At 41.2% G+C, this 57,671-nt stretch carries 42 protein-coding genes (1 of these 42 running past the window's edge); 22 read left to right on the forward strand and 20 right to left on the reverse strand.

Translation table 11 applies throughout. The features are described 5' to 3' along the window. The 4 genes from K0S23_RS15030 to K0S23_RS15045 all read right to left on the reverse strand — a co-directional run. Window positions 1-336, reverse strand: a 336-nt coding sequence (locus tag K0S23_RS15030) for a SprB repeat-containing protein (RefSeq protein ID WP_300359064.1), incomplete at its 3' end; no start/stop codon positions are given. Next, complete coding sequence (locus K0S23_RS15035) at window positions 329-1,996, reverse strand: choice-of-anchor L domain-containing protein (RefSeq protein ID WP_300359066.1); 1,668 nt, start codon at window positions 1,994-1,996, stop codon at window positions 329-331. The genes K0S23_RS15035 and K0S23_RS15030, both read right to left, overlap by 8 nt. Before the next feature lie 114 nt (window positions 1,997-2,110). Next, entirely contained in the window at window positions 2,111-3,523 is a 1,413-nt protein-coding gene (locus tag K0S23_RS15040) for a PorP/SprF family type IX secretion system membrane protein (protein ID WP_300359068.1), read from the reverse strand. After that, window positions 3,516-5,732 (reverse strand): gliding motility-associated C-terminal domain-containing protein, encoded by a 2,217-nt coding sequence (locus K0S23_RS15045; protein ID WP_300359071.1) that lies wholly within the window; start codon window positions 5,730-5,732, stop codon window positions 3,516-3,518. Before K0S23_RS15045 ends, K0S23_RS15040 begins: the two co-directional genes overlap by 8 nt. Window positions 5,733-5,923: 191 nt before the next feature. Between K0S23_RS15045 and K0S23_RS15050 the strand changes: the two genes are divergently transcribed. Then, window positions 5,924-6,619 carry a rhodanese-like domain-containing protein gene (locus K0S23_RS15050; RefSeq protein WP_300359073.1) on the forward strand — a complete coding sequence of 232 codons (696 nt, stop codon included), beginning with the start codon at window positions 5,924-5,926 and terminating at the stop codon, window positions 6,617-6,619. Window positions 6,620-6,694: 75 nt separating this feature from the next. Here K0S23_RS15050 and K0S23_RS15055 read toward each other — a convergent pair whose 3' ends face one another. Both K0S23_RS15055 and ffh read right to left on the reverse strand, forming a co-directional pair. Continuing rightward, window positions 6,695-7,258 carry a hypothetical protein gene (locus K0S23_RS15055; RefSeq protein WP_300359075.1) on the reverse strand — a complete coding sequence of 188 codons (564 nt, stop codon included), beginning with the start codon at window positions 7,256-7,258 and terminating at the stop codon, window positions 6,695-6,697. 90 nt (window positions 7,259-7,348) lie between these two features. Further along, on the reverse strand, window positions 7,349-8,698 hold the full coding sequence (gene ffh / locus K0S23_RS15060) for a signal recognition particle protein (RefSeq protein ID WP_300359077.1): 1,350 nt from the start codon (window positions 8,696-8,698) through the stop codon (window positions 7,349-7,351). A 164-nt stretch (window positions 8,699-8,862) separates the two neighbouring features. On the opposite strand from ffh, the gene K0S23_RS15065 reads away from it, so the two are divergent. Beyond that, entirely contained in the window at window positions 8,863-11,079 is a 2,217-nt protein-coding gene (locus K0S23_RS15065; protein WP_300359079.1) for a DUF4838 domain-containing protein, read from the forward strand. A gap of 9 nt (window positions 11,080-11,088) precedes the next feature. On the opposite strand, the gene K0S23_RS15070 is transcribed toward K0S23_RS15065, so the two are convergent. Further along, complete coding sequence (locus K0S23_RS15070; protein WP_300359081.1) at window positions 11,089-12,180, reverse strand: hypothetical protein; 1,092 nt, start codon at window positions 12,178-12,180, stop codon at window positions 11,089-11,091. Between the two features lie 287 nt (window positions 12,181-12,467). Beyond that, window positions 12,468-14,567 carry an amino acid permease gene (locus K0S23_RS15075; RefSeq protein WP_300359083.1) on the reverse strand — a complete coding sequence of 700 codons (2,100 nt, stop codon included), beginning with the start codon at window positions 14,565-14,567 and terminating at the stop codon, window positions 12,468-12,470. A 309-nt stretch (window positions 14,568-14,876) separates the two neighbouring features. Between K0S23_RS15075 and K0S23_RS15080 the strand changes: the two genes are divergently transcribed. The 5 genes from K0S23_RS15080 to K0S23_RS15100 all read left to right on the forward strand — a co-directional run bounded on the left by K0S23_RS15080 (window position 14,877) and on the right by K0S23_RS15100 (window position 27,325). Further along, a complete protein-coding gene (locus K0S23_RS15080) occupies window positions 14,877-17,078 on the forward strand; it encodes a M48 family metallopeptidase (RefSeq protein WP_300359085.1) in 2,202 nt (733 codons plus the stop codon). Between the two features lie 9 nt (window positions 17,079-17,087). After that, complete coding sequence (locus K0S23_RS15085; RefSeq protein ID WP_300359087.1) at window positions 17,088-17,960, forward strand: hypothetical protein; 873 nt, start codon at window positions 17,088-17,090, stop codon at window positions 17,958-17,960. A 125-nt stretch (window positions 17,961-18,085) separates the two neighbouring features. Then, window positions 18,086-19,102, forward strand: coding sequence for a T9SS type A sorting domain-containing protein (locus K0S23_RS15090; protein ID WP_300359089.1), 1,017 nt, complete (start codon window positions 18,086-18,088; stop codon window positions 19,100-19,102). A 213-nt stretch (window positions 19,103-19,315) separates the two neighbouring features. Next, a complete protein-coding gene (locus K0S23_RS15095) occupies window positions 19,316-26,272 on the forward strand; it encodes a PKD domain-containing protein (RefSeq protein WP_300359090.1) in 6,957 nt (2,318 codons plus the stop codon). Window positions 26,273-26,275: 3 nt separating this feature from the next. Next, complete coding sequence (locus K0S23_RS15100) at window positions 26,276-27,325, forward strand: PorP/SprF family type IX secretion system membrane protein (protein WP_300359093.1); 1,050 nt, start codon at window positions 26,276-26,278, stop codon at window positions 27,323-27,325. A 96-nt stretch (window positions 27,326-27,421) separates the two neighbouring features. On the opposite strand, the gene K0S23_RS15105 is transcribed toward K0S23_RS15100, so the two are convergent. The 8 genes from K0S23_RS15105 to K0S23_RS15140 all read right to left on the reverse strand — a co-directional run bounded on the left by K0S23_RS15105 (window position 27,422) and on the right by K0S23_RS15140 (window position 36,338). Continuing rightward, window positions 27,422-28,075 (reverse strand): response regulator transcription factor, encoded by a 654-nt coding sequence (locus K0S23_RS15105; protein WP_300359095.1) that lies wholly within the window; start codon window positions 28,073-28,075, stop codon window positions 27,422-27,424. Between the two features lie 36 nt (window positions 28,076-28,111). Beyond that, entirely contained in the window at window positions 28,112-30,007 is a 1,896-nt protein-coding gene (locus K0S23_RS15110) for a tetratricopeptide repeat-containing sensor histidine kinase (RefSeq protein ID WP_300359097.1), read from the reverse strand. Between the two features lie 17 nt (window positions 30,008-30,024). Then, window positions 30,025-32,166 (reverse strand): two-component regulator propeller domain-containing protein, encoded by a 2,142-nt coding sequence (locus K0S23_RS15115; RefSeq protein ID WP_300359100.1) that lies wholly within the window; start codon window positions 32,164-32,166, stop codon window positions 30,025-30,027. A 54-nt stretch (window positions 32,167-32,220) separates the two neighbouring features. Beyond that, entirely contained in the window at window positions 32,221-32,937 is a 717-nt protein-coding gene (locus tag K0S23_RS15120; protein WP_300359102.1) for an RluA family pseudouridine synthase, read from the reverse strand. 3 nt (window positions 32,938-32,940) lie between these two features. Continuing rightward, window positions 32,941-33,756 (reverse strand): 3-methyl-2-oxobutanoate hydroxymethyltransferase, encoded by an 816-nt coding sequence (panB, locus tag K0S23_RS15125; RefSeq protein ID WP_300359104.1) that lies wholly within the window; start codon window positions 33,754-33,756, stop codon window positions 32,941-32,943. Between the two features lie 374 nt (window positions 33,757-34,130). Continuing rightward, the gene (locus tag K0S23_RS15130; protein ID WP_300359107.1) at window positions 34,131-34,700 is read right to left on the reverse strand and encodes a hypothetical protein; all 570 of its coding nucleotides are present in this window, start codon (window positions 34,698-34,700) and stop codon (window positions 34,131-34,133) included. A 235-nt stretch (window positions 34,701-34,935) separates the two neighbouring features. Then, window positions 34,936-35,247 (reverse strand): DUF721 domain-containing protein, encoded by a 312-nt coding sequence (locus tag K0S23_RS15135; RefSeq protein WP_300359109.1) that lies wholly within the window; start codon window positions 35,245-35,247, stop codon window positions 34,936-34,938. Next, window positions 35,244-36,338, reverse strand: a complete 1,095-nt coding sequence (locus K0S23_RS15140; RefSeq protein WP_300359112.1) for a DNA replication/repair protein RecF — start codon at window positions 36,336-36,338, stop codon at window positions 35,244-35,246. Before K0S23_RS15140 ends, K0S23_RS15135 begins: the two co-directional genes overlap by 4 nt. Before the next feature lie 110 nt (window positions 36,339-36,448). Between K0S23_RS15140 and K0S23_RS15145 the strand changes: the two genes are divergently transcribed. The 15 genes from K0S23_RS15145 to K0S23_RS15215 all read left to right on the forward strand — a co-directional run bounded on the left by K0S23_RS15145 (window position 36,449) and on the right by K0S23_RS15215 (window position 53,010). After that, entirely contained in the window at window positions 36,449-36,937 is a 489-nt protein-coding gene (locus K0S23_RS15145) for a nuclear transport factor 2 family protein (protein WP_300359114.1), read from the forward strand. Window positions 36,938-36,943: 6 nt separating this feature from the next. After that, on the forward strand, window positions 36,944-37,408 hold the full coding sequence (locus tag K0S23_RS15150; protein WP_300359117.1) for an SRPBCC domain-containing protein: 465 nt from the start codon (window positions 36,944-36,946) through the stop codon (window positions 37,406-37,408). A gap of 78 nt (window positions 37,409-37,486) precedes the next feature. After that, window positions 37,487-38,296: a hypothetical protein gene (locus tag K0S23_RS15155; protein ID WP_300359120.1), complete on the forward strand. Its 810-nt coding sequence runs from the start codon at window positions 37,487-37,489 to the stop codon at window positions 38,294-38,296. Between the two features lie 20 nt (window positions 38,297-38,316). Continuing rightward, complete coding sequence (locus tag K0S23_RS15160) at window positions 38,317-38,994, forward strand: hypothetical protein (protein ID WP_300359123.1); 678 nt, start codon at window positions 38,317-38,319, stop codon at window positions 38,992-38,994. A 223-nt stretch (window positions 38,995-39,217) separates the two neighbouring features. Continuing rightward, entirely contained in the window at window positions 39,218-40,462 is a 1,245-nt protein-coding gene (locus tag K0S23_RS15165) for a leucine-rich repeat domain-containing protein (RefSeq protein WP_300359127.1), read from the forward strand. A gap of 75 nt (window positions 40,463-40,537) precedes the next feature. After that, window positions 40,538-40,993 (forward strand): hypothetical protein, encoded by a 456-nt coding sequence (locus tag K0S23_RS15170; RefSeq protein WP_300359129.1) that lies wholly within the window; start codon window positions 40,538-40,540, stop codon window positions 40,991-40,993. Between the two features lie 64 nt (window positions 40,994-41,057). Continuing rightward, on the forward strand, window positions 41,058-42,185 hold the full coding sequence (locus K0S23_RS15175; RefSeq protein WP_300359132.1) for a vWA domain-containing protein: 1,128 nt from the start codon (window positions 41,058-41,060) through the stop codon (window positions 42,183-42,185). Between the two features lie 166 nt (window positions 42,186-42,351). Beyond that, on the forward strand, window positions 42,352-42,861 hold the full coding sequence (locus K0S23_RS15180; protein ID WP_300359135.1) for a hypothetical protein: 510 nt from the start codon (window positions 42,352-42,354) through the stop codon (window positions 42,859-42,861). A gap of 45 nt (window positions 42,862-42,906) precedes the next feature. Further along, on the forward strand, window positions 42,907-44,046 hold the full coding sequence (locus K0S23_RS15185) for a cysteine desulfurase family protein (protein WP_300359138.1): 1,140 nt from the start codon (window positions 42,907-42,909) through the stop codon (window positions 44,044-44,046). Window positions 44,047-44,107: 61 nt separating this feature from the next. Beyond that, window positions 44,108-45,394, forward strand: coding sequence for a serine hydrolase (locus K0S23_RS15190; protein WP_300359140.1), 1,287 nt, complete (start codon window positions 44,108-44,110; stop codon window positions 45,392-45,394). Between the two features lie 54 nt (window positions 45,395-45,448). Next, window positions 45,449-46,558: a glycosyltransferase family 4 protein gene (locus K0S23_RS15195; protein WP_300359142.1), complete on the forward strand. Its 1,110-nt coding sequence runs from the start codon at window positions 45,449-45,451 to the stop codon at window positions 46,556-46,558. A 148-nt stretch (window positions 46,559-46,706) separates the two neighbouring features. After that, window positions 46,707-47,150: a hypothetical protein gene (locus tag K0S23_RS15200; RefSeq protein ID WP_300359144.1), complete on the forward strand. Its 444-nt coding sequence runs from the start codon at window positions 46,707-46,709 to the stop codon at window positions 47,148-47,150. A gap of 172 nt (window positions 47,151-47,322) precedes the next feature. Then, window positions 47,323-50,295, forward strand: a complete 2,973-nt coding sequence (locus tag K0S23_RS15205) for a TonB-dependent receptor (RefSeq protein WP_300359147.1) — start codon at window positions 47,323-47,325, stop codon at window positions 50,293-50,295. A gap of 236 nt (window positions 50,296-50,531) precedes the next feature. Beyond that, a complete protein-coding gene (locus K0S23_RS15210) occupies window positions 50,532-52,148 on the forward strand; it encodes a T9SS type A sorting domain-containing protein (protein WP_300359149.1) in 1,617 nt (538 codons plus the stop codon). A 328-nt stretch (window positions 52,149-52,476) separates the two neighbouring features. Continuing rightward, entirely contained in the window at window positions 52,477-53,010 is a 534-nt protein-coding gene (locus tag K0S23_RS15215; protein ID WP_300359151.1) for an NAD(P)H-dependent oxidoreductase, read from the forward strand. Here the strand turns inward: K0S23_RS15215 and bshB1 are convergent. From bshB1 to K0S23_RS15235, 4 genes are all read right to left on the reverse strand, one after another. Continuing rightward, a complete protein-coding gene (bshB1, locus tag K0S23_RS15220) occupies window positions 52,993-53,712 on the reverse strand; it encodes a bacillithiol biosynthesis deacetylase BshB1 (protein WP_300359153.1) in 720 nt (239 codons plus the stop codon). The two genes, K0S23_RS15215 and bshB1, sit on opposite strands and share 18 nt — an antisense overlap. Further along, window positions 53,709-54,173: a glutathione peroxidase gene (locus tag K0S23_RS15225; RefSeq protein WP_300359155.1), complete on the reverse strand. Its 465-nt coding sequence runs from the start codon at window positions 54,171-54,173 to the stop codon at window positions 53,709-53,711. Before K0S23_RS15225 ends, bshB1 begins: the two co-directional genes overlap by 4 nt. After that, the gene (gene ccsA, locus K0S23_RS15230; RefSeq protein ID WP_300359157.1) at window positions 54,170-57,388 is read right to left on the reverse strand and encodes a cytochrome c biogenesis protein CcsA; all 3,219 of its coding nucleotides are present in this window, start codon (window positions 57,386-57,388) and stop codon (window positions 54,170-54,172) included. The genes K0S23_RS15225 and ccsA overlap by 4 nt, the downstream gene beginning before the upstream one ends. A 278-nt stretch (window positions 57,389-57,666) precedes the next feature. Further along, window positions 57,667-57,671 carry the end of a C4-type zinc ribbon domain-containing protein gene (locus K0S23_RS15235; RefSeq protein ID WP_300359159.1) on the reverse strand. The gene runs 748 nt beyond the window's last position, so only the last 5 of its 753 coding nucleotides appear in the window; its start codon lies off the right edge, out of view — the gene reads right to left on this strand; its stop codon occupies window positions 57,667-57,669.

Consider the following 57,671-nt stretch of genomic DNA (forward strand, 5'->3'; position numbering starts at 1 on the left):
TGCACCACATGTTGCCGGTGTAATTGCACTTTGTGTCAAATTCAAGATTGCCGGTTGAGTAATGGTTTGATTCACTGTTACCGTACAGTTATTTGCATCGCGGATTGTAACAGCATACGTACCGTTACATAAACCTGTAAACGTATTCGAAACCTGGAATGTTCCTCCATTAGCACTATACTGATATGGAGGCACACCTCCAGCAGGAGTAACCGTAATCGTTCCATTACATACTCCATTACAACTGACATTTACAGCTGCTAAAGTCCCACTCAAAGCCGTTGGCTGAGTAATGGAGACATTCGCCGTTGCAACACAACCTGAATTGTCAGTCATTGTTATCGTATAAGCTCCTGCTCCTAAGTTCGAAGCGGTCTGAGTGGTTTGTCCACCGGTCCAGGAATAAGTATATGGTGCCAATCCAACCGGTGTTGCCGTAGCAGACCCGGTAACCAATGGTAAAGTTTCCAGTTGTTGTACAACCATTGGCCCCCGTTACTATGTAATTGTAGTTTCCATCCGGTAAATTGGTGAAATTGGCAGTGGAACCGGCTGTATTTGCTTCGACAACAGAACCATTAACAGGTCCTGCAATACTTACTGTATATGGTCCTAGTCCTACAGGGTTATTGATAACCACAGAACCGTTATTGTAATTCGCACAGGATTCAGCTGTTGGAGTAACCGTCGGTGCAGTTAAAGCGCCATAATTAACCACCACCTGATCTGTTACAGTAGTTCCACACAAGTCTACAGCAGTCACTGTATAAGTTGTTGTTGCTGCAGGTGAAACCGTCACCGGAGTACCAGTCCCTGCACCATTACTCCACGTGTAAGTTATCGTTCCGGTTCCTCCTACAGATGTAGCAGAAAGAGGCACACTTGATCCGGCAGTACAAATAGTAACATCCGCATTAGCCGTAACAGCAAGTGGAGTAGCATCAATGATATTTACCGATATACTCCCCGTTGTACATACCGTTGCAGGATAGTTACAAATCAAGGTTTCAGTTCCTTCGGCAGCTCCGTCAAGAAATACGTTTACAGGAATACTAACTGAAGTTTGGCCTGCCGGTACAGTAATTGTTGTCGGCAATGCACCATAATCAACCCCGGAGGTTGCGCTTCCCGCCCAGGTCACATTGAATGAATAAGGCACTGCAAGCGCATTCGGAATGTTAAATGTCATCGTGTTATTTGAACAGCCTTCCGGGTAAATACCTGGTCCCGCACCACTTGAGGTAACTGACGAAACAGGTGGATTACCAACTGCAAACAACCCGTTTTGCTGAATGAATACCCAAGAATCATAACTTGAATCTCCTCCATCGGCAATCATTAAACGGATATGATATGTTTGACAGGCAATAACTGCTCTTGACGCAGTCAACTGAGTGGTATACCCATCCATCACATTATTATTAGGCGTACCTAAAACAATATTATTAACATAAGATCCTGCATTTACACCAGCATTAACATTATCAATCGTAACCGGAACTGCTCCAATAACAGCAATATTCTGCGAACCGACAATACCTGGTCCGCTTATAAAAAAAGCAAATGCATCATTGAAACCACTACCAACCCATTCGTTGTATTCTTCCGAACCAAAAATGTAATTTACATTGATGTTACTGGTAATGGGAACGAAATCAAACTCCAAAATAATACCATCAAATGTACCTGCTCCTGCAATTGTATTCAATTCAGCAACAGCAGCACCTGCATTATCATCAGTCTTAAAGGTCCCGGGACCACCCTGAAGTGCGGCGGCAGTGTTCACAAATCCTGTACTCATGACAACACCGGTATTCATTGTCGCACCAATTCCTGCGGATGTACCACCTGTGAAATTAGCTATTGCAGCAGCGTCTCCTGTGAGGGTTACATTCGAAAAGGTAATTCCAGGACCACAAATTGCAGCTACATAGTTTGCAGCTGTAGTTTGACTTAGATTGATCTGGGCGGAAGAAACTTTTGAAAAACCTGTCATAAATAAAAGCAACAGTAGAGAGTTACAGATTGCTCTGAAAGAAGTAATCATAGTCATAGTGTATATCTAGTTCAATGTATTAACTTAATTTTTATCCAAGCCTTGCTTAACTTGTCAATTCTTCAGGTAATTTAAAATCCAAACTTTTTGTTTTTTCTTTGTTTTATAATCATTGAATGTTCTGGTGGCAAGTTCCTGATCCAATGAATACAGTATTACAACATAGAAATAATTATTCGATTCGTTAATGACAAGATAAGAAGTAGGATATTCACTTAAGTTCTTCGCCAGCATTAAGTCCGCATTTTGTCTGTTTGAGAAAACCCCGGTGATGACATAGAATCCGTCCGGTGATTCACTTTTATCCAAGTTAACAAAATGATATCCTTTGGCAACAGGAATTACTTCAGGTGTTGTATTCTTAGGTTTAGGTTTTACAGTATCAATTGGTTTCACTACCAGGTTGGCCAAAGAATCTTTTTCTCTTTGCAGTCTATCCTTTTCCGCCCGATCCTCCAGGAGGCGTTTTAAGCGATCTTCCAATTCATCTTTTAATTTCTGAATGGAATCTCGTTCACGGGCTGCCAAATCATCAACAACTTTAACTTCTTTTTCTACAATCTGAATTTCTTTTTCACGTTTTCCTTTGAAAGAAAAGCCTAAGAAAATCTCATGATTCATTCCCGTGTTGTATGTTTTGAGTGATCCGATCAATAATTCGTAGCTATACCCCACTCTTAGAAAATCGAATACCCGGACACCTGCATTGAACTGCATTGCGTAATCTGACTTATAAGTTGCCGAAGCCCAAAGCACATTGTTATACATTGCCATTAAAGTTGCATCGTACTGGAATGGAATATTCGGCATGTATCTCAAAACTGCATTCGGGCGGATAATTAATTTCTCACCTAAATGAAAATCATATTCAAGAGACATCATGTAATGTCTTTCAAGCTGATAATACCCTCTGCTTTTCTCACGGGCATACTTCACCTTTCCGCCAATAATCTGAGGTACTGAAATTCCAATTCGCAAATCTTTCCAGTTATACATTAAGCCCACATTCAGATCAAAAACCGGAGCTGTAGGTCTTAGACCTGTCAGATATGGATCGTCTATGTCCTCCGCATTGATTTGATTGTATTCTATCCGATTATCCAATACTCCGGCTGAAACACCAAAGCGGATATTATGATTTTCGTTGATTTTTAGCTTATAACTGTAATTCAGACTTGACATCAACTGTTGCTGAATTCCCTGGTTCTGGTGCGCTACGATAAGGCCAAGCCCCATATTTCCTTTAGCAATAGGCCCTTCAACTGTCAAATAATTATTTACAGCCGTAGAACCAAAAGAAGAGTAGCGCTGATTTCTGACAAAACTTGCGTTCACATAATCACTCCCTCCTGTTGAGGCAGGATTATAAACGAATGGGTTTATTAAATAATGATTGTAGAAAGGAACTTGTTGTCCAAATAAATTTCCCCAACACAAACAAACACAAAGTAGTAGTAATTTATTCATTTCCCAATAGTGTAATTGTTCCTTTATATTCCTCTTCGGTACCACCTTTCAAAACAACATAATAATAAGTTCCGTTCGGCAAGGCGGAACCTTTATAGCTGCCATCCCAGTCGTTCTTATAGTCATCGTTTTCATAAAGTAATTTTCCATATTGATTAAAGACCTTTACAGCTGTCATCGGGAAAAATTCAACACCAGTAATATTCCAGGTATCATTAACATCGTCATTATTCATTGTGATGACATTTCTAATATTGAATTGAATCGGATCCATCACAGTAATGACTACCGTATCACTTCCGACACAACCTGAAATATCAATTACATAATATACATACGGAGTTGTCACAACAGGTGTGGCAACCGGATTAGCTATCATTGAATCTGAAAGTGTTGTACCAGGCATCCATATTCCAGTAATACCACCAGAACCGTTCAATGTAACTGTTTCACCAACATAAATGGCGGTATCTATACCCGCATCAGCAACGGGAGAAGGTATCATCGTAATATTTACAACATTTGAAATAGCGGGAGGACAAACACCACTTAGTGCAGTTACCTGGAATTGAATATCTTGTGTAATCGGGGAAGTAGTATAATCTATCGTATCGGAATTCGGGATTACCTGCCAAGTCGCTCCATTGTCAGAAGAATATTCCCAAAATAAAGAATCCGCAACCGAACCAAGCAAATGCAGTTCTTCAGAAATTGACTCACATACACTTCCGCTCTGATTTAAAACACCTACTACCGGCGCAGAATCCAATTGAATGATTGCTGTGTCCGTATAATAATCCGGGCAAAGACGTCCGTCAAGGTGTACTCTATAAATTGTAGTTACGCTTTGTCCGCTGTAATCATACGAAGTGCCTGTGTTTGCAATTGTTGTCCAGGTGCTTCCACCATTCGTGGATGATTCCCAATTCAAAACAGGTGTTGTTGATCCGGTCATATTCAGTATACCAACTACTGCTGTTGCACAAACCGTATCGGAAAGACCAAGAGTAGGAGTTACCGGAAGTGCCTGAACATAAATAACTGCGGTATCAGAAACCACATCCGGGCATTGTCCGCCTTCCGAAATCATTCTGTAAAATGTAGTTTGCGTCAGATTGATATAAGCCTGACTTCCTGTCGTATTGGAAAGAGCCCCCCATGTAGATCCATTGTCCGTAGAGAATTCCCAATTCAAAACCGGACCAAATGAACCAGTAGCAATAACAAAACCTGTTGCATTCGTAATACATAAGGAATCACTTCCTGCTAAAACAGTGGGCGGATAAACAGGATCCACATAAATCATTGCGGTATCAGAATAAGCATCAGCGCAAATCAGGCCATCGACAAGTACACGATAGATTGTCGTTGTTGTGAGGTTTAAGTAATTATGTGTTGTGGTTGTATTGGCAATTGGAGTCCAGCTTCCTCCTCCATTCGTAGAAGATTCCCATTGTAAAACGCTTTGACTGTTTCCTGACAAAGTCAACATACCACTCGCCACGCTTTCGCATAAAGAATCGGAGCCGGAGATTGTTCCCGGAACCGGTGGTGACTGAGCTGTTATAGTGGCATATCCCGAAGTATCATCCGGACAATAACCACCATCAATCAAGACATGGTATTGCGTGTTTTGACTCACATTATTGTATGCGTAGGAAGGAGTTGAATTCACAATAGGTGACCAGGTGGAACCACCGTTAGTGGAAGACTCCCAAGCGATAATTGTTCCATAAGACCAACCGAACAATGATAAGGTTCCTGCATTCGCTCCCTGGCAAACTGTAATATCTGATGTCACTGTTCCCGGAACTATCGGACAATCATTCTGGACACTCCACTGCAGGGTATCATTTAATTGATTGACATCCCCCGGTCTGTTAAGCCAAACTTTCACAATGTGACTTCCGCAAGCAGATAAATTTGCTTTAACTGCAAAACTGAAATTCCAGGAAGCCCCGGCAGTCAGATTGGAAGATAAAGGTTGATTTACCGCAGCACCGCCATCCACAGAATAATACATCTGGATGGTATTTGAAGGCATAATGACTCCGGAATTATTATTTACCAAAACCGTCACTGTTTCCAGGGTAGACAAACTGCACCCGGAATTAGGAGAAAAGTGGTTTTGTAACCAAACATCCTGTGCTCTGGTTATAGAAGAAAATGTGGTAAGTAAGATCAATAAAAATGAGTATCGGCGAAGCATAGAGTGCAAGTGTTGATAAGCTATCGTATTTGAATTTTTGATCATTAACTAGTTCGAAATTAACAGTTTTTTACAATTATTCCAAATGGACATTACTTACATTTACGGCAGAACAAGCGATTTGGTTTCCTAAAAGCGAATATTATTCAAAAATCACTTGCTCTTAAGTTATATTAATACACTGATTATCAATGAGATATCTTAGTAAATTGACAAAGCAATTAACCTTGCTGTTTTTCTTAACATTTACCTCTTATTTTTTTGCACAAAAAATCGATTTAGCCCCAAAACTATTCTACGATTCGATTCATACAAAACAAGCACAACTTTTGGATGTACGAACTTCCAACGAGTATGCGCAGGGGCATATTTCCGGTGCTTTTCAGGCCGACTGGAACAATTTTGCTCAATTTAAAGAGCGTGTAGCTTCGCTTGACAAACACAGCCCGCTTTACATATATTGCCTTGCCGGCTCAAGAAGTGCTGCAGCCCAGGAATGGCTGATTAAAGAAGGTTTTGAAACGGTCATCAATCTGCGTGGAGGAATCAATTCGTGGAACCTGGAAGATCTTCCACTGGAAGGAAAGAAAGAAACAGAACAACTAAGTATGGAAGACTTTCTGGCTTCACTTCCACCAAATAAAACCGTGCTTGTGGATTTCGGTGCCGAATGGTGTCCGCCTTGTAAAAAAATGAATCCGATTATTGATGAGTTAAATATGGAGGGGGCAGAAATCATCCGGGTGGATGGTGGTTCTCAAACTCAATTGGTAAAAGAGTTACATGTGGAAAGCTTTCCCACTTTTATCAGTTTCAAAAACGGAAAAGAAATAACCCGAATTACAGGCGTTTGTTCTAAGGAGACTCTTCAAAAACTGTTAGATTAATATCTTAGAATCCTTATGATATTATGTTTTCGTTATATAACGAATGTGGGTACTGTGAAATTGAAATTTCTTCCTTTATTCACTCAATAAAGCAATTGCCTCTTCCCTATCCTTCCAGATTTCATCCAATGTTAGTTGAATAGCAGGGTTTCTGGTTAACCAGCGCTGCAAATAATCTTTGTGGATCATGATTTTCCAGTCACTGACCTGATTCGGGTCTATGCGTTGCTCGCGAACGAGTTTCGGGATGATTTTTTTCAATCTTCCGGATGTGTCCGTAAAATCAAACCGTTCTCCCCTAATTCTCAGATAACAATGGCATTCAGGGATATTTGTGTAGGTTTTCCCATCAAAGAAACCATCCAGTTTTGAATGTGTTTCTCCGTTCATTAAGAAAATACCTGCTATCAATTCAATTTCCGGGTGTCCGTTTTCCAAAGCCAGGGAAGCGAGTAAGGCATGTTTTGAAGAACAGGTTCCTTTTCCTTCAGAAAGCACTAATCTGAAATCTTCCCGGTTCGCATTTCTGCCATAAGGAAGTTGAGCAATGAAACTGCAGGCTTCGCTAAAAGAATCTATTCCGCGCTCCTGAAAAGCAGTTGAGTATGTTTCAGAGGATGTAAGATTGAAATCTATCATAAACTAATTATCAATGACAAAATTATCAATTATCAAGATGGTGAGTATCTCCTTGATAATTGCTCCATTGATCTTTTATAATTGAATAAATTACATTCCAGGCATTCCGCCCTTCATTCCTTTCATTTGTTTCATCATGCCCATCATGTTTTTCGGATTACTCATCATTTTCATCATTTTCTTCGTATCCTCAAACTGCTTAAGCAATTTATTTACTTCCTGGATGTTCGTTCCGGAACCGTTTGCAATTCTTGTTTTTCTCTGACCATTCATTAAAGAAGGATTTGCACGTTCTTTAGGAGTCATCGAATAGATAATCGCTTCGATATGTTTGAATGCATCATCCTGGATATCCACATCTTTAACAGCTTTCCCCATTCCCGGGATCATTCCCATTAAATCCTTGACATTTCCCATTTTCTTGATCTGCTGAATCTGACCAAGGAAGTCATTGAAATCAAACTGATCTTTCTGGATGCGTTTCTGAAGTTTTCTAGCTTCTTCTTCGTTGAATTGTTCCTGAGCGCGTTCTACTAATGAAACAACGTCACCCATTCCCAAAATCCGGTCGGCCATCCGTTTCGGATAGAATACATCCAGCGCATCCATCTTCTCACCAGTACCAACGAATTTGATCGGTTTATCTACAACTGTTTTGATTGATAAAGCTGCCCCACCACGCGTATCACCGTCTAACTTGGTTAAAACAACTCCATCAAAATTGATTTTCTCATTGAATGCTTTTGCGGTATTCACAGCATCCTGTCCGGTCATGGAATCCACAACAAACAAAGTTTCAGTCGGATTGATCGCCTGCTTCACACGTGCAATTTCATCCATCATCACTTCGTCAATGGCCAAACGACCGGCAGTATCGACAATCACCACATTAAAGCCCTTGCTTTTAGCATAATTAATTGCTTCAGTAGCGATCTTAACAGGATCTTTTTCTTCCTTATTTGAAAAAACCTCGATTCCAAGCTGTTCTCCAAGAACATGCAGCTGATCTATCGCCGCCGGACGGTAAACGTCACAAGCAACCAATAGGGGCTTTTTATTTTTCTTTGTTTTCAGGTAGTTGGCCAGTTTCCCTGAGAATGTAGTTTTCCCGGAACCCTGAAGTCCCGACATCAATACAATTCCCGGATTTCCCTGGATCTGGATCTCACTTTCATTTCCACCCATCAATTCCACCAATTCTTCGTGGCAGATTTTAATCATTAACTGGCTGGGAGAAATAGCAGTTAACACGTTTGCACCCATTGCCCTGTCTTTCACGCGAACGGTGAAATCTTTGGCAGTTTTAAAGTTCACATCGGCATCAAGAAGTGCTCTTCGAACCTCCTTTAATGTTTCTGCAACATTTATTTCTGTAATTTGTCCTTGTCCTTTTAAGACTTTAAAGGCGCGTTCAAACTTATCGGTAAGATTATCAAACATGCTATTGAGCGATTTTTTTCAGATACAAAGATAAGAGGAATTGAAAATGTAAAATGTAAAATTGAAAAGAAAGAGATAATTTATCAAAAGCATCACTCTGATTGGAAGTCTTTTCAATTGTCATTCTCAATTTTGGGTTTAAATTCGTGTAAAAAAAATCAGACATGCGGCCTTTTGTTCTTTTTCTACTTTTCGTTTTTTTTTCATGGAGCCATTCTTTTGCAAACAAACATGATTTTATCATTCACCCGAATAAAAGCATAGAAGTCTATCTTCAAGACACCCTGTCAAAAGATTTGAACAATGCTTTTGAGCTTCTGAGCCGTTACATAGGACAAATGAATAACGCGGAATTAAAAAGAACAATCAAAACCAGATCGACAACTCTCATTTACCTAAAACAAAACAAAAAACTCCATCCTGACGGATTCAAGATCACCATTCGTGAAAATAAGATGACAATTGAAGGTGGAATAAGAAAAGGAACCACTTATGCTGCAGTTCACCTGTTGGAAACATTGGGCGTTAAGCAATTTACGCCTGGTGGCTGCCAATATCCTCATGTGGAAGAGATCCGGATTTCATGCGGAATCCTAACAGACCAGCCCGCAAATGATGTCCGGATTATCAATCTTTATTATCCGGAAGATCCAGAATACAGGGACTGGATGCGGCTTAATACGATTGAAGAGATCTACCCAAGAGGATATTTCGTACACACTTTTCACCGCCTGCTTCCCTGGGAAACATACTTTTCAGGTCATCCCGAATACTTTGCACTAGTCAATGGAAAGAGGAGCATTGATCAGGTCTGCCCAAGTAATCCGGAGGTAAAAAAGATCATTTCACAAAAACTGCGGGAAGAAATGAGCAAACAAACTGATAAACAGAAATGGTCCGTGAGTCAAAACGACAATTTTACCTATTGTCAGTGTGACAAATGCAAAAGCATCATTGCAGAAGAAGGAAGCCCGGCAGGACCAATCATTCGTTTAGTCAACGATATTGCAAAACAATTCCCCGACAAAATCATTTCTACCCTTGCTTACCAATACAGCCGGAAAGCCCCTTTAAAAGTAAAACCACGAAAGAATGTGGAAGTCATGCTTTGCACGATCGAATTACACCGTCATGCTCCTATTGAAACAAACCCGGAATGTACAGATTTCAAAAAGGACATAGAAGACTGGGGAAAAATCAGTTCCAATATTTTCCTTTGGGATTACACCATAAATTTCAACCACAGCATTTCACCCTTTCCCAATCTGCATGTTCTGCAGCCGAATATTCAATTTTTCACCAAAAACCATGTGAATGCTTTGTTTGAACAATCCAACAGCACGATCGGGTATGAATTTTCAGAGCTAAAGACATACCTGCTTTCAAAATTGATGTGGGACCCAAACCTGGATTTTGAATATGAGAAACAAAAATTTCTTCATGCAACTTATGGAACAGCTTATCCATATATTTCGCAGTACATTGACGCATTGAAAAAAAACCTGAAGGAAACCAGCAGTAAACTCTGGATTTACGAGCATCCGGTGGTACACCAAAACGGATTATTCTCCGAAGAACACATGAAGGAATACAAGTGGTTTTTCGACATGGCGGAGCAAGCTGCTTCAAAATCAAAAGTCCCGGGGACGTTGGAACAAGTTCAACTGGCCCGTTTACCGCTCCAATATGCAGAAATGGAAATTGCTGCAAACAACATGTTCTCGGAGCGTGGATGGTATTTGATTTCAGATGGAAAAGCCGTTCCAAACTATAATCTACGAAAAACACTCGACCTATTTGAGCAAACCTGCCACCAAAATCAGGTGCCCACGATCAATGAATCTGAATTAAGTCCTAAAAACTATATTCGCTCCCTGCGAAAAATGATTGATGTGAATATTGAGGGAAACCTGGCTTTTGGAAAGAAAATAAGTTCCTCCTCCCCACCCGACAAAAAATACCAGGACGGAGATCTATCTTATCTAAGCAATGGGGTGAACGGAGCAAGCGATTATAGCATCCATTGGCTGGGGTGGTTTGGAAACGATACCGAACTAATCTTAGACCTGGATACCTTAACGAAGGCAAAGAATATTTCCATCCATTCGCTTTGGAATGGGAAAAGCTGGATCCTGCACCCATCGGAAGTTTCGTGCAGTATTTCTATTGACGGAAAAACCTATTTCCCTATCGGTACCATTCGAGTAGATGGAGAACAACAGAAGGAAGATCCAATCCGCAATTACCTGTTTCAAACAGACGGCAACACCTATCGTTATGTAAAAATCAATGTAAAAGGAACCGGAAAGTTATTCAACTGGCATCCCTCAGCGGGAGAACCTTCCTGGTTTTTCCTTGATGAAATAACAGTAAAAGATTAAACTTCGACTTTAGAATCTCACAAGAGCACTATATCCTGTCAACCCCAAAGATTGCGTCATTACTCCTCCGATGAAAACAGAATCATTGACAAAAGACAAAGAACCGGCCAGGCGGTAACTGTTTACACTTTGCGGATGATTTTTCAAATTCATGTATGTCAAGCGTTTTTTATTGCTTCCGTCAGCATCCATTATCCACCAATCTGCACCCTGAAGCTGTCCCGGGAAAATATCACATCCGGCCCCGGTCATATAAACAATTTTTTGTCCGTTTGGTGTATAAGTGGGTGCCTGTGAAAAGCTTTCCTCTGTTAGTTTAGTGGTATTTCCGCTTGCCAGGTCGATGCGGTAAATCGGAGTTGCAACCAGGTTATGAGATTCAAAGGTACTGTAGATCAAAATAGCTGTTTTTGCGGGATTAATACTTTCTACTTCGCCGCCTGCAAGCTCTCCTCCGGGCTGGTAAGTTCGAATATTTGAAAAAACAGGATTGGGATTCCAACTCACATCTGCAACCTTGAATACATAAGCTCCGGCAGCCAGATTTAAATCCAAAAATACAGGTGCCTGAATGCGTTCCGTCCATGCAAACATGGTTCCATCGGTTGAAATAGCTCCATGAATAATTCCATGATCGTAATCATTCGGGAAATTGGTCATTTGCCATGCCTGGCTTCCATCGCGTTTAATAATCCAAAGATCCGTATAAGCACCGTAGCCCGGAATTGCATCTTCCGGAGTGCGTGTATGCCCGCTTTCTGCAGCATAAGCTGTTTTTTCAATGTAGCAGTATAAATACTGTCCGGTCGGATCCCATTCTTCTGCCCATTGATGCCTGTCTGAAGCCCAGCCAGGGTAAGTCAGTTGTGTCTCTCCCGTTCCGTCGTAATTCGATATATAGATCTTGTATGTTCCGTCTCCATCGGGTTTATTGTATGCGATACTATTGGTAGCCTCATTGTAAATAACCCCCATTGCATCTTCCTTGAAAACTTCCATGGAAGCATACGTTGACCCATCGTTATCCGGATCAAGCGGCTTCTTTTTGCAGGAACTTAAAGTGAGACCTATCAGGAAGAAAGGGAAAAGAGCAAGCTTCATAATCAATTAGTTATTGAGCGAATATATCTAATAATTACGAATTGGGCAATACGGAGTTACCAGGAAATCCCGAATGGTCGGGACAAGTTGTTAAGAATTCATACAAGTATATTTCGTTCTGCGAACTTCGTAAATTGAAAACTACTTCGCTCTTTGAGTTTCGAAGTTTGAAATGTGGGGTATCTATGCTTTATAGTCGCTTTATCCATGCTTGATCCATACAATACCTATACCCAAGCTTCGAGCATCTTAGGTTGTTCTCAATCTTTATGCGAATCCTATCGAAATCAGGCGGTTTTTTGACCGAGCTTTGAGTTCTTTCTGCTGTAGATAAAATAAATGATCAAACCGACACACAACCAGATTACAAATGCGATCCAGTTTCTAAGTTCGATCTGACTCATCATATACAGGCAGGAAAGTAATCCGAGCAGAGGAATCAGGGATAAATTCTTCCGGATCGTTACCACTGTAATAAACAGGGTAAACAAGATAAAGATCCAGGTCGGGATTTTATGTGCAAAATGAGAGAAACCGCTGTTATACAATCTTTTTCCCGAAACACCGATTGGTTTCAAAGCATCATCAATAGCAATTTCGGGACCCTGAGCGTAATATTTTTCAAGATCCGAATCCATCAGTTTGAAGCCTTTTTCATCGTATCCTTCCAGGAAACGAATCAATCGATCTTTTGTTTTTTGGTCCAGCTGAGCAACCGTTTCCGCTTTTGACCGGCTTTTAATTCCTTTCAGGGAAGTTTCCAAATCAATTTTTGATGCCTGCTCGAAATAAGCCAGCAAATCAGATCCCACACGCTCCAGACCAACTTTATCGACCAACTCAATATTTTCTTTCAGCTGAGCGGATTCCTTTTCAGTTAAATCTACGATCAGATCTTTGGTTTCTTTTAATTCAGATTTGTTAGCGAGGAATCCCATCAATTCGTTTTTGTACTCTGTAAATCCAAGGATAAGACCTCCGATAACCAGGAAAGGAAGCACATATTTCCCATTGACATAAGGAGTCCTGAATTTACCTCTTGGGATATCCGTTCTATTCTGAAGAATCAAGACCCCACCGCACACCAAAACAAAAGCAAACAAGGTTCCGATACTGCAGAGATCCGTAACCATTGTTAAATTCATGAACAATGCCGGTACCGCCACAACAAAACCTACTACTATTGTTGCAAAAGAAGGTGTTTTGTATTTCGGATGCACCTTTGAGAATTTTTTCGGCAGCAATCCGTCTCTACTCATAGACATCCAGATACGCGGCTGTCCCATTTGAAAAACCAATAAGACCGAAGCCATAGCAATTACGGCAGAAACGGCGATAATTCCCGACATCCATTTCAGGTCTATTTCCCGGAAAACAAAGGCCAGCGGATCACCCACCGCCAATACTTTATAATTTACCAAACCGGTAAGGATCAAAGAAATAATCACATACAAAACAGTACAAATAATGATCGCCCACATCATTCCGCGCGGAAGATCCCTCTGCGGGTTCTCGCATTCCTCCGCGGTTGTCGATATGGCATCAAATCCGATATAAGCAAAGAAAACAGCCGAAACACCTTTTAAGATTCCCGAAACACCATTTGGTGCAAAGGGACTCCAGTTATCCGTATCGACATAGAAAATTCCGACGGCGATAACCAGGAGAATAATTGCCAGTTTAATGACTACCATGACGTTGCTGGCATTACGGCTTTCTTTCATTCCACGGTAAACCAGCCAGGTAATCAGTACAATAATGAACAAAGCCGGCAAATCGAAAATAATGTGAAAGTTGAAAATAGTTGGCGCTGTCTCCCACGCTGTATGAGCAGCCTGCAAGCCGGAATCCAGGTTTGCAAAATCCTTTCCACCCCGAATAAGTGCTTCGGCTTCAGTATACCCGTTATGGGCCGTCAGGTAATCCGTTTGGATCCATTGCGGGAGGTGAATATTCAGACCTTCCAGCATTCCGGTAAAGTAATCACTCCAACTGATCGCCACTGTAATATTCCCAATGGCATATTCCATGATAAGTGCCCAGCCGATAACCCATGCGATGATCTCACCGAAAGCCACGTAAGAATAGGTATAAGCAGAACCTGCTACCGGAACCATCGATGCAAATTCAGCATAAGCGAAAGCAGCAAATCCGCATGCAACAGCAGTGAAAATAAACAGAAAAATAACCGCCGGTCCGCCGTTGGAACTCGCTTCACCGATCGTGGAGAAAATACCCGCACCAATGATTGCAGCTATTCCAAAAGCCGCCAGGTCGCGCACTTTTAAATGTTTTCCCAGAGACTCATGCCCGTCGGACTGACCTTCTTGGGTTGATGCCAGAATATCCTGAACAGTTTTTTTTCGGAAGAGGGAATTTTGTTTCATAGTATTTCGCAAGGGAGGCAAAAATAAGAAAAAGCGTCAGCTTTTGATATTGGCAAACGTTAGTGCAGCCATTATTTGTTTAAAAAGTATATAAATCCTCAGATTTACCACCAAACTAAAGCTTTGCTTTTGGAGACGAGAAAATTTGCGGACCATAGATATTCGGACCGGGCTGAGTCGATTACCAATTCCTGGGAGGAACTATTTTCTTCCATAATACGGATGGGGTAAACACATAAATATCATTCTCATAAGCGGATATTTTAAGGGATTCATTACTTTTGCCCACACTTACCTAAAAAACTGGTTATGTTTAAAACAACATTCATTCTAACTTGCCTAATATCGATCACTCTTTCCAGTGGATTATCAGCACAAGTAAAAACGGATTTCGATCATTATAAAACACTTGCTTCCACCGGATCAATCCCTGAAGATTTCAGCATGTCTACTTATGAAAAAGTGGATCGAGATGTAAAAATAGACCGTCCCGAACTGGCTGTTTCATTAAGAAAACGATTCTATACCGGAATCCATTCTGCTATTGACGGAATTCTTCAGTCCGAAGTATGTGTATTCGGCGACCCGCTTTCTCTTTATGTAAAAGATATTGCTAAGAATCTTTTAAAAGATGACCGTGAGACCTACAAAGAACTGCGGTTTTACACCTTAAAATCAAACGAAACAAACGCCTTCTCTACAGACCAGGGAATCATATTTGTGACAACCGGGCTGATCTCCCAAGTGAGTTCAGAGGCTCAGCTTGCTTATGTACTTGCCCACGAGATTGCACATTACAAAAGAAAACACGTTTTGGAGCGCTTCAAGCAAAAGACCGTTTTAAAGAACGCGAACTATTACGAGCTAAGCACTTACAGCAAGGAGCGTGAGCTTGAAGCCGATTCAGATGCTATTGAATTGTACAAAAATGCAGGATATGAAGAAGCCTTGATCGAGCCAACGTTTGATGTTCTGATGTATTCATACCTTCCCTTTGATGAAGTACGGATTCCAGAAACCTTCTTCAATTCGAAGGCATTTTACGTACCGGCTTTTAAATTTCCGAAAGAAACATTTGCCATTACAGCCGAAGAAGATTATAACGACAGCAAGAGTTCACACCCCAACATTTCGAAAAGAAAAAAACAAGTTCTTGAAGTACTTGAAAAAGGAAGCGGCTGGAAAGGAACTGCTAATATCCTGGGAGCAGAACGCTTCAACGAAATGAGAACCATCGCACGTTTCGAGTCAGTAAGAAACAGCATTTTGGCATTGGATCTTACAAATGCCTTATACTCTATTTTCATTTTAGAGAAAGAATTTCCGAATTCACAGTATTTGACTTCCATGAAGGCTAAAACCTGGTTAGCCCTGGCACAAACGAAATCTGCTTCGGTATCAAAACCATTCGAATCCAAAATTCATAAAGAAGGAGAAATTGCTTCCCTGCACGCAATGCTTAAGAAAATGGATAAATTAGAACTTTCATCCATTGCTCTTCGCCAGATCTATGATATCCGTGAAGTTAATTCTTCAGACCCGGAAATCCAGGCTATTTATGACAGAATGGTTGAAACAGCTGCAAACACCAAACAATTTTCGCTGGAATCATTCTCCAAATACGACTATCATCAAGCCGTACAACGCAACAAAACTTACAATGATTCGATAGCTAAAATCCCTGCAGACAGTCTGACTAAAATCGAAACCAGCAAGACAGAATCCAAATACGACAAGATCAAGAAAAAACGATCCGCGGACGGTAATATTGATGCCCAGGTATTTGACTCCACAGCCTATTACTTATATGGAATGACAGACATCATGTCGGACAGCAGCTTTGTCAGATCATTCAAATCTGCACACAGTAAATCCCTGAATACAGAAGAAGCCAAGGAAAATAAATCCAAATTGATTCCTGCTATTCCCGACTTAAAAACGAAAAGTATTGCTCTTGTAGAACCAGATATTGAAATCGCGGAATCATCCAACAAAACGATCAAGGTATCAGAATCGATCAAGAAGAATTCGACAGAACTGATCCTCCAGGAAGCAGCAGCGAACGGATATAATATAAGCACCGACAATGCACCCAACAGTCTGAATATTGAAGGAATCAACGCGTTTATGTATCTAAAATCAGCCTTGAGACAAAATGAAGGTTACTCCAAAGTGAATTTCTTCCCGATTGACTATACAGAACTTCAAAACATGTCGAAAAAATACAGTTCCGATGTGATCATGATCCCACTTGTTTTTTACATCGACAACAAGAAAAGCAACCCGATGGAAATTGCGAGACCTGTTTTGGGTACGTGGTATGTTCCACCAATGGCTTTCATTCTACTTACCGGGAAATTACTGGACGCCCAAAAAACTTTCATCAATTTTATCGGTGTCGATTTAAAAAACGGCCATGCAGACTCTTCAGGCGAATACCTGATTAGCGGAAAACCATCTAAAATTCTATTGGGATCCAAGTACTACGAAATTTTTAAATCAACTAACTAAAAAATAATCATGTTAAGAATCATATTCATTTTACTTGCAGTGACTATAGGATCTGCAAATTCTTTCGGTCAAACGAAGGGAACATCCGGTACTAAAAAGAAGGACCAAACAACCGGATTTTACGGAAAGCGTTTTACACTTCAACTGGGAGCAGGTATAAACCACAATACCGTACTGAAACTGGCCAGTAACACGGAGCGACAATTAAGAAACCAGGCATATTACAAGAAGTACAGGGAACAGATCAGTTCGGATCAGTTCAATTACAGTTTCTATGGAAATTTAGGAATCGTTTTGAAAGAACGCATCGCACTATCTGTAGACTTCAATTATTACATGGGAAATATTTTTCTTCAAAACATCGGAAGAAAGGATGTTATTGATGAATGGGGGAATTATTATACCATCCAGGGATATGACAGCCGTGTAAAGTACAATACCATTCGGATCATGCCTCGAATAGAAATCGGATCAAGAGGTTCAAATATGCCAACAGGACTAGTGAGTGTTTTGGGTCTTGGAATTGAACTTTCCAAATTAAAATCAGGAACCTATAAATCCATCTATCCCTACAATACTTACAATTATGAAGATACTACCCTAATTAGTGATCAAAATTTCAAGTTCGATGATGAGTTTTCATTCAACCTGACACTCCTTTACGGTTTGGAATACCGTTTACCGATATCCAAAAACATTGCATGGAATTTCGGAGGGTATGTTCACCTGAATCTCCCTATCCAGGAAATCATTTCGGAAGGAATTTTTGATATGTCCTATATGGGGATGAATAATTACGAAGAAGAGCACAAGCTCCAGTTATCACGCTATCGTTTGCAAAACTTCTTCAGTCTGAGAACCGGTTTGGTTATTATGTTGTGATCAAGGAAAACTAATTTTCCAACCTTTTTGTTAAAAAAGTATTAAAATAAGCAACAAACGTTACCATTCAAATAAAAATGGAATCGATAACCTTGTAAAATTGTAATTTAGAAAAAAAATAAACTATGAAATTAAATTTACTCTTAGCTACTAGCTTAATTACGGGAGCTGCTTTCGGTCAGTTCACGCAAACAAATGAACCAACTGTTGGAATGTACTCAACGATGTATGTTCTTGATTCCAATGCTGTAAATTATTCATCCATGACAGGTGCGGGTCAAACCTGGGATTACAGTAATACGATTGGAATTTCTTCCTCTGCAACAAAAGATGTTTCTGTTATGAATCCTTCTTCGACTCCATATTCAGCAAGTTACCCAAGTTCCACGAAGGCGATAGATATACCTGGATTTATGACTAGTTATTTCACCTCTTCTACATCCTCCCGCTCTTCACAAGGATTTGTATTTGACGGAGGTGATCTAGCAGGAATGGTCGAAGTAATTTTCAGCGGTGACGAGGAATTATTGATGAATTATCCTTTTGCATTAAGCGGAACATTGACAGACGCTTTTGCAGGAACTGCAGAAACAACTTTGGGAAGTTTTCCAACAACCGGATCTATTACCGCTACGGTAGACGGAACAGGATCTTTGAAATTGAATTCCACGACTACACTTAATAATATTACCCGGTACAAATTGGTTGATCAGGCTAGTGCAAACACTGGACTTTTCGGTAATATCCTGATGGATCGTGTGCAGTATGAATACTACGATTTATCAACGCCAAGTCTTCCTGTATTTGTTCACTCTGAATTGACAATCACTATCGGTGGAACACCAACTGTTCAGCATTTAGTATTAAGCAGTGTTGCACCGGATGAGTACTTAAGCATTTCTGAGAATAACAAAGCTACATTCGGTTTATATCCAAACCCGGCTAATGAATCAGTAGTTATCTCCGGTTTGGCAGGAAACGAAACAATTTCGATCATTGACATGACTGGAAGAACTGTATTGACAGCACAAAATTCAGGAACAACTCAAACGTTGAATGTATCTGATTTCCAGGCAGGAGTTTACAATGTAGTTGTAATTTCGAACGGAAGCAAAACAACAAAAAAACTGACTATTAACTAAGTTACAGTCATATAAATACTGAAGAGGTCCCGGCCCCGTACAAACGGGACCGGGACCTTTTTTTGGGGGTTCCTGACCAAAGCTTTCTTTTTCACTTTTTATTCCATAAATTAGCCCTCCAATGATTTGAAAGACAAATCCTATTACTACAATTGAGGTATTGCAGGTTTGAGATATATTTTAATCCTTTGCATATCAGCTACAAGAATAAAAATGAAGTGTTTTCTCCTTCTTATTACCGCTTATTTTTTGCTCAACCCGGTGTTGTATGCTCAATGTAATGCAAATGCCGGGCCTGATTCAACGGTTTGTATCGGTGCTTCGATTCAATTAGGAGGAACTCCGGCGGGAAGTGGTCCCGGAACCCTATCCTACTCCTGGGCACCTGCGACCGGGCTTTCATGCACTACTTGCCCCAATCCTATATTTACAGCAGGTACAAGTCAAACATACACACTCACGGTCAGTTCTACTTCAGGATGTACGGATGACAATACGGTAAGTATTACAGTTGCCTCTCCGCCCACCGCCGCTTTTAACATTACAGGAAATAACAATTGTTCCAATATTCCTATCCAATTCACAAATACCTCATCGGGAAGCGGGCTCACTTACTCCTGGAATTTCGGAGATCCCGGTTCCGGTGCACAAAACACCAGCAATCTTATTAACCCGGTTCATCAATACAATGCCGTAGGATCAGGGACACAAACGTATAATGTTACACTGACGGTTACCAACTCAAGCGGATGTACGGCAAGTATCAGTCAAACAGTAACAGTCAATGCACTTCCAAATCCGGCGTTGATTGACCCGGTTGCCGGAATGCGGAATTGTGACGGCTCCAACTTCGCAATGACCGTTTTCGATGCTTCCTCTACGACACAGATCTCCAATTATACCATTCAATGGGGCGATGGTTCCCCTGACTTCAATTCAAACAGCTTTCCCGGTGCCGGAGTTTCACATAACTATACTACGGCCGAAATTTTCACATTGAATTATACAGTAACAGGTAATAATGGCTGTGTTCAATCAATTGCTTATAATATTGCCAACATTACTAATCCCGCGATCGGAGCAGCCAACCCAGGAGCGACAACGGGGTGCGGGCCAATCACACTTTGCTTTCCCCTTAATAATTATTCTTCCAATCACAACACCACTTTTTATGTTGTTAATTACGGAGACGGTTCACCTACTGATACTTTGCCGCATCCACCTCCTGCAACTGTCTGCCACACTTATACTACTTCATCCTGCGGGCAAGCCGGAAATCAGTTTGTGTTCAGGATCAAAGCCATCAACTTATGCGACAGCAGTGAGGCTTCCATTTCACCAATTCGGGTTTATACCGGGCCCGTAGCAAATTTCAACGTTGCAGCGCCTAATAATTGCGTGGGATCTCCCGTCCTGTTTTTAAATAGCAGCCAGAGTGGATTTAACAGTGCCTGCAGCTCCAGCACCCTCTTTCAATGGAATTTCGGAGACGGTCAAACGCTGACCACTGCTACCGCGACCAATCCGACACATGTTTATTCTGCCCCGGGAACGTATACCGTTACACTCACGGCCACAAACAATTGCAGTTCAAATGTGATTACCCGGACAGTTTGCATCGAGAATCCGCCGACACCTTCGTTTACCGTCATTCCAACATCGGCTTGTATTCCATTTATAGCGCAGGTAAGCGATGCTTCGAACCTGGCAAACACCTGTAATGTGACCAGAGTCTGGACTGTTCTTTTCAACGGAAGTCCCTGCCTGCCTTCGTCCGGAGCATTTTCATTTACCGGAGGAACAAACGCTTCATCCGTAAATCCACAAATCCAGTTTACCCAACCGGGAAATTATACCATTCGTTTAACACTTACCAATTCATGCGGTTCCTTTATAGCAAACCAGGCCGTTGTTGCCCAGGCACCACCCCAGGTAAGCATCAATGCAGTGCCAAGTGTGTGTGCAGGATTAAGTGTGAGCCCTGCGGCAGTTGTCAATGATTGCCTTGAGCCATCCGACATTTATGCATGGACATTTACAGGAGCTACCCCTGCAAATGCAACAACTCTTATTCCGGGTTCGATTACGTATCCTGCAGCCGGAACTTTTCCTATTTCACTGGCCGTAACCAACGCCTGCGGAACGACGACCGCAAACACTTCAGTAGTTATCAGACCTATACCTCCGGTGCTTAATCCGCAGGTAAACAGTCCGGTATGTGCAGGCAGTACAGCCAACTTCACTTCCGATGCATCTCCTTCCACCACTTATTCCTGGTCTGGTCCTAATTCATTCACAAGTAACCAACAAAACTTCAATTTAACGAATGTCACAGCGGCCCAAGCAGGAACGTATACTTTATTCGGAACAATGGCAGGCTGTACAGGCCCCAGTTCGTCCGTAACATTAGTCGTAAACCCTATTCCCGTTATCACCGTCACCCCACCAAATGCAACTATCTGCAACGGTCAGTCTGTTTCCTTAACGGCTTCCGGAGCAAGCACTTATACCTGGAGTCCGGCCACAGGATTGTCGGCAACTAATACAGCTACCGTAACAGCAAATCCAACAGCTACTCAAACATATACCATTACAGGATCTGACGGAGCATGTTCCGGTTCTACCACAGCAGTTATAACGGTAAATCCCTTGCCTGTTGTTAATGCCGGTCCAAATGTCACGCTATGTAATCAAGCAATTCCATTTACACTAAGTCCAAGTCCGACAGGAGGAAGCTGGACCGGAATGCATGTTACTCCGGGTGGGATTTTCACACCGAACGGTACCGGGACCTTCCCTTTGGTTTATTCATTTACCAATGGAAATGGTTGTACTAATACAGACACACTCATAGTAACAGTTGTTGATCCAACAGCTGCATCTGCAGGCCCGGATTCGACTACTTGTTTCGGTTCCCCAGCGATCGTTCTAAGCGGTACTCCAAGCGGGGGAGCGTGGACAGGAACGAACATTACCGCAGCAGGAGTATTTACACCCAATACGGTCGGAACCCACTCATTGGTTTACACTTTCGGAACCGGGACCTGTTTATCAAGAGACACGATGCTCATGACGGTGAATCCATTACCGATTGTCGACGCGGGAACGAACTTTGCCTTATGTATCGATGCCGGAATTCAGACACTCAACGGAACACCTTCGGGCGGAACCTGGAGTGGAACGGGAATTACAAACCCGACGGGAGAATTTACTCCTTCCGTTGCAGGAGCAGGAAATAAAACACTTACTTATTCTTTTACAAACGGAAATGGCTGTACGGCATCCGACAATCTTGTTATAACTGTAAATCCCTTACCGCTTGTAAATGCGGGACCGGATACTACGGCATGTGATCAGCCCAATCCGTTTCAATTAAGTTTTTCTCCGACAGGCGGAACATGGACCGGTTTAAACGTGAGCTCAACAGGACAATTTACACCAAACGGAACAGGAGTATTTACCTTAACTTACACTTTCACCAATGCGAACGGCTGTACAGCCAGTGATACACGGACCGTAACGATTATAAGTCCGACACAACCGGATGCAGGACCGGATTTCGATGTATGTATCGATGCTCCTAATGTCACTTTGGGTGCTACTCCTGCGGGTGGAACCTGGACAGGTTCATTCACAACATCCGGTGGAATCTTCAACCCCACAGTTGCCGGAAGTTTCAATTTGGTTTATACTTTGGGATCAGGAGCCTGTTTGTTGCGCGATACCTTGGTTGCATTGGTAAATCCACTACCCCTTGTCAATGCCGGAACGGATTTCGCTATTTGTATTGATGCCGGAGTTCAAACTATCAGCGGAACACCTCCGGGAGGAACCTGGTCCGGAACCGGAATAACGAATCCGACAGGAGAATTCACTCCTTCCGTGGCAGGAACAGGAAACAAAACACTTACTTATTCCTTTACAGATGCAAACGGGTGTACAGCTTCAGACATTCTTATCATTACGGTAAATCCCTTACCGGTCGTGAATGCAGGAAATGACACTACTTTGTGTAATCAGCCGTTTCCTGTCCAGTTTACTGCAACTCCTCCGGGAGGTAGCTGGAGCGGCACAGGAATTACACCTACCGGTACTTTTACTCCCGCCGTTACAGGAACTTTTAACCTGGTCTATACATTCACCAACGGAAATAGCTGCACCAATTCAGATACGCGGATTGTAACGGTTGTTAATCCGGCAATAGCAAATGCAGGACCCGACCTGGAAGCATGTATCGATGCTCCTAATATTCAACTAAGCGGAAGCCCTGCAAGCGGAACCTGGACCGGAAGTTTTGTCAATTCAAGCGGATTATTCAATCCAAGCATTGCAGGAACTTTCCCATTAGTTATTTCAAACGGTTCAGGAAACTGTCTGACCCGGGACACCATGCTATTTACTGTTCACCCACTGCCAATTGTAAGCGTTGGGGCAAATGAAGATTTTTGTCCGAGTGATGCCCCGGTTACATTTTCAGGAAGTCCGGCGAATGGTGTCTGGAGCGGAAATGGAATTACCGATGCAGCTTTGGGAACATTTGATCCCGGAATAGCGCCAGTAGGAACACACACGATCATTTATACATTTACCAATCCTGTGACCGGATGTATTAACCGCGACACATTATTGGCAATGGTTCATCCAATGCCTACTGCAAATTTCACTTACAATCCGATCACCTGTATCGGCACTAACGAAGCTTTTACAAATACCAGTACACTTGCAAACCAGAGCAATTGGGATTTCGGTGACGGGACACTTATTTCCGCTGTCAGCCCGGGACATGCTTACAGTACTGCCGGTTTTTATGATATCGAATTGCATGTAAGTACTTCCTTCGGATGCCTGGATTCCATTACCCAGCAAATCGAGGTTCGGACTCCTCCGGTGGCAGATTTCACCTTACTACCCGACTCCGCTTGCGGACCAATGACAGTTACTTTCACAGACCAGTCTTCGGGACAAAGCTTAAGTTATAACTGGAACTACGGTAACGGTCAAACAAGTACCAACCCGGTTCCTGTTTCACAGACTTACCAGGCAAGCAATGTAACTGACACCTCCTATACCATTACCCTGAACCTAACAAATTTTTGCGGTACAAGCAGCCATTCCGAACAAATTACGGTGATGCCATCACCTACTGCTGTTTTCGGAACATTAAGCAATATAGGCTGTACGCCGCTTGTCCTGGACATGGTGAATAACAGTTATGGAATGCCCGACGTCTATGAATGGAATTTTGGAGACGGAACGACCTCTGATACATCCGGAGCGACGCTTCAACATACTTTTTATACCGGCACAGAAGACACAACTTATACCATCCAACTTGTTGTAATCAACGAATGCGGATCAGATACCATCCAACACCAGGTAACTGTACTCCCACCGCAGGTAAATGCATTTTTCAATATTGACAATCCTTCCGGTTGTGTTCCCCATACGATCAACCTGAGTCAGTTTTCGCAGGGAGCCAGCTTTTCTTCCTGGGATTTTGGAGATGGCAACATTTCAAGCGCTTATAATCCATCCCACACATTTACAAGTGCAGGAACCTATGTCGTTTCGCTTTTTGCGGCCGGCTGTGGATTTGATACTGCCACAACCATTGTTACTGTTCATCCATTGCCGCAAATTGATTTTACTTCCCTGGATTCTGTTTGCGTGAACCAGGGCTTCACATTTACCAACCTGAGCAGCGGAATTGCTTCCATAAACTGGGATTTCGGTGACGGAACGACTTCTACATTGACGAATCCCAGCCACAGTTATTCCAGTGCAGGATCATACACCGTCACTTTATCCGGGATCAGTCAAACTTATGGCTGTACGACCCAAATAACAAAAACCATTCAGGCAAATCCTGCGCCTAACTCCCAATTTACTCTCGGTCCGAATAACGGCTGCGTGGATCTGACAGTTCAAATGACGAATAACAGCGTTGGCATTACAAACCAGGTGTGGGATTTCGGTGACGGAAACTCTTCTATTCAGAACAGTCCAAATCATACATTTACTACCCCGGGTTCTTATGCCGTACAATTGATTGTTCTGGACAATATCGGCTGTGCAGACACTTCTTTTCAAGTGGTCACTGTATATCCCTTACCGGTCGTTGATTTCACGTTTACGGTCGTCGATCCGTGTGTGCAGCCAACAGTTGTGAACTTTACAAACAACAGCAGCAACGCAGTGGGTTATACCTGGAGTTTCGGTAACGGGCTTTCTTCCGTACTCACTAATCCAAGTACTACTTACCAGCAAGCCGGAGATTATACCGTTTCCCTTGTCGGAACTACCATTCACGGTTGTGTGGACAGTATCCAAAAAACAATTTCCTCCTACCAAATGGCAAGTGCCTCTTTTGTTTTACCAACGGACTCCATTTGTGTGGGAGAAGAACTACAGATCCAGGTTAATTCGCAATTTGCCAATTCCATTTCCTGGTCGATGGGTAACGGAACGGTTCTTACAGGAAACACTATAACTTACAGTTACAATGCAAGCGGTACATACAACCTTGTAGTCATAGCATATGGAAACGGCGGATGCAATGACACCCTTGCTTCCAATGGCACAATTACCGTATTGCCTCAGCCAACAGCTGATTTCAGTTATGCCAACATTGAAGGTACCGAACCATTGAGCGGGATTGTAGCATTTACGAACCTGAGCAGTTTAGCAGATTATTATTCCTGGGATCTTGGAAACGGAAGTTTCTCTTCCGAAGAACATCCGACAGAACGGTACGAGCAGGATGGTGAGTTCCAGGTTACACTTATTGCCACAACGATCTACGGCTGTGTCGACACCCTTGTAAAAACCATTACGGTAGACTTCTTTTACGGTTTATATATTCCAAATGCAATGAGTCCGGGACACACCGATTTCGAGGTGGCGAATTTCATTCCGAAAGGTGTCGGTTTAAAGGAATTCGAGTTATTGATCTATGATGACTGGGGAAATCTGATCTGGTCCACTACGGCATTGGATGCCGACGGAAGACCGACGGAGCATTGGGACGGAACATACCGCGGTGAGCCCGTTCAACAGGACGCATATGTATGGAAAGCAAGTGCAACTTTCGAAAATGCAGATGTCTGGGAAGGAAAAGAGTACCCGAAAGGAAGGATCAAACGGTCCGGAACAGTAACCGTAATACGATAAGTTATGAGAGCGCTACTTTTATTCATATCATTTATTGCTGCTGTGGGAAATACTTACTCGCAAGACCCCAACTTTTCCCAGTTTTACAATAACCCCATTTATTACAATCCTTCCATGACTGCCGTGAATAACGGAATTGCCATTCGTTTGAATGCGCGTTCCTTATGGGGACCGATCCCAGGGAGATTTAACACCTTTTCCTTCTCAGCCGAAGCACAGACGATGTACAAGATGGGACTTGGAATTATGGCCTATTCCGATGTAGGTGGCGAAGCACTTCTAAGAACTGCCGGAGGTTATATCAACTACTCATACAGACCCGTCGATACCAAGAACTTTATTCTGCAGGCCGGAGTAAGCGGTGGATTTGTGACGAAAAATATTGACTGGTCGAAATTGACTTTCTCCGACCAGTTGGATGAGACGATGGGAAAAATCAAGGAGAGTAATTTCAACCGACCGGGATACAACAGCGTTTCTTATGCTGATTTCAGTGCCGGGCTAGTAGCCCGATTCAATGGCTCTACCCGTAAACAAAGCAGTTCGTTTAAACGATTCAACGCCACCCTTGGCGGTGCAATCCATCATTTGTCGCAACCAAAAGATGCTTTCCTGGCAGATGGAGACAAATTACCGTTTAAATTAGTCTTTCATGCCTCATCCAACTTATTGTTCCATGAATTCGTGGTTTCCCCGGGAGCCGTTTTCGAAATGCAGAATGAATTCAGGACTTTCAGTATCGGTAGTAATTTTATCAATCAACCCTTCATTATCGGGATTTGGTTCAGAAACAGAACCGCTGCGTTGAGCTTCAAGCAATATGATTCGTTTATTTTCACACTTGGATTGAATATGCGAACGAAATACGAAAGTATCTGGCGTGTGACTTATAATTTTGACATGACAATTTCCCGTTTGAAGACCAGCAGTTATGGAAGTCATGAACTTTCCCTCTTATTTGAGATTCCGAACAAGGTGTTGTTTTCCAAGAATGTGAACAGCAAAAATGCACGGAGAAGATACCAGTGCCCGAAGGAGTTTAGCGGATTCTGAGTAAATTATCAATGACCTAATTATTAATTATCAAGAGGAATTTCGAAAGAAAATGAGTCCACTTGATAATTACGACATTGTTAATTAATTATTCCTCTAAACCCATTTCTTCTGCATGGCCAGGCGAACAGCTTCGACTTTTGAGTTTACATGAAGTTTTTCGTAGATATTGGTCATGTGTTTGCGCACTGTATGCGGGCTAATGAATAATTCATCTGCAATAATCGTATAGCTTTTACCCTGTGCCAGGCAATTGAGAATATCCATTTCACGTGAGCTTAGCGGTGTTGTTTCCGCTGCGGAAGCTTCTTTGTTTTGATTCTGAATGAAATTATATGCTTTTTTTGCGATTGCGGGGGCTAAGGGAGCCGCTCCAAATTCAAGTACATTGTCGATTGCCAGATGAAGATTTGCAATCGATTCGTCCTTTAACAAATAGCCACTGGCCCCTGCCTGGATTGCAGCAAAAATACGTTCCTCATCATCAAATACCGTGATCATGATGAAATGGATCTGCGGGAACAGGATCTTGGCTTGTTTCACTGCTTCAATCCCATCCATCAGTGGCATATCAATGTCCATGAAAATAATCTCCGGGAGCGGTGTCAGATTTGGAAGCACATAAAGGAAGGCCTGCCCGTTAAACGCAGACATCGTAATTTTTACTCCCGGTTTCGCTTCAAGCTTTTCGGTTAAGATTTGTACATTGTACATTTTGTCATCGACAATTCCTATTGGACAGATTCCCATACAGACAAATGTGAGAATTTATTCAACCAATTCCAATTACGCAATTGTGCTATTTTTCTTCCATTTCAGGAACAAGATCATCCCGGTATGATCAGCACTTTTCCGGATAGAGTAAACCGCATTGATTTTTTCGGCACGCTGCTCAATACTTTTTAAGCCATAGTGAAATTCGGGTTTTACCTCCGGATCGAAGCCAACACCAAAATCTTCAACGTACAATTCCAGGTAGTCGCCAGCCTCTTTCAAAGTTATTTCTACCTTCTCAGCTTTCGAATGCTTGTAAATGTTACTGATTCCTTCCTGAAAAATACGCATAACATGCAGAGAAACCCCAGGATCCAATCCGGTATTCAGTGACTCGCTATTTTCCATTTGAAGGTTAAATTTAACTTTTATGGAATTGTCTTCCAGCCATTTTTTTGCCACGTTCTTCATCCGGCTCACTAAAACCTTCGAGGACATGTTTTCCGAGTGCAGTGCCCAAACCGTATCACGAAGTGAACTCATTGCCTCCTGGCTCATTAAAAAAGTGCGATTAATGCGTTCATTTTCTTTTTCATTGTGAGAAAGTAATTCCAGATTATTTACTACGAAACTCAGCTGCGATCCAACCAAATCGTGCAGATCATAAGAAATCCGTTTGCGTTCTTCATTCGTTGCCTGAAACACCTGTTGCTGTGTGATCAATTCTTTTTTCAATGCGCGTCTTACGAAATAAAAGATCAAAGTGATCACGGTCAAAAACAAAAAAGCGACCAGAACGATCCAATAAGTATTTTCCAATTTCCGGCTCAATTGCTGTTCGCGCAATTCCGCATCCTTCTTTTTCCGGTAAAGTTCCGAGCGTTGTTTTTCTGATTTTATATCGTAAATAGCATTTGTTCTCGCGATCGTTTGATCCCGGAGTTCTCTGTAATATTTTCCATGATAGATTTCATATTTTGTCCAGAAATCCTGTGCTTTTTTATTTTCTTTCCGATCCAGATAAATCAAACCGAGTGCTTTGGAAATTTTATACAATTGTTCGTTTGCCTGAAGTTTTTCTGCGAGGGGTAAGATTTCCAGCAGCAATTTCTCTTCCTGGACCTGATTTCCCTGATCCTTATAAACTCTTGCCCAATTAAGCAGAGTACTCAGATACAGGTATTCGTTACCAATTTCTTTGGCTAGGCGTGCGCCTTCGCTGTATGCTTCCTCAGACTCCTTGTATCTTTTAAGATCAGCCAAGATCATGGCCTTATTACACAAAATGATCCCCAAACCATATTTATTGGATGTTTTCCGGTATCCACTAATTGCCAATTCGGAGTAGTACATGCTGGAATCTCTTTTTTCCAACATATTGAAAGCCGTAGCCATATTCGAATAAGCATCAAAAACCTGTGCTTTATCTTTCCCACGATGATAGGATGCAATGCTCTTCCGGTACCAAAACAAAGACGTCTGCGCTAAATTCAACTCCTGATAGAGCAAACCTAAATTATTCTGGGTTGCCCCCACACTTACGTAGTCGTCCATTTTCTCAAAGTACAATTTCGCTTTATGGAATGATTGAATTGCCCGTTTTAAATCGTTTTTATGCCAATAGATCAGTCCCAGGTTGTTCTGGCAGGAAGCAACTCCTTTGAAATAATCGATCCGTTTTGCAATGGCAAGTGCTTTTTGGTAATTGGCAATGGAGAGTTCTGTTTGCGAGAGCACATCATATGCAATTCCTATCCGGATGTAGGCCCTGAGTTCACCGATGTAAAATTCACACTCGTTCGCCTGAACCGCTATTTTTTTGCATTCACTAATGGCCGCCTTCGGATCTTCATAGCACAGATCCAGCACCTTATCGTTGCGCAGGTTTATGGCATTGGTATCGCATTGAGAATACCCCTTAAAAGAAGAAAGGTTCAGGAGTAAAGTAAGTAGCAGCAGTCGTTTCATCCAATTGTTTTTTTTTATTACTTGAGTTCCATTTTTTTGAGTCGCTTTCTCCGCTTGATATAGAGCAGTCCGAAGAACCCCACAAATATACCGGCAATGAACCAAACCAAGGTATCTTCATACCAGGAAGCTTTTATTTTAAAAGTTGTATTCACCGGTTCTGAAAAGCGTCCTGTTCCGGGATCAAAAAGTCTTAGTTCCAGGCTATAAGATCCGGAATTCAAATGCTCAAACGTCAATTTTGTTAAGCCCAACGAAGTGTTTGACCAATGGATCTGGTCTTTTTCATCGTTCCTAATAAGCCGGTACTGCAATTCATACGGGTGATTCCCCATTAATTCAACCAATTCGTAGGGGATATTTACTTCCGTATTTTCTGCTTCAAATTTGTTCGAGTTCTCTTTCTGATGATCTCCGCTTGGTTTTCCTAAAATAAAGGTCGGGAAATCCGTTTTCACCTTTTCCCATTTAAATTCGAAAAGGCCGAACTGTGTTGCAACGTAAACCTTATTATCCAGCACTACAAAATCCCGGAGAAACAAATCATTTAACCCGGAAAGTTCTTCCAGCCGTTCCAGGTTTCCATTCAATTTTTTGGTGCGATAGAGGGTTTTGTCCGAAAGAATGTAAAACTGGTCATTGTAAATTTTCAACTTCGAAACCAAGAGGTTACTGCCATTCTCACGAAAGTTTACTTCGTGGATTACTTTCCCGTTCCTGATCGTAAAAATCTTATTTGCAGAACTGAGAACATACCATTTATGTTTGTGAAACAAGATCTGTGAAGGATCAATATTCTCGTTAAAATAACGAATAGAATGGTATTCCAATGTATTGAGGTCCAATGTAAACAATCCGTCCAGGTTTGAAAATAAGACCTCAGTGGTATCAGCTTGTTCGAAAAGTTTTACCGGACTTTCCAGGATTACTTTCCGGGCAGATCCTTTTACCAGCTTTTCACGTAATTCCTTGCTGTTTTTTGCATCCAGGGTGAATAATCCTTTTGAGGTTACAAGCAGGTAATTCCCGGTATTCAGGGGAACTATTTTTTTCAGGAATTCATCCGCCAAAAAAACAGGCATTACAACCTTATTAACTATCAGATTCTGCGGCTTAAGCTCATTCTTTTGAACAGCATTCCTTACTTTCCTGCCAAACTTATTTAAAACGATGAGTTCCGCAGCATTGGTTCTCGCAATGATTTCACCCTTGATCAGATCCAAAGAGTTGAATTCGACTGAATTCAGTAATTTGTATGAACCTGCAGGTATACAATACAATCCCTTTGATTTGGTACCAAGCCAAATATTTCCGTTCCGATCCTTGAAAACAGCAGTCACGTGTAATCCCACGATAATTGACTTCACGCGCATATCCCCGGCTTTCAGAACAATCATTCCCGTTTCGGAAAGGAGGTATATTTTTTCATCAATCCGCACCACCTTTTGAATGGAATGGTTAAAAGCCCCCACTAGTTTGTTTAAGTTTTTGAATCGTTTGTTGGAATATTGGAGTGAAATATTGGAATTCGGTCTTGCAGGAAATAGGATCAATTTGTTTTTTTCTCCCATCAGCCACCTTCCCGTCATTCCCGGAAGGGTTCTCGAAGCCTGGTCATTGATATCGACTAATTCATTATTTGACATTAAAGCAAAGCGTCCCTTATCGTTTTCACTGTAATCAATTAATTCCGATCTTCCTTTCTCGTAAAATGGAATATTGGTCTTGGAAAGCAATGAAATCGGATTTACTTTGTACACATAAACGGCATCCGGACAAAGGATCTGCAAGTTTCCCTCCTGATTCTTTTCCAGGCGCAGGATCTGACTTTTAAGAGCCGGCAAAGTGATCAAAACGACCTCCTCCCCTTTTATTTCAAATAACTGCCCGGTTTTGTTCAAACCAAAGAATTTATTTTTCAGTTTCAGCAGCTGGATGATATCTTTGGAGTATAATTTTGATGAAGCAATTTGCTTCGACTGAAATCCGTTGAAGCTGAAAACACCTTTATCTGTACCAAGTATCAAACGCCCAAATGCATCCTGTTCGATCGCCGTGATGTGGTGATCTCTCAAAGAAGTCTGTACCGGATAATAGTAAGGTCTTGTTTGAGCAAAAATAAGCGTTGTAAAGAGTAGAAAGATTGGTACTAATTTCATATAACAAACACAGTTTTTTCTAAGTTAAGATTCTTTTTACGTTTTACTGATCGGTTATTTCCCTTTTGTTTTTCCGGTTCTCATTTCCGTTTCAAACCATTGCCACAACTTATCATCAGGCACTGGCGCCGTTACTTTCACCGGTTCTTTGGATGTCGGATGTTCAAATTCCAATTCTCTCGAATGCAAATAAATGGAACCATCCGGATTGGAGCGTTTGGCACCGTATTTCAGATCGCCTTTAATGATACAGCCGATGGCAGACAATTGCGCCCGGATCTGGTGATGTCTACCGGTTTCCAATTCCACTTCCAGTAAGGTATAATTGTCGGAACTCAGTAATAAGCGGTATTTCAATCTTGCTTCTTTCGAATTTTTACGTGCTTCGCTGTAAGCGTAAGTCTTGTTTTGCTTTTCGTTCCGTTCCAAATGATGGATCAGCGAACCCGATTTTTCCTTCGGTGCTTTTTCCACCACTGCCCAATAGATTTTCCGCGGATGTTTTTCTGCAAAAAGTTTATTCATACGGGTCAGGGCCTTACTTGTACGGGCAAAAACAATTCCGCCCGAAACCGGTCGGTCCAAACGATGGATCAAGCCACAAAAAACGTTCCCAGGCTTTTCAAATTTATGACGGATGTATTCGCGTACTTTTTCTACCAGGGGAAAATCACCGGAAATATCTCCCTGCACATTTTCGCCTGCGTGTTTATTGACCACAATCAGGTGGTTGTCTTCATACAAAACATCTTCCGGACGGATTTGTTCCATGAATCAGTATTGTTCGTTTTGGTTCGGAAAATCTCCGCTTCTTACGTCCTTGATATAGTTTTGAAATGCTTCCAGCATGACATCATACAGGTTTGCATACTTACGCAGGAAGCGCGGAGAGAACTCATTGTTAATTCCAAGCATGTCGTGAACAACCAATACCTGGCCGTCTACCCCATTTCCTGCCCCGATTCCAATAATGGGAATAGAAACAGATTTTGCTACCTGTTCTGCCAGTGCCGCAGGAATCTTTTCCAAAACAATTGCAAAACATCCGGCTTCTTCCAAGGCTTTCGCATCTTCCACCAGGCGCTGTGCCTCTGCTTCTTCTTTTGCACGAACTACGTAGGTACCAAATTTATAAATGGATTGCGGAGTCAGGCCTAAATGTCCCATAACAGGAATTCCGGCTGTCAAAATACGCTTAATCGATTCAATGATTTCAATTCCTCCTTCCAGTTTCACACCGTGTCCACCTGATTCTTTCATAATACGGATGGCATTTGACAATGCTTCTTTGGAATTTCCCTGGTAGGAACCGAATGGCATATCCACTACAACCAAAGCTCTTTCGACTGCACGAACTACGGATCCGGCGTGGTAAATCATCTGATCCAGGGTAATCGGAAGAGTGGTTTCATGTCCGGCCATGACATTGGAAGCGGAATCGCCTACTAAAATGATATCAATCCCGGCAGTATCAATGATTCTTGCCATGGAAAAATCATAACCGGTAAGCATGGAGATTTTCGCTCCGGAATTTTTCATTTCTTGTAAAACGTTTGTTGTAACGCGTTTTACATTTTTGTGCACAGACATGAGCTTTTGTTTTAATCTAGCAAAGTTAGTTAATTACGGATTACGAATGCCGAATTACGAATGGGAATTGTGGCTTAGAGATCGTTTCTTCACATCTCACGCAAATTCGCAAATTTGGCAGTTTGCCAAATGGCAAAACACAAAACACCCCCTGGGCAAAATAAACAGATATCTATTCGTAAATTTTGAGAGTGATTTGTTCGGTTGTCAAAATACATCTAAAACAGCGCTACCCCTTCCACATAGCACTTTGTCTTCGCATTAAAGAAAAAAAAGAGTTGAGTTACTTTTGTTTTGGGATAATAGAAACGATCCAAAGATGATTAAGCAAGTCTGAACCCAAAGTTAAAATGGGTGCAGATTTTGAATATTCCCTACTTTCCTGGTCTTACTTTGTAAACTTTGGAGTTAACAATCACTGTTTCAGGAAGTAATTTTGATAGTGGGATTTCAGCACCTTCAGTATTCAGAAAAGTAACCATTTTTATATATAAGTTGTTGATGTAACTATTATGCAGACAAAGATCATTTAGAAAATACATTGGTTTATAAATCATAAGAGATGAATCCTGTGCATATGCGCTGAGTACTATTTGTTTGGAAAGAGGCCTTTTAACTTTAATAAAATGAGAACGTTTATTATTATCCTCTCTGGAAGGAGTTATTATCCGGGTTGGATATTTCAATCCGTTAACAATGAATTTCAAGCTATCCAGATGAGTCCATCCCGAACCAGTAGGAGCTGCTATAAATAATTCAATTTCCAATGAGTCATCGTGCAAGTTTTCTGATCGTGTAAATTCCAACTTGGTTATGTAATGAAATCCTGCAGAAATATCGGAAAAATAGAATGTATCTGCTTTGATCTTATAAAATCCTGTTTTGTATGTATCTTCATATCGAGGCTCATGATCAATTTTAAGTATGCAAACGGAATCATCCACAATCGTTAATTCTGAAGTAAACTTATCCTGGGATATCGAGTAAAAAACACTGAAAACCAATAATATCGATAGATAAAATTTATACATGATGAAAAAAACAATAAAATAAGGTTAAAGATACTATCAAATAATAGATAGACCAGATAAAAAACGACCAGGGCAAATTCAATCTTGGATTAATTTTAACTACAGCTTCGTTCCAACTGTATTTTGCTCAAGGTATCAAAATTTTTAATCACTCGAACCACACGTCGTGGATAATCTTTTTACCGGCGGTTTGATTCACGCGTTCAATGATGATTTGCTTTCCATGAGCCAATTCATCGCGCATGACGGAGGAATTTAGTCTTATAATCAAAACTCCCAGGCGAATCTGAAGATTGGTAGTCCGTGTTGCAACGGCTTTTCCCATCATTTCTTCCCATTTGCTTAAAACTTCCATTTCGGTCATTTTTCCCTGCAATTGGTAGGCACTCATGAGTTTATCCACCAACTCTTTCATAGGTTGTGCATTCCCTGATCTTTTACGTTCGTCCCATTCACTCATACCAATTCGGAATTAAAGCTGATAATATTCGGTTTCACTTGAATTGTTTCAAAAATAGCTGAAACCCTGTTTTCATCGGTATCTGTTACCAAAACCTGTCCGAAGGTGTTCTTAGAAACCAATTCCATTAATTGCGCTACACGCAGGTTATCCAATTTATCGAAGATATCGTCCAGCAATAAGATCGGAGTTTGTTTCAAGCGTTCTTTCAGCCAGTCGAATTGTGCCAAACGCAAAGCAATCAGGAAGCTTTTTTGCTGTCCCTGCGAGCCAAAGCGTTTGATCGGTAAACCTTCAATTAAAAAAGTAATATCGTCCTTATGAATTCCCACCGAGGTATAATGAACGCGCATATCTTTCGGGTAAGCTTGTTGAATGAGGGTTCTGAAATCCGTTTCGGCAAGTTTGGATTCATAACTCAGGGAAACAGCTTCCTGCTCCTGCGAGATCCATTTGTAGTAATGCTGAAATAAGGGAATAAAGGCTTCGATGAATGAAACCCGTTTGTTATAAATTGCTGTTCCGTAACGAATCAGCTGTTCATCCCAGATCTCGATGGCTTCGCGCTCAAAGAACCCGTTTTCGAATTGCAATTTCAATAAGGCATTTCGCTGGTCCAGTACTTTGTTGTAGCGCTGCAGATCACTCAGGTATTCATGGTCGAATTGCGAAATGATGCCATCCATCCAGCGTCTTCGCACTTCACTTCCTTCAGAGATCAGGTCCGTGTCATAAGGAGAAATCATCACTACCGGGAAATTCCCGATGTGATCCGCCAGGCGGTCGTATTCCTTTTTGTTCTTCTTGAAAACCTTTTTTGAACCAGCTTTTACACCGCAATAGAGGTTGAAGGGTTGTTCATCTTTCATCCAACATCCCTGAATGACAAAAAATTGTTCGTTGAAACGGATATTTTGCCGGTCAGTCGGATTTAAATACGAACGACACATACTCAGGTAATGAACAGCATCGAGCACATTCGTTTTCCCCGAACCGTTTTTCCCCACAATACAATTGACCCCAGCTTCAAACTGAAATTCAGCTTCGCTGTGATTGCGAAAATTGACTAAAGAAAGGGATTCGACGAACATCTTACAAAATTACGAATTCCCAATACCGAATTACGAATTGAGAAGTTAAATTATTAATGAAGAGATTCATTTATCAAGTAAATTGTACTTTTAAGTATCAATTCAAGTGCATGTTTAAACTTTTCCTGATCATTTCTTTTTTGGCGACAACGAATATAATTTCAGCTCAAGCTGAAAAGAGTTCAGAGTTGTATCTTACTATTCTTTCGAAAGACAGCTTACTATTTAATATTGGTTTCAACACTTGTGATATTACTCAATTTGACTCCCTGCTTAGTGAAGATTTTGAATTCTTCCACGACACAGACAGTATCTCTTACCGAAAAGAGTTTCTGGATGGAATCCGAAAGGGTTTGTGCAAATCACCAGCTACGTATCAATCGCGAAGAGAATTGATTGCAGGAAGTACGGAAGTTTTTCCGCTTTACAAAAAAGGAAAACTATACGGGGCAATTCAGCACGGCCGGCATAACTTTTATGAAAATCTGAAAGGAAAGCCGGAACGATTCGCAAGTACAGCCCGATTCACTCACGTTTGGCTTCTTGAAAACGGAGTTTGGAAATTGAATAAAGGTTTGAGTTACGATCACCAAAATTAATTACGAATGCCGAATTACGAATTTTCAGATTATCCACAGCGAATTGAAAAAAGCATCCTGATTCAAGCCTCGCCAACAGAGATTTGGGAATACCTGACGAATCCTGAGTTGATGAAGCAATGGATGGGAGATCCTGAAATGAACATTGAGATCATCAGCGACTGGAAAACAGGCAATCCCATTACTATTAAAGGTTTTCACCATCTTCAATTTGAGAACACAGGAACAATCCTTCAATTGGAACCGGAAAAAATCTTCCGATACGAGTATTTGAGTTCATTGTCGGATTTGGCGGATGAACCAGGTAATTATACAATTATTACGTTTACTTTAGTTCCAGAAGGAGAGCACACAGAAATAACCGTAGAAGCCGCCAATTTTCCAACTGAAGCTATTTATAAGCACGTGGAATTTTACTGGAACGGAACGATATATTTGCTGAAGCAAGTCATTCAAAATTCAATCCGATAATTATCGGGAGAACAATGTAAATTGAATCCAAAGCAGACTTACTTTCGCTTCGGATTAAGAAGTTAAAAGGTAATTAACATGATTCTATCCAAACTAAAAATATTCCTGCCAGCGTTTCTAATCTTCGGACCAGGTTGCAGCGATCCTGCCCCGAAAAAGAATCAAATCAAAACTATTGAGACAGTTGTACCAAAAACAGAGGCGAAAGATTCGTTTATTGTTGATCATAGTGTATTTCCGATCAGGATCTTAACAACAGGAATCTTTCACAACGATGAGATTCCGGGGAATGCAGGCAACATGGAATGGGTCGGTTTATTCAAAACCCAAGATGGATATTACCTCAGCGAAGCGAAAGTTACCAGTGTTCCGGTTCACGACCCCGTTTTGGATGAAAACGAATCAATTATGACCGGTTGGGAAGTAAGCACCCGGGAAAAAGACACCTCTATCCTTTTAATGCAAACCCTTCCCTATTTGGCAAAGCGAAAAATCAAAGCGGTAAAACTATCAAAGAAAGAAATTTATCCGGGTGAAAAGCTTTCTTTCAACTACCTGGGAATTGACTATGAACTTTCTGCAAGCGGTAACAAAAAGAAAGAAAACCCGGACAGCGACTGGTACATTGTATCGAATTACAAACTTTACCTAAGTGCAAAAATTGACGGTAGACGAAGCAAAACACTGCTTTCAAGTCATCAAATGTTTGATGATGCGATGGTTGCTCTCATTTTCGCAGGAGATATCGATGGGGATGGTATATTGGATCTGATCCTGGACAATGCGAATCACTACAATGTAACGGATCCGACACTCTTTTTTTCAAGGCCTGCCGGCAAAGGACAAGTTGTGAAAAAAGCAGGTTCATTCATGAGTGTGGGGTGTTGAATGAAAAAATAATGAATTACATGAAACGAAACTCATTGCTTACAATCTCAACGATCGTTCTTCTGACATCTTGTAAGCAGCAAGAAGACAAGGAAGTTGAAAAACCAGATCAAATTATCCGTACTCCGAAAAAAGAGCTTACAAGAACACCTTCAGATTCCATCAAATCCAAAGGAAAAACCATTACAGTTGGTTATTACAACAATTATGAAAAAGTTCCCGAATTGGTGTTCGACAGTATCTCGGAAGCGGAATTCAATCGCTTAAAAGCACCGAAACACCTTGTCAAAATCAAAGCGAATCAAAAAGGTAATGACTTTTTTATTCAGACAGCAATAAGAAAGCATTTCTTCCCGAAATACAAAGATTATGGTGAACCGGAAAGCTGGAGCGGTTATGAATTAACAGGCTTCTATCCTCAATTAAAACTATTCGCTTTAACGGAAAATTCCACTTCGGAACATTTAGGCTTCGGCGAGTTATTTTTATTGGACAGCATTACTGATTACCGCTATGTCCTTTCGTCTTTTGGCGATGGCAGTGTAGAACCACCCATCCCTTCGATTAATGGCAAGTACCTCGTTTATTATTACAATGGAGTTTATGAGAACGGAGTAGCTGACATTGGTGTTCTAAAAGTGAATGACAAAACAAAACCGGATTCCTATTTGAAAGAATGCCTTTTTTCATGCTTCTGATTTCGGTGTAGAAGAAATCAGGTGGAAATCGGATCATCTATTTTATGTGAAAGCTTTCTCTGAAATCCGTAATGAAACAAGCAGTAAACAGATTAGGGAATATCATTATTACCGCGCCAGTTTCAAGTAAATATTCGAAAGAAACAGTAAATTAAATAATCAGCTGATATTTGCCGGAAACATTTTTTAATTTTCGGTCGAAACCCATAAAACAAACCAATCCATGAAACGGTTTACCTTAATCGTGCTGATCATTTTTCTTAACCCGAAAACCTTTGCCCAAAAAACAGATTCCATATTTGCTCACAATTACACCTATCGGCAAGCAGCAGAATTAGTCAAATTTCCGGAACTCCGGTACTTGAAACTATATGCTTACAAGGACACTGTTTTGCCTGATATTTTTGGTCAGTTACCGGAGCTGGAATACCTGGAAATCAATGCTTCGGAAATCACAGTAATTCCAACAAGTATCGGTAATCTTTCCCAACTAAAAACCTTGATTATTTGTAATGGCTATGATCCGATAAAAATCCCTTCTGAACTGGGAAAACTGACACAGCTTACAAAGCTTGAACTTTACAATTACCACTTCAAATTGCTCCCTGCCGAACTCGGAAACCTGGTTAACCTGGAAAGCAGCATGCTTTGCGGAGATCTGACAGATCTTCCAGCCTCCATTCAAAACTGGAAAAAACTCAAAAGGCTCTATTTGGCAGGAAACAATTTTCAAAAAATCCCGTCTCCGATCTTTCGGTTAAATCAATTGGAATATTTGGACTTAAGTAGCAATAAATTATCCCAGTTAAATGATTCGATCGGGATGCTTAACCAATTAAAAGAATTGAACCTAGGTTCCAATATCGAAACGGATCAATTGCCGTCGGGAATTTGTGAATTACAGAATTTAGAAACACTGTATTTGCAAAACACCAAAATTAACTTGCTGCCCTTGTGCCTAAACCAGATCCATTCACTCAAACGGATCAGAATATGCAAAACAGTGATCGATGATCCTGCAGAAACGGATTCCATATTCAAGAAAAAGATGGACTGGGATTCGTGGTGTCCGGGTTTTGAACGTTATTTAGTTGATTTCTCTGAAATTTACGGCCAATACACCTTGAATTTCGAAAAGAAGAAGGATACAACTATTCTGCACTATGGTTATTTTTATAATCAACCAGGCTCCATTGATGAAGAGTATACCCGAAACATTACGATTAAAATTCTTCAAAAAGACAGCTTGAAACTAAATCGTGTTTATACTGCTACAAACCCGAATTTCATTATCTCAAGCAATCATTTCAGCGTTTGGGATTGGGAGCCTGACAAAAATCAAAAAGTCATTGGCTATCTTCAATTTGTGGAATTAACGAATAAAAGATGTAAAGTGTATTTAAACCTGGAATTGGTCGAAGGCACTCAAAAAAGGAAGCTGGTAGATAAATTATTGCTTTTTGAATAATCAAAAAAGCAGATACAGAGGGCGTTTTGCTGAATTCCGGTAAAAAATGCTACCTTCAACTTCAAATCAGATCGCATGAAATTTTTGTTTTTCCTTTCACTTACCGCATCGCTTCTTTTCGGATGCAATACAACAAAACCGATTACTTCTCTTGATCAGGTCATTAGCGTTACACACGGAACCAATTTCGGGCATTGCAGAGGATACTGCAGAAAGGAAGTGGTCTTCACAGAAGGACAGACCGAATACATTGAATCCAGTGTTGATTCTGCAAAAAATCCGGTGAAAGTGGAAAATTTCAAAAACACTTCAAACTGGAAAAGCATCACGGATAAAATCAACTGGGAAAAATTCAGCAATCTCCAGGAAAGTTACGGTTGCCCGGATTGTGCGGACGGAGGTTCGGAATACATTGAGATCAAAACAGCAAGCGGAACAAAACGCGTAACCATTGAATTTGGCAAAGACCTGGTTGAATTAGAGCCATTGCTTACCGAGCTTCGCAATCAGAGAAAAAAACTCGGAAAATAAAAGATCTTCATACCCGGTTTGAACGAAAAAAGCATTTGGCTGTATTCAATCAAAAACCCACAGTATGAAATCGATCATTGTTACACTTGTCAGCTTAGCAGCCGGGATTCAGTTCTCTCAGGCTCAACCTGTTCATCCAAGCGATGAATCCCGTAAAATCCAAATTGCGATCCTGTTCGATACTTCCGGAAGTATGGAAGGATTGATTGAACAAGCCAAATCCACCATCTGGAAAATCGTGAATATTGCTTCCAAAATGTCGGACAAAGGAAAAGCTCCTCAATTGGAAATTGCATTGTACGATTACGGCAACGACGAAATCAAGACTCCCAATTGGATCCGTAAGCGAACCGATCTGATTGCAGATCTGGACTCAATCTCAGGCCAGCTATTCTCACTCAGAACCAATGGCGGGTCAGAATACTGCGCAGCAGTAATTGAATCTTCGATCAACGACCTGAAGTGGTCTCCCGATCCCCAAGATTTGCGCCTGATCTATATTGCAGGAAACGAACCTTTCAATCAAGGGCCTATCGATTACAAAAAGATTCTAAAGATTGCCGCCAGCAAAGATATTATTGTAAACACCATTTATTGCGGACCTTACGATCAGGGAGTCAAAGAATTCTGGTACGACGGAGCACTTCAGACCCAGGGTTCTTATTTCAACATCAATTCAAACGATGAGATAAGACATATCGACACTCCTTATGATAAGGAAATTATCAGCGTAAACGATTCCCTAAACAAAACGTATATCGGTTACGGAAAAGAAGGAGCCTACCGCGCCAACAAACAAGCAACTGAAGACTATAATGCCAGCTCGAAAGGTTATGCTGTCATGAGTGAACGTGCAGAAGCAAAATCCAAATCGAATTACAAAAACGGCAATTGGGATTTGGTAGACGGAATCGAACAGGGAAATGTAAAACTGGACAGTCTTCGTGTAGAAGATTTACCGGCAGAATTGAAAGGAAAATCCAAAGAGGAACAAACGAAATATATTGAAAACAAAAAAGCCGAGCGAACCAAGTACCAAAATCAAATCGGGGAACTTTCCAAAAAACGCGAGGCATTTATTGCAGAAGAAATGAAGAAGATCAGCGAAACAAATGCGAAAAAAGATCTTGGATCAGCAATCATTGAATCACTAGTTGCTACCGCACAAAAAATAGGATTCACGGTTGATTAAAGATTAAGCCCCGATGAATGAACGTTGGGGCTTTTTTCTTAAAAAAAAACGGCCTTTTGGGATAAGAGGGTACTTATATTTTTCTTACCATGGTAACTATATAATCTACATTGATTACTCGTAAATCAGGACCACCTTCCTTATCTTTACATTCCAAGAATAACCGATGATTGAATTTGAAACAGACATCAAAGCACTTGATTATTTAAATTACTGGTTCGTAGAAATCACCCCTGATATTTTGGCTCAGCTTCCCGGCAGGAAAGAAAAAGGAGACTTCAACCAGCGCTTGCTTATTACCCTGGACCGAAAGATTCAATGGCAGGCAGGCATCCTGGCTTTAGGGAACGGCAGCGGACTTGTTACCGTTCAAAAGGGCCGTTTGAAAAAGATCGGAAAGACTTTGGGCAATACCGTATTTGTTCAATTGGAAAAGGACGAATCTGAATTTGGAGTTCCCGTAGCTGAAGAAATAAAGGAATACTGGATCCAGGTTCCGGAATCCAAAGACCGCTTCGATGCACTTACTCCGGCAATGAAACGCTACATTTTAAATCATGTCTCTACGGCAAAATCAACGGATAAAAGATTGGAACGAACTCATTTATTGCTTTCGAACCTGCTATTAGCTCCCCAAGGAAAAGAAACATTTCGGTTTCTTCTTGGAAAAGATTAGTTCTTTTCTTCCCTTGAATCTATTAAATTTGTAATAAAAAAATTGATGCGAGTATATTTAGACAATGCTGCAACCACGCCTCTTGCGAAAGAAGTTGCCGAAGCGATGATCCCTGTTTTACAAAATGAATTTGGAAATCCTTCGTCTACACATTTCTACGGCAGGCAAACCAAAGCATTGATCGAGACTTCCAGACGTTCCATTGCAAAACAATTGAATTGCTCCCCTAACGAATTGATCTTCACATCAGGAGGTACGGAAGCGGATAATATTGCTTTGAATACTGCTGTATATCAATTAGGTGTAAAACGCATCATCTCCACAACCATCGAGCACCATGCTGTTTGCCATACTATTGAACATTTGGCTCAAAGAGAAAACATCGAGGCCGTTTGGTTAAGTGTTGATTCGAAAGGAAACATCGATTTAACAGAATTGGAAAACCATTTGAAGGACGAAAAACCAACATTGGTTTCCTTAATGCATGCAAACAATGAGATCGGAACTCTGACTCCAATTGACAAAGTGAGTGTGCTTTGCAAAAAACACAAGGCCTATTTTCATACCGACACAGTACAAACAATGGGGCATTATGCCTTCGACCTGGAAAAACTGGGGATCGACTTTGTGACCTGTGCTGCTCATAAATTTCACGGACCCAAGGGAATCGGTTTTTTATATGCAAACAAGCGTATCAAAACAGATATCCTGATTCATGGCGGAGCCCAGGAAAGAGGTTTGCGCGGAGGTACGGAAAACGTTTACGGTATAGTTGGTCTTGCAAAAGCAATTGAATTGGCTTACAGCCATTTGGAAGAACATCAGGCACACGTTCAGGGTTTAAAATCCTACATGATCGAGCGCTTAAAGTCAATCCTTCCTGATGTAACTTTTCACGGGGAAACAGATCCTGAAAAAAGTTTGTACACGGTATTGAACGTTTGTTTACCGGCATCGGAAAAATCCGGAATGCTTTTGTTTACACTGGATCTTAGAGGTGTTGCATGTTCAGGTGGTTCTGCATGCTCTTCAGGAGCTGCAAAAGGTTCACACGTACTGGAAGGTATTCAGGCAGACAATTCGCGTCCAAACGCACGTTTTTCGTTTTCAAGATATACCACAAAAGAAGAAATTGATTTTGCCATTGAACAGCTTGAAGCAATTTATGAGAAAGTCCTGGTCTAATTCGAAAGTTTTTTTTAGAACCAATTGATTTTTGCATTTTGCATTAATAATTTGAATTTATATGAAACATACCCTACTCCTACTGACCTTTATTCTTGGCTTTTCAGGCTTAAAGGCTCAAACGTATTTCCCTCCGCTTGCCGGAACTACCTGGTCCACCACTGATCCTTCGTCTTTGGGCTGGTGCCAGGATTCGATCAATAAACTATACGATTGGCTGGAAGATAGTGACTCAAAAGCTTTCATAGTTCTGAAAGACGGGAAGATCGTCTTAGAAAAATACTTTGGGACTTTCACTGTAGATAGTTTTTACGTATGGAACTCAGCGGGAAAAACCCTGACTGCTTATGCTGTCGGGATTGCACAACACGAAGGCTTTTTAGACATCGATGACCCCACAAGTGATTATCTCGGAACCGGCTGGACCAATTTGACCGCCCCGCAAGAAGGAGCTATCACCATTAAACACCAATTAACGATGACCACCGGTTTGGATGACGGAGTTCCTGACTTCCACTGCACCGATCCCGCATGTTTGGTTTACCTGGCAGATCCGGGAACACGCTGGGCTTATCATAATGGTCCGTATACTTTGCTTGACACAGTGATCGAATCTGCAACCGGGATGACCTTAAACTCCTGGGTAAACCAAAAAATCGCTACAAAAATCGGACTAGTAGGAACTTACCTTCAATTAGGATACAATAACGTATTTGCATCAAAAGCACGCGGAATGGCCCGTTTCGGCTTGTTACTTTCCCAGGATGGCTACTGGAACGGAAATCCCGTACTTCCCGATCTGACATACCTCAATGAAATGCGAAACAGCAGTCAGTCCTTAAATAATTCATACGGTTATTTAACCTGGCTGAACGGGAAAGCTTCTTTCATGCTTCCGCAGTCCCAGTTTGTTTTCCCCGGGGAGTTATGCCCCAATGCCCCGGCAGATATGTATGCTGCAGAAGGAAAGAACGGACAGATCATCAATGTGGTGCCCTCACAAGGCTTGGTTGTTGTCCGGATGGGAAGCACTATGGGAACTAGTTTTGTGGGGACCCAGTACAACGACACCATTTGGCAATATATGAATAGATTGAGTTGTGTTGCAGGAATCAATGATCACTTATTGGAAAACATTCAAATTTCACCAAATCCCGCAAATGAGTTAATTACGATTTCCGGTCTTATAGGGAATGAAATATTCGAACTAAAAAATCAACTGGGTCAACCTGTTCCTTTCCAACAAATTGGAAATCAAATCTCGTTGAAAAAAATACCATCCGGCTTATATTTTCTCACAATTCGTAAAGAAAACAACATAAAAACTTTCCGATTGGTGCTTAATTAGTGAAAAATCCACTAAATTTAGCCAATGCCCGGCACGAAAAGACATATTCTCATTATGAGTTCATGGTTTCCAACACGCGTAGATCCGTATGCTGGAAATTTCGTTGAGCGCTTTGCACATTTGCTTTCGGACAAATACGAGGTAACGGTGCTGCATACCATGGGGGACAAAAACTGCAGTTCCATTGAAGTCGATGAGCAGCAATCTGATAAATTACGGATCATCCGGATCTATCATCCCATTTCTAAAAATCGTTTTTTCCATTGGTGGCTGCAGCGAAAAGCACTCAGAAGAGGGCTATCATTGCTTGATCACATTGATTTGATCTTTGCTCATGTCTTTCTTCCGAGAGCCGTACAATTCGCCAAAGTACAGCGTTATTTCCATGTACCCCTGATTGTAATGGAACATGGATCCTATTATCGCAATAAACTCCGTAAGAATTTCATTTCCCTTTATCAACAGGTCATTAAGCGCGGAAGCAGGCATACGAGTGAAATTGTAGCTGTTTCCAATGTGTTGAGAACAGATATGAAACCACTCTTCCCGACCACAAAGATTCAGGTAATTCCAAACTTTGTGGATGAAGAAATTTTCACTTTAAGAGATACCAATCCAAAGCAGCGAAAAAAATTCATTCATATTTCGACACTTGATAAGAACACCAAAAACCCGGATTTCCTATTCGATGGTTTTTTAAATGCTTATCTGGAATCCGGAAAAAAAATCAGCTTGACAGTAGTTTCCGATCAAAACACGGATGAATGGGAACGATGGGCAAAACTAAACAGCTGTAGCGAAGCCATTAACTTTACAGGGCCGTGCGAGTGGCGTGAGGTTAGTCAGTTATTGAAAGATCACGATGCGCTTATCCTGACTTCCGAATACGAAACATTCAGTATTGTAATTGCAGAAGCCTGGTTAACAGGAACACCCGTGATATCGACACCTGTAGGAATCGCAGCAAATATGACAGAAGCACTTGGCATTAAGATCGAACACAATAACATTGCAGATCTGAAACACGCTATTTTGGATATGATGAATGGGAAGTTTGAATTTGATAAAGACTTTTTGCGCTCTTTCGGGATGCAATTTTCCAAAGAGAATGTCAAAAACCAACTGATCGAATTATTTAATAAGCACTTTATTATATACGAATAATTAAAGACTACCGACTAAAAGACAAAAGACCAGAGACAAATCCCTCTTCTCCCTCCCAAAAAATTAAAGTTTAAACAAGATACCATATATTATTTAGGGAAATCAAGTCTCTTCTCTTACATTTAAAGTCTTAAGTCTCAAAGAAAACATGAACAAAAAAGCACTTTTCGAACACCTGTCCGGTATCATTAAAGAAAAAATTTCCAGGCTGCAGTCAGACATTGCTGATTTACAAAAGGGTATTGCTGAAGACAGCAAGAGTTCGGCAGGAGACAAGTTCGAAACTTCGCGCGAAATGGCACAGCAGGAGCTTGGGAAACTAAGTACTCAATTAAATGAGCAGCAGCGACTGAAAAGTTTAATCGACAATCAGTCTGCAGACAAATCAACCCAGGTTCAGTTAGGAGCAATTGTGGAAACCAATAAAGGTTTGTTCCTTATCGGGATTCCGATCGGAAACAGTTCATTTCAGGGAAAAGAGGTAATCGGGATCGGTTTGGGGGCTCCTCTCGGTCAGCTGTTACTGAATAAAAAGAAATCAGACCAGGTAAGCTTCAATAATCAGCAATTCAATATTGAAGAAATTTATTGAAAAAAATCTCATCCAAAACGCTAACTTTGGCTTGGAACAAAATCCTTTTAGCCGCTTATTAATTTAATGTTAAGAGACTTCATAATTTGTTTACACAAGCCTCACAATCCAATAATTTTACACTTAATTTAGAATAATCTTGTAGCTGTTCCTTTGTGGCAAAATTAAAGCTATGAAGATATTTCTTTCCGTTGTTGCATTATTGATTGTCGGTTTTGCATTCTCGCAAGACAAAAGCACCGGAGTAATTCAAGGAAAAGTAATCGATTCCGAAACAGGTGAAGGCCTTCCTTCAGCCCAGGTGGAATTGGTTGAGCAAAGTAAAAAGGTATTATCTGACATTGAGGGTATTTACAACTTCAGCAAATTGGAAAAAGGAGCCTACTCGGTAAGAATCGTGTATCCCGGATTTCCTACTCAGGTTGTAAATGACATCCAGGTAAAAAGCGGAGAAGTTATTACCATTGATGTAGTAATGGCTCCTGCAGCCAGCGAAGATACGATCGGAGAAATTGTGATCACCGCTAAGAGAATCACAGATACCGACCAGGGAGTTGTACTGGCTCAAAAAAACGCGTCAAGCGTTGGCGACGTTATGTCCAGTCAATCCATTCAGCGATCCACAGCCAGCAATACCAGTGATGTACTTAAAATGGTAAGCGGTGCAAGCATCCAGGATAATAAATTTGCAGTTATCCGCGGTTTGAATGACCGCTACAATGCTGCATTTCTGAACGGTTCTCCGCTTCCAAGTTCTGAAAGTGACCGGAAAGCCTTCTCTTTTGATATGTTTCCGTCAAATATGCTGGATAACTTAACAATCACCAAATCAGCTACCCCAGATCAGCCAGCAGAATTTGCCGGCGGACTTATTCAGATTAACACGAAAAGCATTCCTGAAAAGAACTTTTTCTCTTTCCAGGTTGGAACAGGAATCAACACCATTACGACATTCAAGGACCGTACTTCTTATAAAGGAGGGAAAATGGATTGGCTTGGAATTGATGACGGAACCAGAAAAATTCCTTCGGCAGTTGCACCTTTCGGGCAATACCCTTTAAATATTCACGATCAGGCTAACGTAGCCAAACAAGTATCAACCAACTGGGAAACAACCGAAAGTAAATTTCTTCCCAATCTAAGTCTCCAGGCATCCGGTGGTTTCAATAAGAAATTCGGCAAACGCGAGTTAGGAATGATCGCTGCTTTGACTTACAGCAGAAGTTTCAGCTATAATGAAACAGTTCGCAACAGTTATTTAAACAGTACGGATCCGAATTCGGCTCAGACCACTCAAATGGAAAATGACTACCTGGACAAGAATAACGTAACAAACTTATTGGCAGGAGCATTGGCTAATTTTGCATTCAAGATCAACGAGCGCAATACCATCAACTTCAAGAACATCTACAGTATTAATTCCTCAGACAAATTAATCAACAGAACAGGAGCTACAAACGCCTCGGAATCAAACCCTATTCTTATCCGTTCAAATGCACGCTGGTTTACATCCGACCGTGTATATTCCGGACAATTGGAAGGGCAGCACGGATTGAGAGCAAAAGGACTTAAACTGAACTGGTTGGCCGGTTACAGCAATGTAAACCGTTCGATTCCGAATCTAAGCCGTTCTGTGTACTCACGCAATAAAAACGTTATCGATCCATCCAATCCGGACGCCAGAGATACCATGTACTCTGCAAATATTTCTTCATCCAGCGTAGGTCCTGCTTACGGCGGCGGAATGTTCTTCTCTGAAAACAAAGAAAGTTCAGTGAACAGCCGTTTGGATCTTGCCTATTCAACTGACCTGTTCGGAAAATTCAAAAGTGAATTTAAGATCGGAGTTTACAACCAGGTCCGTACCCGTAAATTTGCTGCACGTCAGTTGGGATACACCAAATACGGTGTAAGTGGGGGAAATATTCAATTCGACGAGAGCTTGTTATACCTTCCTGAAGACCAAATTTTCGCTTCTCAAAATATGGGATTGATTGAACCAGCAGCTAACGGAAACCCTGGAAAAGGAGGGTTCAAACTGACAGACGGAACAAAACCATCTGATCAATACGATGCTCAATCCGTTCTCAATGCAGCTTATATCCAATTAGACAACCGTTTTGGCAAGCGTTTCCGTTTCATTTACGGTGCCCGTATAGAATATTTCCAGCAAGAGCTCACAGCTTTGAAAGACGATCTTTCCGAATTAAAAATCAGTACAAAGAAATTGGACGTTCTTCCTTCGATCAATGCAATCTTTGAAGCTAACAGAAAAACAAACGTTCGTTTGAGCTACTCTCAGACATTGAACAGACCGGAATACAGAGAGCTTGCACCATTCGCATTCTATGATTTCACCACCAACTTCGTTGTTTCCGGAAACGATACTTTGGAACGTGCTTTGATCCACAACCTGGACCTGAGATACGAAACATTCCCTGGAAGGGGCCAATTATTTTCAGCTACTATCTTCTACAAAAACTTCATCAACCCGATCGAGCAAAAATCCCGTCCGGATGTAGTAGGTGAAATTTCCTTTCAAAATGTACCTTCTGCAACAAACTATGGACTGGAACTGGAAGCACGATCACTGGTTTCTACGGTTTTCGGCCTGGACACTTCTTCATTCTTTGATGATTTAACCATCTATTCAAACCTGTCGATTATCCGCTCCCAGGTAGATGTATCCGGCGTAGCGGGAAGTGTGGCGGATTCCAGACCACTTCAGGGGCAATCACCTTATGTTTTCAATGCCGGTATCCGTTACGACAATCCGCGCAATCAATGGGGAGCATCATTGAATGTTAACCGCGTAGGACAGCGAATTTACATCGTAGGGAACGTAAATGAACCGGATCTTTGGGAACAGGCAAGAACGTTTCTTGATCTGCAAATCACCAAAACATTCATGAAAGGCAGAGCTCAATTTAAATTGAATATCCAAAACATCCTTGCTCAAGACCAGGTGTTCTACCAGAACAACTCAACAGTAAGATCGGAAGCAAAAGGAATGAACGGATTCTTTAATACTATTTTCGTTGGAGATAAAAACAATGTAAAAGGTTTTGATAAGGATATTGATCAGCAAGTTTGGAAAACGAATTTCGGAAGAACATTCAGCGCTTCCATCAGCTTCAAATTATAAAAGATCAACATGATGCCTGAGAGGCCACCCGTGACGCGGGTGGCTTTTCTGTTTTCAAAGCTTTTAGACCTTATAAAAAAAACTATGTGCCCTATGTGGTTCTAGCTTCAGCTAATGTTAAATTAATGATACTTCATTTAAGATGAGCTTAACATTTATTTACCTGAATCGTAACTTAAAGTAAAGGATAGAACAAGCTTAGTAAATCAATTTTGTATCAGAAAAAAAATAGAAAAATGAAAAAAATTTACTTAAGTGCATTGTTCGCAAGTTTAGGAACTTTAGCAGCATTCGGACAACAGTTTGAAGAAACAACTTATCGTGGTGCTTTTGCTCCTGCTCCAACTCCGATGTGGACTGAAGGATGGGCAAACTGGGATCCGCAAAACACAAACTACGGTACTCCAAACCAAACAATCTCAACCAACATTACAGCAAACACAACCTGGACTGCAGGAAATGTTTACTTATTGCAAGGGCAGATTTATGTGAAAAACAACGCTACTTTGACAATTGAACCGGGAACGATCATCATGGGTGATAAATCTGTTCAGGGATCAGGTTTGTTCATTACCAAAGGTGCAAAATTAATGGCACAGGGTACAGTAAACGCTCCGATCGTATTTACTTCCAATCAGGCTGTCGGATCTCGCTCTGCTGGTGATTGGGGAGGAATTATCCTTTTAGGAAAAGGTGTTAACAACCAAACAAACGGTATTGCAAATATCGAAGGACTTGCTCCAACTACCGATACTGAATTTGGTGGCGGAATGACTGCTGACAATACAGATAATTCAGGTAAATTAACGTTTGTACGTATTGAATTCCCTGGATATGCTTACCAAACTGATAAAGAGATCAATGGTTTGACATTTGGTTCCGTAGGTTCGGCAACTGAAGTAAATTTCGTACAGGTTTCTTTCTCCAACGACGACGCATTTGAATGGTTCGGTGGAGCAGTAAATGCTAAGCACCTGGTTTCTTACAGAAATTTGGATGATGATTTTGATACGGATTATGGTTTCTCCGGAAACATTCAATTCGGATTGATCGTTCGTGACCCGAACATCGCTGATAACCCGGCAGTTTCTACTTCAGAAGGTTTTGAATCAGATAATGATGCTACAGGATCCACAAACACTCCTCAAACAAACGCTACATTCTCAAATATTACTGCAGTTGGACCATACAGAGGAAATACAGCAAACACGATCGCAGCAGGTTACCGTCGTGGAGCTCGTATTCGCCGTAACTCTGCTATTGATATCCGTAACTCTATTTTCATGGATTTCCAGAGAGGAGTTTTCATCGACGGAACTGCATGTGAATCAAATGCGACAAATGGCTTGATTCTTTACAAAAACAACATCGTTGCAGGTAATGCAACAGGTAAAGTAACTGAAAGAACTGCTTCAAGCACATTTGCAATCCAGGCTTGGTTTGCTGCCGGTATGAATGACTCTATCGCTTCTACAGCCGGAATTTTAACTACTCCGTACAACTACCTGGCTCCTGACTACCGTCCGGCAGCAAGTTCACCGCTTTTGTCCGGGTCTGATTTTACAGGTCTTTTAGGAATTAAAGAAGTTTCAGCTATTGCAGGTATTTCTTTGTACCCGAACCCAACAAACTCAGATGCGAAATTATTTGTTGATGTAGCTCAAAACAGCACAATCGAAGTAACTGTAATGAATGCAAACGGTCAGGTAATGCAAACAGTAGGTACCAAGTATGCTGAAGTTGGAACACACGAATTCACAATCAACGCTACAGATTTCGCTCAGGGGTTATACTACGCAGTTGTTAGAACCGGTGATGCGGTTAAAACTGTGAAGTTGAGCGTTGTAAAATAAAAGAAAGCACAGCTTTCGATTATGACAAGCGTTAGCGCGGAATACGATCCAAGACATTTGGATTCGCGCGAAAATTGAGAAGAAAATTTTCTCTGTTAGTTTAGTTTTATAGCAAGTTAGAGGGTTCGCAACAGCGGACCCTTTTTCCTATCATGATATCATGATTTCGTGATATTGCGAATGACTACTGAAATTCAGGAGTTTAACAAAGTAAAGTCACTCAAAAACTTTCATCACCACTTTTTCACGAAACTTCATCCTGTAAAATCTGCAATTAAAAGAATCCCTTTAATCTCGGAATATCCTTACCTTCGTAAAAACAATTCACATGAAAATATTAGCGTTCGGAGCAAGTACCAGTAAATCATCCATTAATCAGCAATTTGCGCATTTCGCTGCTCACCAGTTTGAGGGAGAGGTAAACATGATCGATTTAAACGACTTCGAAATGCCTGTATTTTCTGTTGACAAAGAAAAAGAAGAAGGTTATCCCGTTCAGGCTCATGAACTTCATGAGATCATTGAAAGTTCTGACTTTTTGGTTATTTCCATGACTGAGCACAACGGAAGTTACTCTGCAGCTTTTAAAAACACATTGGATTGGTGTTCCAGGTTGAACAACAGTGTATTTCACGACAAGCCTATGCTGTTAATTTCAACGTCTCCGGGAAAATTGGGAGCGAAATTCGTCCTGGAAGCTGCATTGAGCCGTTTTCCGCGTCATACTGCCAATATTATCGGGCATTTCAGTCTGCCAAGCTTCGGAGAGAATTTCAAGGATGGAATTATCAATGAGGAACTGGCAAAGGAATTCAATGATTTGATCGGGAACGTAAAAGAAACCTTAGCGAAGATCAAATAAGGAATCTACCCCCAAAATTCGTTCTACCGTAAACCCTTCTGCATAACGCACTCCGATACTGCGGCCGAATTCTGCCATTCTGCCGCGAAGGAATTCAAAGAATTCTTCCCCGGAGATCGGTGTTTTTGGTTCAGAGGAATCCGGATCCCAAAATTGGGTCTTGTATGCTTTGATAGAGGCAAATTTCTGTTCTACGAAATCAGTTACATCTATCACGAAATCAGGTTTCAGGTAACGATCCTGGATGTAATGATATACGAACTTTGGTCTGTGAGCTTCCTGGGACTTGCCTTCCCAAGTCGTTTCAATTCTTCTTAATCCGGCTAGAAAACAAGCTTCGGAAGCCAATTTACTTCCCTTTCCATGATCGGGATGACGATCTGAAACTGCATTCAATAAAACAATTTGCGGTTTGAAACGACGAATTTGCTCTACGATCAGTCTTAGATTTTCTTCGGAATGTTCAAAGAAGCCATCGGCCATCTTCAAATTAACACGGTCCGTTAAGCCCAGAATTTCGGAAGCAGCCAAAGCTTCTTCCCTGCGAATTTCTTTTGATCCCCTGGAACCAAGCTCACCTTGCGTCAGGTCAATTACTCCAGTTGTAAACCCGAGTGCGCGGTGTTTTAATAAGGTTCCGGCAGCAGAAAGTTCTACATCATCCGGGTGTGCACCGATCGCTAATACATCAATTTGATTCATGATTTTTTGATCCAGTCTAAAATGTGAGAGTCGGCCGGCTCTGTTTGAGGTGAATGAAAACCGGTCACTTCCCCTTTTTCATTGATCAGGAACTTTTGAAAATTCCAGCTTACTTCTGCCCCGGTTTCATCCAGCAGCCACTTATAGACCGGGTGAATCTCAGAACCAATGGTATGTACTTTTTCGGTAAGCGGAAAGCTCACTCCATAGTTTACAGAACAAAATTCAGCAATCTCCTCTGCCGTTCCCGGCTCCTGTCCAGCAAAGTCGTTACAGGGAACTCCCAGGATGGTGAAGTCTTCTCCACCAAACGCTTCTTGCAACTCCTGCAATTGAGTGTACTGCGGTGTCAATCCGCATTGAGAGGCAACATTCACCAATAAGATCTTTTTGCCTTTGAATTCATCCCAGTTAATGGGTTTACCATCCAGGCGATTCAACGAAAAATCATACAGCGTCATAACAATTCTCTTTGAGCTTTAAGGTACTGCTTATTTCTAATTCCGGCAATAATTGTAATGATAATGAACAAAGCAACACTAACCCAAACAGAAACGGGCAGATTTACGGAACCATCACCATTTGCGTAGGAATGAAGTCCCACCAGGATAAAGTTTACCCCGAAGAACGTAAACAAAATAGCGGCATATCCCCACATACTAGCAACATTAAAAGCAAATTTTCCTTTCAATCCCGGAATAAACCTGAAATGCAGAATAATGGCGTAAACAAGTACAGAAACCAAAGCCCAGGTTTCCTTCGGATCCCATCCCCAATATCTTCCCCAGGATTCATTGGCCCATATACCGCCAAGGAAGGTTCCGATTGTCAGCATAAATAAACCTACCGTCATTGTCATTTCAGAAACATAGGTCAATTCGTTGATGTTTTTAGTAACTCTTTTCCCATTGGACGGGCCGCGGAAAATATACAGTATAATGTTAAATATCCCGAGGATACAAGCCAATCCCAGAAAACCATAACTGCTTGTAATAATTGCTACGTGAATCATTAACCAATAACTTTTCAATACCGGTTGCAGATTCGTAATCTCCGGATCCAAAAGATTCATTTCAGTAACGAAGATCATAAATGCGGCTAAAAGAGCAGAACCTGCCAAAATTCCTGCATTTGCACGGGAGAAGATCAAACCGGCAAGCATGGTGATCCAGGCAATAAAGACAACTGCTTCGTAACCATCACTCCATGGGGCGTGTCCTGAAATATACCAGCGCATTCCCAAGCCTGCACCGTGATAAAGGAAAATAATCACCAATAAAAAAATAATGATTCTCCGGATGTTCATGTAACGTTTTTCCGACTTGTCAGAAGGATTGAAAAGCACGCGAATAAAAAAGACAATCATTAAACTGATTCCAAATAATAAATAAGAATATTCCGTATTCTTAAAAATCCCCATTTTGTTATAGGAAACTTCCATTTTCACATGGGTTTCAGAGGGTAGAATTGAAGCCGGTGCCAATGAGCGTTGCAATTTCTTTAAATCATTCAATAACTTCGTAGACTTAGAGAAATTGTTATTCGATTTTGCTGCATCATTCAGTGAACTGATGTAGTTCAAAGCCAAACGACTGGTCACACTGTCTCTCATCATCAATTCCTGGTTGAAAGGCATAAACCAGCGATTTGCTTTATCTCCTTTTAACGGAATGATTTTCATGAAATTCCAATTCACAACTCCAAGCAATACCTGGTATTTCTCTCCCAGCTTAATTAATTTCTTCTGTGTTTCGGATTGCTGGGACTCCGGTTTTTGCAAAGCGACATTATAATCGTTGATCCATTTAAAATTACCGGTTTCATCTGTCAGCTCTCTGAAAGAAACATATTTTGTCAAATTGTATTTATCAAATAAGGCAGCAGGAACCAAGATTACTTTTTCATTCATCCAGTAATCCGGGTACATATGCATACTAATTACGGTTTGCACTGCATTCCTGTCTTCATACTTATTTGCGCGGTATAGTTTTCTAAGCACCTGATCGCACATGGTGTGCATTGGAATAATTCTTCCCCTGTTGTCCTGTACCAATAAAGTTGCCAATTCATCACTTTGATCCTCAGAAATAAAATAAACCACCGGATTTACAGGTGCTGCCGGGATCTGCTGTTCCTGCGCATGATTATGAGTGTGATCATGATCGTGATCGTGGTCGTGCGTATGTTCCGGAGAATCCTGGGCGAATGCAGACACAGAACTCAATGCAAACAACATCATTACAGCAGCCTTTGCATTAGATGCTTTTAGATTGCTTAAAAGCTCTCTAAAACGGGAACTTGGAGCAAACAAACTGAAGATCATTCCGATAAACATCATTAAATAACCTAAATAAGTGACGTTGGTTCCCCAAAAATCGTGATTTACACTTAGAATAGTTCCCTTCTCATCTGCATCGTAAGATGACTGGAAGAAGCGGTAACCTCCGTAATCCAATACGTGGTTCATAAATACATGCTTTGTTCCGAATTCATTGTTTGCAGTATCCAGGACCTGTAAATCACTGGCGTAAGAGGAAGGCATATCCGAACCGGGATAACGGTCCAGCATAAAGTCATTACATTTCATATAGAATGGAATTTTGATGCGTTTCATCCCGTACTCCAAATGATAATTCAACCCGTTGAATTCAAAGAAAACCGGAACACCAACCATTTTCAATCCACCTTCCAGACGAACGATCTTTGATTTGGAACCATCTGTTATTTTAACTGTCAGGTAATCCGAACCAAAGTCTCTTCTTCCTGATGGAACTAAAACTTTCCCTACATTCGGAATCTCTTGTTTAAAAACAAACTGCTGACCTCCGATTTGGTATAAGGTAGTTGTTGCAAATACGATCTCTTGTCCCGGGGCTACTTTCACAAATACAGAATCCGGCGGAGCAATCCCGCTCTGACGTGCTTTCTGCATTTCCTTCATAGGAATGTATTGTAAAGGCATATTCGGTCTTAAACGCAACGTATCGTTCTTTCTATAGATATTTACTCCGTTCACCAGTTGATCTGTAAAAGCAATATCCAAACCATTCAGGGAGAAAATTTCGTCATTGATAATGTAGTTGGACTTCATTCCATCGGTGACAATGTCTAATGCACTGGTTTTATATTTTGAATCGATCTGAATCGTATCGATTTGTTTTGATTTGAAATCAAGGTATTCTATTGAGACCTGGTTTTTATGATTCGGAAAATCAATATCCATGGATACCGAATTAAACGGATAGGATTCTGCTAAAATTGCTTTGGTATCGTGAGTATACTGCACTTTTCCGTCATTGATATTAACCCACAAATATGGATCGGAAGTATAAACAACGTTTGAAGCGGCTCCTTCACGGATCATCATCATTCCTTCATAGCTAACATAGCGGGTAATCCAGGCCCCAAGGATGATCACGATAAATGAAATATGGAAAAGCAAAACGGCTATCTTTTCCCGCTTCCACATTTGATAACGGAAAATGTTTGCTATTAAATTCACTGACAGGAACCCCAATAACAATTCGAACCATTTCGCATTGTAAACCCAAAGCTTTGCGGCCTGTGTAGTTTCGTATGATTCAATAAAGGTAGCGATTGCAATTGCTGAAAGGAAGATGAATAATCCCATTGCCATTGCTCTCATAGAGAAGAGAGCTTTTGCTAGTTTTTCCATGTAAAAACGGATTGATAATTTTCAGGTGCAAAAATAAGTATTCGTTTGGGTTTTCGGCTTAAAAATCGTACTAATTATCGGCTGAGCGTACCGAATTTCATGTCATGTCGAATATCCCGCTCATGGTTCTCTATACCTCCGGCTTTTCGGCCGGACACTCGAACTGACATTTGCGGATGTATTGAGACGAACATGGTGCAATTCCCCACAGACAAGTACCCCAAATAAAAAAGGGATCCGTACAAACGAATCCCTTCACAACAACCAGTGTTCTATTTCTATT

The sequence above is a fragment of the Fluviicola sp. genome (assembly GCF_029266855.1).
Taxonomy (GTDB): Bacteria; Bacteroidota; Bacteroidia; order Flavobacteriales_D; family Crocinitomicaceae; genus Fluviicola.

What these genes read in the sequence shown, in the direction of transcription:
- K0S23_RS15205 (WP_300359147.1), top strand. Translation starts at nt 47,323, where the DNA reads ATGAAGATATTTCTTTCCGTTGTTGCATTATTGATTGTCGGTTTTGCA.
- K0S23_RS15140 (WP_300359112.1), bottom strand. Translation starts at nt 36,338, where the DNA reads ATGTTCGTCGAATCCCTTTCTTTAGTCAATTTTCGCAATCACAGCGAA.
- K0S23_RS15200 (WP_300359144.1), top strand. Translation starts at nt 46,707, where the DNA reads ATGAACAAAAAAGCACTTTTCGAACACCTGTCCGGTATCATTAAAGAA.
- K0S23_RS15145 (WP_300359114.1), top strand. Translation starts at nt 36,449, where the DNA reads ATGTTTAAACTTTTCCTGATCATTTCTTTTTTGGCGACAACGAATATA.
- K0S23_RS15195 (WP_300359142.1), top strand. Translation starts at nt 45,449, where the DNA reads ATGAGTTCATGGTTTCCAACACGCGTAGATCCGTATGCTGGAAATTTC.
- K0S23_RS15190 (WP_300359140.1), top strand. Translation starts at nt 44,108, where the DNA reads ATGAAACATACCCTACTCCTACTGACCTTTATTCTTGGCTTTTCAGGC.
- K0S23_RS15225 (WP_300359155.1), bottom strand. Translation starts at nt 54,173, where the DNA reads ATGACGCTGTATGATTTTTCGTTGAATCGCCTGGATGGTAAACCCATT.
- K0S23_RS15135 (WP_300359109.1), bottom strand. Translation starts at nt 35,247, where the DNA reads ATGAGTGAATGGGACGAACGTAAAAGATCAGGGAATGCACAACCTATG.
- K0S23_RS15065 (WP_300359079.1), top strand. Translation starts at nt 8,863, where the DNA reads ATGCGGCCTTTTGTTCTTTTTCTACTTTTCGTTTTTTTTTCATGGAGC.
- K0S23_RS15040 (WP_300359068.1), bottom strand. Translation starts at nt 3,523, where the DNA reads ATGAATAAATTACTACTACTTTGTGTTTGTTTGTGTTGGGGAAATTTA.
- K0S23_RS15110 (WP_300359097.1), bottom strand. Translation starts at nt 30,007, where the DNA reads ATGAAACGACTGCTGCTACTTACTTTACTCCTGAACCTTTCTTCTTTT.
- K0S23_RS15210 (WP_300359149.1), top strand. Translation starts at nt 50,532, where the DNA reads ATGAAAAAAATTTACTTAAGTGCATTGTTCGCAAGTTTAGGAACTTTA.
- K0S23_RS15055 (WP_300359075.1), bottom strand. Translation starts at nt 7,258, where the DNA reads ATGATAGATTTCAATCTTACATCCTCTGAAACATACTCAACTGCTTTT.
- K0S23_RS15170 (WP_300359129.1), top strand. Translation starts at nt 40,538, where the DNA reads ATGAAATTTTTGTTTTTCCTTTCACTTACCGCATCGCTTCTTTTCGGA.
- K0S23_RS15050 (WP_300359073.1), top strand. Translation starts at nt 5,924, where the DNA reads ATGAGATATCTTAGTAAATTGACAAAGCAATTAACCTTGCTGTTTTTC.
- ccsA (WP_300359157.1), bottom strand. Translation starts at nt 57,388, where the DNA reads ATGGAAAAACTAGCAAAAGCTCTCTTCTCTATGAGAGCAATGGCAATG.
- K0S23_RS15100 (WP_300359093.1), top strand. Translation starts at nt 26,276, where the DNA reads ATGAGAGCGCTACTTTTATTCATATCATTTATTGCTGCTGTGGGAAAT.
- K0S23_RS15160 (WP_300359123.1), top strand. Translation starts at nt 38,317, where the DNA reads ATGAAACGAAACTCATTGCTTACAATCTCAACGATCGTTCTTCTGACA.
- K0S23_RS15095 (WP_300359090.1), top strand. Translation starts at nt 19,316, where the DNA reads ATGAAGTGTTTTCTCCTTCTTATTACCGCTTATTTTTTGCTCAACCCG.
- K0S23_RS15120 (WP_300359102.1), bottom strand. Translation starts at nt 32,937, where the DNA reads ATGGAACAAATCCGTCCGGAAGATGTTTTGTATGAAGACAACCACCTG.
- ffh (WP_300359077.1), bottom strand. Translation starts at nt 8,698, where the DNA reads ATGTTTGATAATCTTACCGATAAGTTTGAACGCGCCTTTAAAGTCTTA.
- panB (WP_300359104.1), bottom strand. Translation starts at nt 33,756, where the DNA reads ATGTCTGTGCACAAAAATGTAAAACGCGTTACAACAAACGTTTTACAA.
- K0S23_RS15175 (WP_300359132.1), top strand. Translation starts at nt 41,058, where the DNA reads ATGAAATCGATCATTGTTACACTTGTCAGCTTAGCAGCCGGGATTCAG.
- K0S23_RS15215 (WP_300359151.1), top strand. Translation starts at nt 52,477, where the DNA reads ATGAAAATATTAGCGTTCGGAGCAAGTACCAGTAAATCATCCATTAAT.
- K0S23_RS15035 (WP_300359066.1), bottom strand. Translation starts at nt 1,996, where the DNA reads ATGACAGGTTTTTCAAAAGTTTCTTCCGCCCAGATCAATCTAAGTCAA.
- K0S23_RS15105 (WP_300359095.1), bottom strand. Translation starts at nt 28,075, where the DNA reads ATGGGAATCTGTCCAATAGGAATTGTCGATGACAAAATGTACAATGTA.
- K0S23_RS15150 (WP_300359117.1), top strand. Translation starts at nt 36,944, where the DNA reads ATGCCGAATTACGAATTTTCAGATTATCCACAGCGAATTGAAAAAAGC.
- K0S23_RS15075 (WP_300359083.1), bottom strand. Translation starts at nt 14,567, where the DNA reads ATGAAACAAAATTCCCTCTTCCGAAAAAAAACTGTTCAGGATATTCTG.
- K0S23_RS15080 (WP_300359085.1), top strand. Translation starts at nt 14,877, where the DNA reads ATGTTTAAAACAACATTCATTCTAACTTGCCTAATATCGATCACTCTT.
- K0S23_RS15155 (WP_300359120.1), top strand. Translation starts at nt 37,487, where the DNA reads ATGATTCTATCCAAACTAAAAATATTCCTGCCAGCGTTTCTAATCTTC.
- K0S23_RS15185 (WP_300359138.1), top strand. Translation starts at nt 42,907, where the DNA reads ATGCGAGTATATTTAGACAATGCTGCAACCACGCCTCTTGCGAAAGAA.
- K0S23_RS15045 (WP_300359071.1), bottom strand. Translation starts at nt 5,732, where the DNA reads ATGCTTCGCCGATACTCATTTTTATTGATCTTACTTACCACATTTTCT.
- K0S23_RS15115 (WP_300359100.1), bottom strand. Translation starts at nt 32,166, where the DNA reads ATGAAATTAGTACCAATCTTTCTACTCTTTACAACGCTTATTTTTGCT.
- K0S23_RS15180 (WP_300359135.1), top strand. Translation starts at nt 42,352, where the DNA reads ATGATTGAATTTGAAACAGACATCAAAGCACTTGATTATTTAAATTAC.
- K0S23_RS15085 (WP_300359087.1), top strand. Translation starts at nt 17,088, where the DNA reads ATGTTAAGAATCATATTCATTTTACTTGCAGTGACTATAGGATCTGCA.
- K0S23_RS15090 (WP_300359089.1), top strand. Translation starts at nt 18,086, where the DNA reads ATGAAATTAAATTTACTCTTAGCTACTAGCTTAATTACGGGAGCTGCT.
- K0S23_RS15165 (WP_300359127.1), top strand. Translation starts at nt 39,218, where the DNA reads ATGAAACGGTTTACCTTAATCGTGCTGATCATTTTTCTTAACCCGAAA.
- bshB1 (WP_300359153.1), bottom strand. Translation starts at nt 53,712, where the DNA reads ATGAATCAAATTGATGTATTAGCGATCGGTGCACACCCGGATGATGTA.
- K0S23_RS15070 (WP_300359081.1), bottom strand. Translation starts at nt 12,180, where the DNA reads ATGAAGCTTGCTCTTTTCCCTTTCTTCCTGATAGGTCTCACTTTAAGT.